Genomic DNA, 57,252 nt, shown 5'->3' with positions numbered 1-57,252 from the left:
CCGCGGTGTTCTCAGCAGCCTATTCGTTCCGCTTTGTCAGTCACGTCTTCCTTGGCCCAGAGCGCAACGATTATCCGCACCACCCGCATGATCCCCCCGTTGGGCTATGGCTGGCCCCGGCTTTCCTTGTGGTGCTGGTCGTGCTGATCGGCCTGTATTCGGCAGCAATTGTCGGACCTCTGGTCGCAGTCGTTTCCAGCGCGGTGATTGGCGGAGAGAAGCTGCCCTACTACTCGCTGAAACTGTGGCATGGTTTCACGCCTGCGCTGTATATGTCGATCGTGGCTACGCTGGGCGGCCTGTTTCTACTGGCACTGCATCGCCGCGGTGAACACGTATGGAACGCCCTGCCGCGCCCCGAGGCGAAGACTATCTTCGAGGCCATAATCGGCGCGCTGACCACACTCAGCCGGTGGGTCACTGATACACTGCATAACGGCGTGATCAGCCGCTATGCTATCATTCTGGTCGCCTTCACAATTGGGCTTGGCTACTACGCGTACACGACCGGATCGATGGGCCCGGTAACCCGCGAACCTTTGCCGATACAGATCATCCCATTTATCGGCTGGATCTGTCTGGTTGGCGCAACGCTGGCGATCATGTGGTTCCACCGCAATCGCCTGCTGTCGCTGGTGCTGATCGGCGTGGTCGGATTGATCGTGTCGATGGCGTTTAACTACCTCTCGGCCCCGGATCTGGCGCTTACACAGATCTCGGTCGAGGTGGTGACAATGATCCTGCTGTTGCTGTCGTTAAATTTCCTGCCCACCGATACGCCGTGGGACAGTAGCGCGGCGCGACGTTGGCGTGATGCGGCAATCTCGGTCGTGGCGGGCCTTGGCAGCGGCGGTTTGATCTACGCGCTGATGCTGCGGGATTTTGCGTTCCCAACGATATCGGAATTCCACCTTGCGAACTCGTATAAAGGCGGCGGCGGCACCAATGTGGTCAATGTGATCCTGGTCGATTTCCGGGGCTTTGATACCTTTGGCGAGATCATCGTTCTGGGCATCGCCGCATTGATCATCTTTGCCCTGACCGAGTCCGTTCTGAACTCGAACGTCCGTGCCTATCTGCTGAACCGCAAGCCGCACTGGCCGCAATCGGGGGACTCTCATCCGTTGATGATGGTGGTCGCGACCCGCGTGATGATGCCTATCGCCCTGATGGTCGGTGCCTACATCTTTTTCCGGGGTCACAACCAGCCGGGCGGCGGCTTCATCGCTGGTCTGATTGTGGCGATTGCGTTCCTGATGCAATACATGGCCAGCGGCTACACCTGGGCCATCGAGCGGCAGCGGTTCTACTATCACGGCACAATCGGCTGGGGCGTTCTGATCGCGGCCGCCACAGGGCTGGGCGCATGGTTTAACGAACGCCCGTTCCTGACCAGTGATTTCGGCTATTTGCACTGGCCGCCACTGGAAGAGTTCGAATGGGCCACCGCCATTCTGTTCGACACCGGAGTGTTCCTTGCAGTTTTGGGCGCGGTCATGCTGGCGCTTGACAGCTTGTCGCGGTTCGCGTGGCAACCCGGCATGGCACAGGAGTTCCCGATGGATATCAATCCACTGCGGGACGGGTCGAAAGAAGAAGAAAAGAAGGAGCAGGCCTGATGGAAGCGCTCGTCGCCTCAGCCGTAGGCATCATGACCGCCGCCGGGATTTTCCTGATCCTGCGCCGCCGCACTTTCCCGGTCATTCTGGGTCTGTCGTTGATCACCTATGCGGTGAACGTATTTCTGTTTGCTACTGGTCGACTGGCGCTTGATGCGCCCGCCGTCCTGAACAAATACGAAGAGGTCCCCTATACCGATCCCCTACCGCAGGCGCTGGTGCTGACGGCCATCGTGATCTCGTTCGGGATGACCGCAGTAATCGTGATGATCTCACTCTCGGCCTATCTGTCCTCGAAAGATGACCATATCGATATGAAAGCCCATGACAGCGTGGACGCGCAGGGAGAAGACGCATGAACCACTGGATCGTTGCGCCGATCGTTCTGCCCGCGATCCTGGCCCCGTTTATCATCATGGTTCTTCGGTATCATCTGGACCTGCAGCGCATCTTCTCGGTTGCTGGTGTGGTGGGTTTGTTGGGCATTGCCCTGACCATCACGGCGCAGGCGGCGGGTGGCGACATTCAGGTCTATGAGCTGGGCGACTGGCCCGCACCGTTCGGCATCGTGATGGTGTTGGACCGCCTGTCTGCCATGATGGTCCTTCTTACGGCCATATTGGCCTTGCCCATTGTACTTTATGCAATTGCGTCCGGTTGGGACGACCGAGGTAAGCATTTCCATGCGCTGTTTCACTTTCAGCTCATGGGGGTATGTGGCGCCTTCCTGACCGGCGACGCCTTCAACCTGTTTGTGTTCTTCGAAGTTCTACTGATCGCGTCTTACGGCCTGATGACGCATGGCGGCGGCTCTGTGCGCTTGAAAGCTGGGGTTCAATATGTCGCCTATAACTTGATTGGCTCGACACTTTTCCTGTTTGCACTGGGTACACTCTATGCAGTGACTGGTACGCTGAACATGGCAGACATGGCAGTGCGCGTGGCGGAACTGCCTGCCGATGATACGGCCTTGCTGCGTGTCGGTGCGGTTCTGTTGCTTTTGGTATTCTGCATCAAGGCCGCCGTTCTGCCGCTGCATTTCTGGCTGCCGGCTAGTTACGCGAACGCCCCCCTGCCCGTGGCCGCTTTGTTTGCGATCATGACCAAGGTCGGAGCCTATTCGATCCTACGGATGTATACGCTTGGCTTTGGCCCCGAGGTGGAGGCCACGCAGGGCCTTGTCGGTGCCTGGTTGCAACCTGCCGCGCTGGTTACGCTGGCGGTTGGCGCAATCGGCATCCTTGGTTCACAACATATTGCTCGTATGGTCGCGTTCTGCGCCATCGCGTCCATGGGCACTCTACTGATTGCGATTTCGTTGTTCACTGAAACCGCCACCGCAGCAGCGCTCTACTACATCTATCACTCGACACTTGCGACCGCGCTGCTCTTCCTGGTGGCCGATCTGGTGATGGAGCGTCGGGGCGGCAAAATTGCCCCCACCCCGCCGATGCCGCAAAGCGGGCTGGTCTCAGCCCTGTTCTTTGTCGGAGCAATCGCCTTGGCCGGTATGCCGCCACTATCAGGCTTTATTGGCAAGCTGTTGGTATTGGATGCGGCGCGCGATGCACCGGATGTCTTTGTGGTCTGGGCTGTGATTTTGATAGGGTCTTTTGTTACAATCGTCGGTCTGGCGCGCGCCGGCACTTTGATCTTTTGGAAAAGCCACGCAGCTGAGTACAACCCAGCACCAGAAGATGAAGACGAAGAAACCCCTACCTTGGCCGCGCCCGAGCCAAATCCCGGCCTCGCATTCACGGCAATCTTTGGCGCCGTGCTGGGCCTTGTCATGCTGACCCTGTTCGCAGGCCCTGCGCTCAACTACGCTGGTAAAACGGCCGAACAGCTGTTCACACCTGAAGACTACATCTCGGCCGTTCTGGGAGGAGAAGAATGATGAGACTTCTGCACCGGATTTTTCCGCACCCCCACCTGACCTTCCTTTTGACGGTAGTGTGGATATTGCTGGCGAACAAACCCTCGCTGAACTCTTTGGTCTTTGGTCTGATCCTTGGGATCATAATCCCTTTCATCACCCAGCCCTACTGGCCAGACCGCCCAAAGCTGCGCAATTGGCCCATGGTGGTTGAGTATATGCTGGTGGTCCTGCTGGATATCGTGATCGCAAACATCACGGTTGCCCGGATCATCCTGTTCAAACGCGATGCCGACCGGCAACCCAATTGGGTTTCTATCCCGTTGGAACTGCGCACACCCGAGGCGATTACGGTGCTGGCTGGCACCATCACCATGACCCCCGGCACGGTCAGCTGCGATCTGTCCGCGCAGGGGCATTGCCTTTTGGTTCACTGCCTGGATGCACCCAACGTGGATGAGGTGCGCGACCAGATCAAACAGCGTTATGAACGCCGCCTGAAGGAGATTTTCGAATGATCGAAGTAGCGATCTGGTTTGCCTTCGCCTGTTTTGGGGCGGCCATCATGCTGTGCCTCTATCGGATCATATCGGCAGAAGGGGTCGGAACCCGAGTTCTGGCGCTGGATACGATGGTGATCAACACCATCGCGCTGATGATCCTTTATGGTCTGGCACTGGGAACCGAGATATTCTTCGAGGCCGCCATGATCATCGCCATGCTCGGATTTGTTTCAACCGTGGCCTATGCGCGCTTTATGCTGCGCGGCAACATCATCGAGTGAGGGCGACATGACATTCCTCATAGAACTAGTGATCTCCTTCTTTCTGATCGTCTCGGGCATCTTCGGCTTTGTCGGCTCTTTCGGGATGATCAAGCTGAAAGATCCCATGTCCCGCCTGCACGCACCTACCAAGGCGACCACGCTAGGTGTGGGTGGCGTGTTGCTGGCGTCGATCTGCCACTCGGTCCTGTTAGAGGGCATGCTGTCGCTGCACGAATTGCTGATCACCCTGTTCCTGTTCCTGACGGCTCCGATCACGGCACTGTTCATTGCCAAATGGCATATTCACCGCCATGAGAAGCCCAGCGATCTGCCAGACGCGGGCGAGGATGAGCTTTGGGCCACCCACGCGGTCGAACAGGTCGAAGACGTACCTGCCCACACCAAGACCTGAGTTCCATGCACCACTCTCCGCTGCCCCTGACCCGCGATCTGGTTCTGATTGGTGGCGGTCATACCCATGCACTGGTACTACGGAAATGGGGCATGAACCCCCTGCCCGGCGCGCGGGTCACGGTGATTAACCCCGGCGCCACTGCACCTTACTCGGGCATGCTGCCCGGCTTTGTCGCCGGGCATTACAATCGGTCAGAACTGGACATTGATCTGGTGCGGCTGGCGCGGTTCGCCGGAGCGCGTGTTATCCTCGGCCCAGTGGAAGGCATCGACACGGGCACGCGCCGTGTTCAGGTACCGGGCCGTCCCCCGGTGTCGTTCGACGTGGCTTCGGTCAACGTCGGGATCACGTCCGACATGCCCGCTCTGCCGGGCTTTGCCGAACACGCGGTTCCGGCCAAACCACTGGGACCGTTTGCATCGCGATGGGCAGAGTATCTGGCGGGTACCAACCCTGCCTATGTCGCCGTGATCGGCGGCGGTGTTGCGGGGGTTGAACTGGTTATGGCGATGGCTCATGCCCTGCGCGCCAAGGGCCGCAGCGCGCAGGTGACGTTGGTCGACAATGCCTCGGCCCTGACCGCGACCGGAGAAAAAGCCGCTTCCACCATCCGCCGGGCGATGGCCGATCTTGGTATTGAGCTAATTGAACACGCCACTATTTCGCGCGTTGAAAGAGATCATATAGTTCTGGACGACGGACGCGAAATCCCGGCTACCTTCGTGACCGGAGCTGCCGGTGCCCGCCCCTATGCGTGGATCGGAAATACCGGGCTTGATCTGCAGGATGGCTACATCCGCGTGAACGGTTTCCTGCAATCCAGCAAACCGGCGATTTTTGCCGCCGGGGACTGTGCACATTTGACCGAGAATCCCAGGCCCAAGGCCGGGGTCTATGCTGTGCGTGAAGCGCCGGTTCTGTTCGACAACCTGCGGGCCGCGTTAGGCGCGGGGCGAATGCGGCGATATCAGCCGCAGAAAGACTATCTGAAGCTTATTTCCCTAGGTGGAAAATCCGCACTGGCCGAACGGCTAGGCACCTCATTTAGCGGGCCATTGATGTGGAAATGGAAAAACCACATCGACCAGAGCTTTATGAACAAATTCCGCGACCTGCCTGAAATGGCGCGCGCCTCTTTGCCACGCAATCACGCAGCCGGGATGCTGGCGGCATTGGGTAAGAAACCCATGTGCGGAGGCTGTGGGGCCAAGATCGGGCGCGGCGCACTACAAGCTGCGCTGGCCGATTTACCTGCGCCGGAGCGAGCCGACATCACCCCTCTGCCCGGTGACGATGCCGCCCTGCTGACCACTGGCGGCTTGCGTCAGGTGATGACATCGGACCACTTGCGCGGCTTCACCAATGACCCCGCGCTGATGACCCGGATCGCGGCTGTGCACGCATTGGGAGATATCTGGGCCATGGGGGCGACCCCGCAGGCAGCGACCGCGTCGATCATCCTGCCCCGCATGTCGCCCGAATTACAGCACCGCACGATGGCCGAAATCATGGCCATCGCGACCGAGGTCATCCGCGCGGCAGGTGCCGAGATTGTCGGCGGCCACAGCTCGATGGGTGATGAGATGACCATCGGTTTCACCCTGACCGGCCTTTGCGACCAAGACCCGATCACGTTGTCGGGCGGGCGTCCAGGGGATGCGCTGATCCTGACAAAACCGCTGGGCAGCGGTGTGCTGATGGCAGCAGAAATGGCAGGTCGGGCTAAAGGGCAATGGATCGCCGAAGCGTTCCGTCAGATGGTTCAACCTCAGAACGAAGCGTCTCGTATTCTTGCCAAAGCTCATGCGATGACAGACGTGACAGGCTTTGGTCTGGCCGGGCATCTGCTTGGAATGTGTGAGGCTTCGGACTGCGGCGCGGTGCTGGATCTTGACGCAATTCCGTTGATGATCGGCGCGCAAGAGCTGAGCGCTCAGGGCATACGTTCAACGATATTCGACGACAATCGCTCCGTCGTTCCAGAGATACCAGTTGGCAGCAAAGCTGATCTTCTGTTCGATCCGCAAACCGCCGGAGGGTTGCTGGCGGCAGTAGCTCCCGTTCATGCGCAATATCTGTGCGACGAGCTAAGACACGCGGGCTACCCTGCCGTCATCATCGGTCACCTGACCGACACTCCCCGCCTGCGCCTTCAAAGTTGATCCAGAATTTTTTGCACCCGCGCGGCCATCTCGTTCAGCCCGGCGGTATCCAGTGCCGATGCCTCGACACGTGCCACAACGTCGGCCGAACACGCGCGACGGGACTTGGCGTAGGACGGGTCGTAATGTTGTTCCATCAACACCCGCGTCAGCGTCTGTTTGTCCCCAGCCTCGATCAGAGAGAACCAACCATCAACCACCTCATGCCCCCTGTGCGCTCGTAACGGAGACAGGCGGTCGCGCAACCGCTCTGCGTCTGAAAGGATATCGTCATAGGCACCAACCAGATAGTCAGTGCGGGCTTCGATCGAGGCTGAAATCTGAATCCGTGGTGCAGCGCGCAATGCGGCCCAAAGGCTCGGTGGCAAGATAAGCGTACCGATCTTGGACGACTCTGCCTCGACCACCACCGGACGGGCAGGATCCAATCTGCACAATGCGTCGGCCAAAGCGGATTCGAATGCTTTCTGGCTGGGCTGCCCGCCCGGCATCTCGCCCAACAGCGATCCTCGATGATTGGCCAGCCCCTCGAGGTCCAACACCTGAACGCCGCGCGAATTCAGATGAGTCAGCAGGTCGGTCTTGGCCGTGCCTGTATAGCCGTCCAAGGCAACCAGCCTATGTGGCAAGGGATCGTTATAGAGGAACCGGTTCACCAGACGGCGGTAGGTGCGATATCCGCCATCCACCACCTCGGCACGCCAACCAATCTGCTGCAACATCCAGGTAAACGACCCCGACCGCTGCCCACCTCTCCAGCAATAGACCAGCGGTTTCCATCCGCCCTCATGATGCGACAGGCTGTGTTCGATGTGATTGGCCGCATTGCGAAACACAAGCGCCGCGCCCAGCTTTCGGGCAAGAAAGGGGCTTTTCTGGACGTAGATAGTGCCAATCTCAGCACGCTCGTCATTGTCCAAAACCGGCAGGTTTATGGCTCCGGGCAGATGATCCTCGGCATATTCCGCCGGGCTGCGCACATCGATCACAGTGTCGAAGTCATGTGCATAAAGGCTGGGCAGATCAGTTAAACTTAAGGCCATGCCAATGGTCTATCCTGCGGTTTAATCGTTGAAAAGACGCCTTTAGGCCGGAATAGGCACGATCAGGTCCGATCCGCTGGCCCGGTTCGAATTCACTGCAGGATCAACCCGGTGATAGTCTAACAGCCCTTCGGCACCGGGCTGCATCAAACGCGCCGCACCCTTGCCCGCTTCACCCAACCAAAGTGGCCAGTCATCTGGCTCCAATATCAGAGGCATCCGGTGGTGAATGGCGCTGAGGCGCCGGTTGGCGGACGTTGTCACGATAGCACAAGTGCCTTGTCGAGTTTCTTCTGCGCCCCAATCCTGCCAAACCCCGGCAAAGGTAATTGGGGCACCATCCTTGCGGTGGATGTACCAGGGCAAGCGAGTGCCCTGTTCACTCTTGGTCCACTCATAGAAACCGGTCGCCACGATCAGGCACCGACGCTCGCGGCAAGCTGCGCGAAAAGCGGGTTTTTCGGCCAAAGTTTCAGCCCGCGCATTGATCAGTAATGGACCTGCGGTTTCAGTCTTGTACCAATGCGGTAAAAACCCCCAGCGCAGCGGGTCCAGGGTGCGCCCGGCCTCTCTAGCCCGCACAACATGCACCTTATTGGTCGGACATACGTTGAAATTCGGAACGGACGGCAGTGTGTTCGCGGGCCGCGCAGAAAACAGCTGTGCCATCGCATCGTTGGGAAGAGTTATTGCAAACCGTCCGCACATAGGTAATGAACCATCAGTAATCGTTTCATACAGGCACAGGGTGTCACGGGGTCACATGCAAAATCAAACAGCGAAAACCCTTAAAGGCAAGGCGGTGGCGGCTTTAGAAGCTGGCAAACTGCAGCAGGCGCTGAAAAAGGCGCAGCTTGGCGTCAAGAAATTCCCTAAGGAGTCAGATTTCCACGCGATCTCGGGCTTTGTACTGACAGAGCTGAAGCAGTACAAAAAATCCATCCCCCATTTCGTTGAAGCATCCCGGATGAAGCCAGAGGATCCGCAATTTGTGGAAAACCTCGCCAATGCTTTGATGCAGACCGGACAGATTCCCAAGGCACTGGAATACACCGAACAAAAACTGGAACAGTTCCCTAACAACAAAGAACTGACCCGCGTTCTGGATGAAATCCACCTTAAGGGCTTTAACTGGCGCATGATTATTGAACATGCGAGCAAAAGGTTGGAAAGCGATCCAGACGACGTCAATCTTCTTTCCAAGCGAGCACGAGCCTATAGCAAGATCGGGTTTGTTGATGATCACTCTCGCGATATCGGCCGCGCATATGAACTAGCACCAGATAACCTGCAGATCGCTTTCCGAAAATCCGTGAACCTGCACCAGAGCGGCGACAAACAGGGATCAAAAGAGATCCTCCAACGCATTCTATCTGAAGCCCCCGAACATCCAGCAGCCCTGTTTCAAATGTCTTCGATGGTCTCTGGTGAGGACGCTCAAAATTTGCTGGGGGCGGTTAAGACAGCTATCTCCAATAATGACAATGACCAAGAGAATCTGGAATTTGCCAAGGCAGAGCTGATCAAAAAAATCGATGGTTTAGGCGCGGCCATGCCGCAATTCTCACATGCCAACGCGATTCAACATGACAGCAACCCTTATGACGCAGCCGAGGAAGAGGGAAAACTGAACCGGATCACCGGTCTTTTCCCTGTCGGAGCCGAGGTGCCAGAGGCCGAACTAACCGAATCGCCAACTCCGATCTTCGTTTTGGGTCAACCTCGTTCTGGCACTACCCTAATGGAGATGATGCTGAGCTCGGCCCCGGATATCGCTGGCTGTGGTGAATTAATGCTAGGGGCCGACCTGTCGCGACAGTTTGAAAAGGGCGACAAACGCTTCGAAGCTGCAGATGCGAGGGAATTCGCAGAACAATTTCGTAAGCTGATGCCACCGATCCCCGAAGGGTCGGTCGCCTTTGTCGATAAGATGCCGCACAACTATCAGCGTGTCGGCTTCCTGTTGGCGGCCTTCCCCAACGCGAAGGTGGTCAACATGCTGCGCGACCCGCGCGATGTCGGGCTGTCAAAGTGGATCAGACGGTTCCCTGCAGGCGGGATGCGTTATGCTTCGAACCTCAAATCCATTGCTCATTCAGCGAATATGTACCGCCGCTACATGGCCCATTGGGATGCAGTGGCCGGAGACCGAATTCTGACAGTACCGTACGAAAAACTGGTGGCTGACCCGAAAACCTACAGCCAAAAAGTTGCTACGTTCTGCGATATCCAGTGGAACGAAACCATGATGCACCCAGAAAAAAATACCAAGCAGGTCAGAACGGCCAGTATCGACCAGGTCCGCAACAAGATTTCAACCAAATCCATTGGTGGATGGCAGAGTGTCTCGGAACACCTGCAGCCCATGCTGGACGGTTTTGACCCAACACTCTGGCCCGAATACGATTTGGGTTAACCCTGAAAAAACAAAGGCCACATCACATGATGCGGCCTTTTTACTTTCTGGCCTAGCAAAATCACTTCTGCTTAATACGGCCATCCAGATATGGTTGATACGGTGCATTTTCAGACAGGTATTCCGCCGTCACATCAGCCAAATCTGGTCCGAAATCATAGGCATTTTTGTCGTCACCTTCGAACATGCTGTACCCGTCGCCGCCATTGCGGACGAAGTTGTTCGTGACAACTAGATAGGTGGCAGAGGGGTCAATCGGAACGAAACCATCGCCGTCCGCAACCATGACCTCGGACACACGCCCTTCGTTCGGTGTGACCGCCGGATTCCATGCAAAAGTCAGACCTGCAACTTGCGGAAAGCGCCCTTTAACGTCTTCAACCTGGCTGACACCGTTTTCCAGCGCGTCGATAACACCCTGACCGCTAATCTCGAAGGTTGAAAGCGTGTTCTGGAAGGGCAGCACCTTGAGCACCTCCCCCATGGTCACGTCGCCCGGATCGATCGAAGCCCGCAGCCCACCCGAGTTCGCGATGGCGATTTGAACTCCCTGATCCGCAACCCGCGCCAGCATGGCGTCGGCGACCAGATTGCCCATCTCGCATTCTTGTACACGGCAAACCGACCGGTTCCCCTCGATTGCGTCAGCCGCACTCGCCACCACCTTGTTACGGATTTCCTCTAACGGTACGGCCAGTTCCGCAATACGATCCAAGGCAGTCTGATCCTCGGTCACGGTATTGTCCATGATCAGCGGCTCGCCTACCGCTTCGACGACATTTCCCTCATCGTCAAAGGTAACGTTCAACTCCCCTAAAAACTTGCCATAAGCATAGGCTTGCACGATCTGAACACCATTGACCACGGTCGGGTATGGACCTGCAGCCTTGTCGGAAACATTCGACAGGTAAGTGTTCGAATGGCCGCCAACGATCACGTCTACACCATTGGTTTCCTGCGCCACGCGCTGGTCGACACCATAGCCTGAATGGCTAAGCACGATGATTTTGTTCACGCCCTCAGCTGCCAACCTGTCAACCTCGGCCTGCACTGCCGGAACCGGGTCAGAGAAGGTGATATTGGGACCCGGCGAGGCAAGATCATGCGTGTCCTCGGGCGTCAGGCCGATCAGGCCGATCTGTTCCCCACCAATCTCTATGACGGTCGATTTCTTGATCTTGTCGGTCAGCAGTTCTTCGTCACGGATATCAGCGTTCGACATCAGCACCGGAAAATCGACCGAGTCGATAAAGCCGCGCAGCACTTCGGGGCCGTCGTCGAATTCGTGGTTACCCACAGTCATCGCGTCATAACCCAGCTTGTTCATGAACTCGGCTGCGACCTTGCCCTTGTAGTAAGTGTAGAACAGCGAGCCTTGAAACTGATCCCCGCCATCCACAAGAATCGAATTTTCCGCCCGCTCCCTTGCCTCGTTCACTGCCGTAACCAGACGGGCCGAACCGCCGAAACATTTGCCTTCGGCCTGATCTTCCTCATCACACGCGCTGTCGTATTTGTTAATCGGCTCAAAACGCGCGTGGAAATCATTTGTGTGCAAAATGGTCAGCTTATAATCGGCGCTAGCCATACCAGCGGTTAGGCCCAGAACCGCCGCTGACACCAGAAAACGGGTCAACATCTTCATACTCCCTTTTATTTGATTGGTGTGATGGTGCGCTCGCCAACAGGAAGAGTCAAAGGGGGAAATCCGTCTTGATTCTACCCGTCACGCGGGGCATCAGAGCCTTATGCTGATTTACAAGATTTTCCGAGCCAACGAATGGGCCGCGCTACAGGATCAGGGTGCTTCTGACGGTGCCCCGATTGACGTTTCCGACGGCTATGTTCATTTCTCGACCGCCGAACAGGCAGCCGAGACTGCAGCCAAACACTTTGCCGGGGTCGAAGGGCTGACCCTGCTGGCCTGCAACCCCGAAGCTATGGGAGATGACCTGAAATGGGAGGTTTCGCGCGGAGGAGCCCTGTTCCCCCATCTCTATCGTCAGATCTGCATGACCGATGTTGTATGGTCCCGCCCCCTGCCCTTTGACGGTGTGGCGCACAAGTTTCCCGAGGAAATGGAATGACCGCATTCGTCGATCCCGAACGCGCCCAGTTTGAAGCGTTCAAGGCGTTGGACCGTGATCATCCAATCGAAATGTTGAATCTGGTGAAATTCCGCGCCAAGGCAATATACCCCGCCGATCATGAATTGGCCGGGGCGGGCCTGACCGGTGCGCAAGCTTATCGCAACTACGGCGCAGAAACGGCGCCGATCATCGCACGGCTGGGCGCATCGATTCTGTGGCGCGGCGCGTACCAGACCACACTGATTGGCCCGCAGAATGAGGACTGGGATGAGGTTTTCGTCGCCCGTTATCCAACTGCACATGCATTCTTGGAAATGGTGACGGACCCGGCCTATCAAGCTGCGGTTATTCACCGGCAGGCGGCGGTTGAAACCTCGCGCCTGATCCGCTGCACACCAACCAAAAGCGGAGAGGCTTTCGGATGAAACTGACTGAAAAACTTGGGCTTGCCATCCTGCACAAGATGGATCCTGAAACGGCCCACGGCATATCGATCAAGGCGTTGAAGGCCGGTCTGGCCCCAATGCCGGGGCCGGTGACGTCGCCTCGACTAAAGACACAGGTGGCCGGAATTGACCTGCCCAACCCGGTGGGCCTTGCCGCTGGATTCGACAAGAACGGAGAGGTCCTGACGCCGCTGTCGCGCACCGGCTTTGGCTTTGTCGAAGTTGGCGCCGTCACCCCGCGCCCGCAGCCCGGCAACCCAAAGCCTCGCTTGTTCCGCCTGACCGAGGACAAGGCCGCGATCAACCGTTTTGGCTTCAACAACGAAGGCATGGAGGCCATGGCCCGCCGTCTGGCCGACCGGCCCAAGAACGCCGTGATCGGCCTGAACCTCGGAGCAAACAAGGACAGTGATGATCGCTCTGGAGATTTCGCCAAGGTACTGACGCACTGCGCAGCGCATCTGGATTTCGCCACGGTCAATGTTTCCTCGCCCAACACCGAAAAGCTGCGGGATTTACAGGGCAAGGCCGCGCTGAGCGCTCTGCTTGGTGGTGTGATCGAAGCACGCAATGAATTGACGCGTCCGATCCCGATTTTCCTGAAAATAGCGCCCGACCTGACCGAAGCCGAGCTGCAGGACATCGCCGATGTGGCGCAAGAGACTGGCGTTGATGCAGTGATCGCCACCAACACAACCCTATCCCGCGACGGGTTACGCAGCAGTCACAAGAACGAAATGGGTGGCTTGTCAGGAGCGCCGCTGTTCGAGAAATCAACCCGTGTTGTGGCGCGTCTGAGCCAACTGACCGAAGGAAATATCCCTCTGATCGGAGTCGGCGGTATCAGCAGCGCTGAGCAGGCCTATGCCAAAATCTGTGCAGGGGCATCCGCCGTTCAGCTTTATACGGCGCTCGTCTATGGCGGCATTTCTCTGGTGGCGGAAATTGCCAATGGTCTGGATGAATTGCTGGCGCGGGATGGGTTCAACTCGGTCGCGCAAGCCGTTGGAAGTAAACGAGAGGATTGGCTGTGATCAAGTATTGGCACAACCCGCGCTGTTCGAAATCCCGCGCCGGGCTCGCACTGTTGGAAGAAAAAGGCGGCCAGATCGAGGTTCGCAAATACCTGGAAGACGCACCATCAACCGAAGAAATCCGTACCGTTCTCGGCATGCTGGGCATCGAACCCATCGCCATGATGCGTACTGGCGAGAAGCAGTTCAAGGAACTGGGTCTGACCAAAACGACCCCCGGCGATGACCTGATCGCCGCTATGGCCAAGAACCCGATCCTGATCGAACGCCCCCTAGCCATTGCGGGTGACAAAGCGGCTATCGGGCGCCCGCCCGAGAATCTGTTGGCGCTGCTTTAGGCCACCTGCGCCTCAAGCTTGGGATATCGCCAGCCCATGGTGACGCCGCGCGAGATGTTCAAAACCATCAGCGCAGCCCAAAGGCCGTGATTGCCCAACGACGGCACTAGAATGAACAGCACCACCACGTAGATCGCAACGGACTGGACCATCGCGTTACGCATGGCGCTGGTCCAAGTGGCCCCGATGTAGATACCGTCGAACATCCAGCTGGCCACACCAATCGCCGGGGCCAGTGCGGCCCAGATCAAATACTCTCGTGCTGCGATCCGCACTTCGGGCGAGGTAGACATCAGATCTATCAATGCGGGTCCGGCAAAGTAGAACACGGCGCCCAAAAGCAACGCGCCCCCTACGCCCCATTGAGATGCCATGATCGACGCGCGCCGCACCTGATATCGATCCCGCGCACCTACAGCGCTGCCCACCAGCGCCTCGGCAGAAAAGGCAAAACCGTCCAAGGCAAAGGCGGTAATCTCAAGGAATTGCAGCAGCACCTGATTGGCGGCCAGGTTCACGTCCCCCAGATCGGAGCCCACGAACAGAAATGTGGTGAACGAGCCTGTCAGCAGAACCGAACGGATCATGATATCCCCATTCACCTGCATCATCCGGCGCAATCGCGCCGGGTCGAATATCCGTGACCAGTCGCGCCACTGCCTCCCACCGAATGCATTGCGGCAAAGCCATAGGCCCAGCGCAAGCCCAGTCCATTCAGCAATAAGTGTGGCAATGGCGACGCCTTCTACCCCCCAACCAAGGCCAAGAACAAACCATAGGTCCAAAACGATGTTCAGCCCATTCATCCAGACCTGCAGAACAAACACACCACGGGTTCGCTCGATCGCGATCAGCCAGCCCGTCACGGCATAAAGCGCAATCGTCGCAGGTGCCCCCCAAATACGGATTTGCAAGTAGTCCCGCGTCAGTGCTTCGACCTCGGGGCTGGCAGGCGACAAAGCAAAAGCACCCCAAAACACCCAAACCTGAGTCAGAATAAAGAACAGCCCGGCCGCACCGCCCAGCAGTAGACCACGCATCAGCAGCGCGCCGGTCTCAGCCGTGTCCCCGGCCCCGCGCGCCTGCGCGGCCAGACCAGTGGTGCCCATGCGCAGGAAACCGAAGATCCAATAGATACTCGCAAGAATGACAGCGCCCATGCCCACGGCCCCAATAGGAGCCGCCTGCCCCATTTGCCCCACCACGCCGGTATCAACCGCCCCAAGGATGGGTACGGTGGCGTTGGACAGCACGATCGGAAGCGCAATTTTCAACACCCGTTTATGCGTGAGGGGTGTCGAGGCGTTTTCCATTCTGACTTACCCGGCCTCTGACTTGTTTTGCGGCATCAGAAAATGCCCCGTCGCCTGCGCAATCGGACGGGCATGATTGTCCTGCCACGCCTCGACCCGGACCGAGGCATACCGCCGGCCGGACCGGCTGACAAAGGCGCGGGCATAGGCATCACGCGGCAACCCCGAACGCAGATAATCAACCGTGAAATCGACAGTTTTGGGAAATCTTACCGCGTCGGCCTTTATCAGCTCTTCCGCATCTATTTCGCCGCTTTCAATGCGGAGAAAGAAATACTCCCAACTCAGTGTGATGACCGCAGTGACTTCAAGAAAGGCCGCCGTCACCCCACCGTGCAGCGCGGGAAGCAGAGGATTTCCGATCAGCTTGTCATCAAAGTTCAGCACACCGGTCAACTCATCTCCGCGCCGGTCGAAGGTGATGTTAAGGAACCGGATGTATGGAACACCTTCGACAATCGCGTTCAGGGCCGCATCGCGACGCTGTTTGACGACCTGCATGGGTTCGGGACGAGGACGCGCCATTACAGACCCTCCACAGTGAATGCGCCCGAGGCGGTTGCCACCGGAAGGTCCTGATCTTCATCCATCGCGGTTGCCCGCACGAAGGCAACGTTGCGGGTGATGTGATAGCAGGTCGCGCGTGCGGTGATGCTCTGCCCAGGTGTTGCCGCGCGCATATAGTCGATCCGCAGGTCGATGGTCGCTGTACCGCCGGGGGCAGACGGGTGGCTCATGACCGCCGCACCACAGCAGGTATCCAGAGCGGTGAAAACTGCCCCTCCGTGAATAACACCGGTTCGGGGGTCGCCAACCAGTTCAGTGTTGTAAGGCATTGTTATTGCAGCCTCACCATCGCCGATTGTCGTAAGCTCCAGCTCAAGTGCCTTGGCGTGGGGGATCGCTTCGATGAAGCGGCGTGCTATCGCAACTTTGTCGACCATGTCTTTCTGTCCCTTCGGTTTCACCCTTTATGAGCCCGCGTTTCGCAAAAGAGCAAGCCCACCTGTTGCGCTTGCCGCAACGACGCCCTAATTTGCCATCGAGGAGACCGCAAATGACCGACAACCGTTTGTCATTAAACGAGATGTGCGAAGAGTTCGGCGTAACCAAGCGCACCCTGCGTTATTACGAGTATATCGAACTGCTGCAGCCCGAGCGTGAAGGCCGCACCCGCCACTATGGGCCGCGTGAATGCGCACGGATGAAATTGATCATGCGCGGACGACTGTTTGGATTCTCGCTGGAAGAGATTCGCCAGTGGCTGTTGATCTACGAAGATCAGGGCGATCAGGCCCAGATGGCTGAATTCATCAAGCTGGCCGACCGGCAGTTGCCGGAACTGCAAAAGCAACGGCAACAGTTGGATGAGGCGATGGAGGAACTCCAGCGCCTGCGCGACCAGACGGCCAAATCTCTGGGCTGATCCCCATCAGCGTTAATCCATTTTGTCTGCTTTCGGATTTGGCCGGGTCTCTGAGCTCTACCCTCGGTATCTATTCTGCTACACCCCACTCTTGCATCGAAATTCCGTTACGTAACGCCCGAATTTTCGGGCAATCCGCACCTTGACGCAAGAGGGCGCTACGTCAACTTTCAAAGTGACGTAGCGTTTGCATTACGTGAACGTCATCTACGTGTTGAAACGTGCGCATCGACTGCGCAACTGACTTTGATAGACGCCAGTGACGAGAGTGCTGAAACCATGACCGAAGATCTGATGACCATACGCGAAATGTGCGAGACCTATGAGGTCACGCCACGCACATTGCGGTTTTACGAGGCCAAGGAACTTTTGTTTCCGATCCGCGAGGGCCAGAAACGCCTTTTCACCAAACGTGACCGGGCGCGACTGAAATTGATCCTACGCGGTAAACGTTTCGGCTTTAGCTTGGAAGAAATCCGGCAGCTGCTGGATCTGTACCACGTGGGCGACCAGCAAATGACTCAGATGACTCGCACGATTGAAATCGCACGCGAACGTCTGGGGGATATGGAAGCCCGCCGCGAAGAGCTGACGCAGGCCATTGACGATCTGAAAGAACAGTTGCGCTGGGGCGAAAAAGTCATCGCCTCGATGAAAAACGAGAAAAAGGCCGCCGAATAATCCCGCCGGCCCAATCCCCGGACATCTGAATTTAAGGGAGCTTCAAATGCCCGTTTACAACGCGCCTACCAAAGACACTCAGTTCATTCTGCATGATGTACTGAAAGTTTCGGAATCCGATATTCCGGGGTACAGCGAACTGGAGGCCGAGTTTACCGGCGCCGTTCTGGAAGAAGCTGGCAAGGTTGCCACCAACCTTCTGCATCCGCTGAACGTGGTCGGAGACACCGAAGGGTGCCGTCTGGAAAACGGTATTGTTTACACCCCCACAGGATTCAAAGACGCTTTCGAGCAGATGAAAGAAGGGGGCTGGACCGGCCTCGACATGCCAGAAGAGTATGGCGGCCAGAACATGCCCTACGTCATCGGCACGGCTGTAGGCGAGATGTTCTCGGGCGCAAACCAGGCCTTCACCATGTATCAGGGCCTGACACATGGTGCGGCCTCGGCAATTCTGGCGCATGGGTCGGACGAGCAAAAGAACAAGTACCTGCCGAACATGGTCAGCTGTGAATGGACCGGCACCATGAACCTGACCGAACCGCATTGCGGCACCGATCTGGGCCTGATGCGCACCAAGGCAGAACCGCAGGGCGACGGCAGCTATAAGATTTCGGGTCAAAAGATTTTCATCTCGGCCGGTGATCACGATATGGCCGACAACATCATTCATCTGGTGTTGGCTAAAATCCCCGGCGGCCCCGAAGGCATCAAGGGCGTGTCGCTGTTCATCGTGCCTAAGTTCATTGTGAACGAAGACGGCACCCCGGGCGAGCGCAACGGTGTCTCAGTCGGTAAGATCGAAGAGAAAATGGGCATTCACGGCAACTCGACCTGCGTCATGAACTATGACGAGGCGACCGGCTGGCTGCTGGGAGAAGAGCACAAAGGCATGCGCGCCATGTTCACCATGATGAACGAAGCGCGTCTAGGTGTGGGCATGCAGGGGCTGTCTCAGGCCGAGGCGGCGTACCAGAACGCTCTGGAATATGCCAAAGACCGCCTGCAAGGGCGTGACGTGACCGGCGTGAAGAATCCCGACGGCCCCGCCGATCCGCTGATCGTTCACCCGGACATCCGCCGCAACCTGATGGATCAGAAAAGCTTCACCGAAGGCGCACGCGCGTTCATCCTGTGGGGCGCAACCATGATCGACAAAGCGCATCGCTCGGGCGACAAGGACGCGGACGGGCTGATCTCGCTGCTGACACCGGTCATCAAGGGCTTCTTGACCGATCAGGGTTACGACATGACCGTTCAGGCGCAGCAGGTCTATGGCGGCCACGGATACATCGAAGAATGGGGCATGTCGCAATACACCCGCGACGCCCGCATCGCGATGATCTACGAAGGTGCGAACGGCGTGCAGGCGTTGGACCTTGTCGGTCGCAAGCTGGCGCAGGATGGCGGCAAGCACGTCATGGCCTTCTTCGACATGGTCAAAACTTTCTGCAAGGAAAACAGCGGCAAGGACGAAGCCTATGACAAGGCCTTCATCGAACCGCTGAAAGCCGCGTCCAAGGATCTGCAGGCTGCTGGCATGTACTTCATGCAAGAAGGCATGAAGAACCCGAACAACGCCCTGTCCGGTTCCTATGACTTCATGCACATGTTCGGCCATGTTTGCCTGGGCCTGATGTGGGCGCAGATGGCCAAGGCCGCGCAAGACGCGCTGGACGGTGGTGCCTCGGACAAAGAGTTCTACGAGACCAAGATCAACACGGGCCGCTTCTACATGGCCCGCCGCCTACCCGCGACGAGCATGCATCTGGCGCGTATCCAGTCAGGTGCGGAAACGGTCATGGCGCTGGAGGCCGCCAATTTCTGATCTCAAACCGGTTCCGGGGCACTGCCGCGGAGCCGGACATTCAAGGGAGAGACAATGCCCAAACGATTTCGCCTGACCCGCCGCTTTCCAGTTGCCATGACAGAGGAAGGCTATCGCAAGCTCCGTAGCTTTGCGCATGATGCCGGACTGGACGAAGGTGAGGCGCTGTCCTTCCTGTTCGAAAATTTCAACAACGTCACAGATAAGGAGAAACTGGCCCGCCGGTTACGCACCTTTAATTCCGAGTTGGAGACGCGCAAGAGATGAACCGGTATTGCAATCCGCCGTTGCCTAAAGCCTCGAGGCCAGATGCCTCCGGCGGGAGTATTTTTGAAAAGATGAAGACGTGATGCGCCCCTGCCACCGGGCGCACTCGCCATCAGGACAGGGACGACTTCACCTTTTGCGGTCATCGGCTCTCCAGCCTGTACCGCAGAACAAACTAAACAAAACAAGGTTGATCAAAGGTAAACGTCACCTCTTCATCTTTTCAAAAATACTCAATTCCATCCTAACCACGTGCGCCACGGGAGGGGCGAATGCATGACCATTAAACTGCACTGTTTCGGGGAAAGCGGGAATTCCTACAAAGCTGCACTGGCGCTGGAGATGTCTGGTCTGAACTGGGAGCCGGTCTTTGTCGATTTCTTCAACGGTGAAACCCGCACCCCAGAATACCGGGCCGAGGTCAACGAAATGAGTGAAGCGCCAGTCATGATCGACGGAGATTTCCGCATTACACAATCCGGCGCGATTCAAGCCTATGTGACCGAGAAATCCGGTAAGTTTGGTGGCAAGGATCGCAACGAGAATTACGAGATATTGCGGTGGGTTCTTTGGGACAATCACAAGCTCAGCTCGATGGCTGGACTGACCCGGTTCCTGATAAATTTCCTGCCCGAACAGCACCGCAACCTGGACGTCATCGCCTTTAACCAAGGGCGACTGAAGGCAGCCTATCAAATTTTGAACGACCATATGAATGGTCGCGACTGGATTGTTGGGGACGACATGACCAACGCCGATATCAGCTGTTGCGGCTACCTCTACTACCCCGAACCATTCGGCTTTGAGCGCACCGATTGGCCCAATATCGACGCCTGGCTTACGCGCCTTAGCGAACAGCCCGGCTGGAAACACCCCTATGACCTGATGCCCGGCAAACCGTCGGATCGAGCTTAACTAGCGGAGAACTAGGATGAGCAGTGCGTACAACTGTGAACTAGCTTTGCGAACAATTCGACTACTGGCGATTCTCCCAATGGGTTTGAGAGGACGTTTACCCGTTGCTTGGGACGAAGGTATGAGGTTGATTAACGCCTATAATTTACCTGAAAGCTGCATGGTTGCACGAAACGCCCTGAGCACTCTGAGACTTGAACTCACAAGAGACAGTGACTCGTATTTTGCGAAAAACTTCGGCGCAGCATACGCGAGTGTACGCCGTCGCCACAACCACCCTACTTTGGCCCAATTTGCAGAGCTGATGCTCGACGTGCAGGCCGATTTGGATCGCCAATTCGAACTTGAGAACCAAGGGAAACTAACATGACCGAAGCTTATATTTATGACGCCCTGCGCACCCCGCGAGGCAAGGGCCGCAAGGATGGCAGCCTGCACGAGGTGACCTCGGTGCGCCTGTCGGCCCTGACCCTGAACGCGATAAAAGAGCGCAACAACCTGGAAGGCCACGCCGTTGAGGACGTGATCTGGGGCAACGTCACGCAGGTGATGGAGCAAGGCGGCTGTCTGGCGCGCTCGGCGGTTCTTGCATCCGACCTGGATGAATCGATCCCCGGTCTGGCGATTAACCGCTTCTGCGCCTCGGGCATGGAAGCCGTGAACCTGGCGGCGAACCAGGTCAAAGGCGGCGCGGGCGACGCTTACATCGCGGGCGGCGTCGAGATGATGGGCCGCGTGGCCATGGGCAGCGACGGTGCCGCGATTGCCGTAGATCCAACGCTGGCGATGGATACCTATTTCGTCCCGCAGGGTATCTCGGCCGATATCATCGCCACCGAGTATGGCTTCAGCCGTGACGATGCGGATGCTCTGGCGGTGGAATCGCAGAAACGTGCAGCAACCGCTTGGGAAGACAATCGATTCGAGAAATCGGTCATCACCATCAAGGATCAGAACGGCCTTACCATTCTGGACCGCGACGAGTACATGCGCCCTGGCACCGACATGCAGAGCCTTGGCGCGCTGAATCCCTCGTTCGCGATGATGGGTGAGCAGATGCCCGGCTTCGACAAGGTGGCGATGCTGAAATACCCGCATCTTGAGCGGATCAACCACATCCACCACGCGGGCAACAGCTCAGGCATCGTGGACGGCGCTGCGGCTGTGCTGATCGGGAACAAGGAATTCGGCGAGAAATATGGCCTGAAACCCCGCGCGCGCATCAAGGCGACCGCCAAGATCGGCACCGACCCGACCATCATGCTGACTGGCCCGGTTCCGGTGACCGAGAAGATCCTGGCCGACAACGGCATGAAGATCAGTGATCTGGACCTGTTTGAGGTGAACGAAGCCTTCGCCTCGGTCGTGCTGCGGTTCCAGCAGGCGTTCGATGTGGACCCGGCGCTGGTAAACGTGAACGGCGGTTCGATCGCAATGGGTCACCCGCTGGGTGCAACCGGTGCGATGATCATCGGCACGCTGCTGGATGAGTTGGAGCGTCAGGACAAGGAAACCGGTTTGGCCACGCTCTGCATCGCGTCCGGCATGGGGGCAGCAACCATTATCGAGCGAGTCTGATGATGATCGCCATTCGTATCCGAGAAAACGGAGAAGTCTATTTGCTTGAACGCGGGCAATCCGACGGTTTCGAATTTGGAAACCCCGCACTCGGAAAAGCAAAACACCACTCTGACAACGTGGTGATCAAAATGACGGTTGAGGAAGCCATTGCTGCTATTCGTGATGGCTATCACCCTAGAATGAAGGGGCAGATCAGTGGGCAATGGAACATGATCGCCCCTGCAAATGTCCAAATCTTTGAGGTTCCAAAATGACTGATTTCACTCTGAGCAAAGACGCGGACGGCGTCGCCTTTGTGACCTGGGATGCCCAGGGCAAATCCATGAACGTTCTGACCCGCGAGGCGTTTCAGGAGGTCAGCCAACTGATCGATCAGGCCCTGAATGATGACGAAATCAAAGGTATCGTCATCACCTCGGGCAAAGAAGGTTCATTCGCCGGCGGCATGGACCTGAACACGCTGGCCACCATCCGTCAGGAGGCGGGTGACGAACCGGCGCAGGCCCTGTTCGACTTTGTCATGGGTGGCCACCACATCCTGCGTAAGATGGAATTGGCGGGCATGGATCCCAAGACCAAGAAAGGCGGCAAGCCGATTGCCTGCGCCATCAACGGCACATGCGCCGGGATCGGGACCGAGATCGCGCTGGCTTGTCATCACCGCGTCATGACCTCGAACGCCAAGGCCAAGATCGGCCTGCCGGAAATCCTGCTGGGTATCTTCCCCGGTGGCGGCGGCACCATGCGTTTCAGCCGTATGGTGGGCACAATGGCGGCAGCCCCTGTCTTGCTAGAAGGCAAGATGATGGACCCGAAGAAAGCCAAGGGCGCGCAGCTGATTGACGCCGTGGCAGACGACCCAGTGGCTGCGGCAAAAGAGTGGGTTCTGAACGCCAAAGATGCCGATCTGATTAAACCCTGGGACGCCAAAGGCTATAAGATGCCCGGAGGCGCGCCCTATCACCCTGCTGGCTTCATGACCTTCGTCGGCGCCAACGCGATGGTGAACGGCAAGACCCAAGGCGCCTTCCCGGCGGCCAAGGCGCTGCTGAGCTCGGTCTACGAAGGCGCGTTGGTTGACTTCGACACCGCCCTGAAGATCGAGGCGCGTTGGTTCACCAATGTCCTAATGAACCCGTCCTCGTCGGCGATGATCCGGTCACTATTCCTGAACAAGGAAGCGCTGGAAAAAGGCGCGGTGCGTCCCAAGGATGTGCCCGATCAGCGCGTCAAGAAGGTTGGCGTTCTGGGCGCTGGCATGATGGGCGCCGGTATCGCGCTGGTTTCTGCGCAGGCCGGGATGGAAGTAGTTCTGATTGACCGTGATCAGGAAGCTGCGGACAAGGGCAAGGCCTATAGCGAAAGCTACATGGACAAGGGCATCAAGCGCGGCAAAGCCACGGCTGAGAAGAAAGAGGCCCTGCTGGCCCGCATCACAGCGACCCCGGATCTGGACCATCTGAAAGGCTGTGACCTGATCATCGAGGCTGTGTTCGAAGACCCGGGCGTCAAGGCCGAGATGACCAAAAAGGTCGAGGCAATCATCCCCGAGGATTGTATCTTTGCCTCGAACACCTCGACCCTGCCGATCACCGATCTGGCGAAAGCTTCGGTTCGACCCGAGCAGTTCATCGGTATTCACTTCTTCTCGCCGGTTGAAAAGATGTTCCTGGTCGAGATCATCAAGGGCAAGGAAACCGGCGACCGTGCGGTTGCCAAGGCGCTGGATTATGTGCGTCAGATCAAGAAAACGCCGATCGTGGTTAACGATGCGCGCTTCTTCTACGCCAACCGCTGCATCATCCCGTACATCAACGAAGGTGTCCGGATGATCGCCGAGGGCGTGAATCCGGTGCTGATCGACAATGCCGCGCGGCAACTGGGCTTCCCGGTGGGCCCGATCCAGTTGACCGATGAAACCTCAATTGATCTGGGCGCCAAAATTGCCCGTGCGACCAAGGCGGCGATGGGCGATGCCTACCCGGAAAGCCCCTCGGACGATCTGATCTTCTGGATGGAAGAACAGGGCCGTCTGGGTCGTAAATCCAACGCGGGCTTTTTCGACTATGACGAGAAGGGCAAGCGCGTCGAATACTGGAAAGGTCTGCAGGAGAAATACCCGCACGCCGAAGACCAGCCAGACCTGATCGAAGTTCAGGAACGTCTGATGTTCGCACAGGTTCTGGAAGCCGTCCGCGCGCTGGAAGAAGGTGTTCTGGAAGACATCCGTGAAGGCGACGTGGGCGCAATCCTTGGCTGGGGCTTTGCACCATGGTCAGGCGGCCCGCTCAGCTGGCTGGACATCATCGGCACGCCTTACGCGACCGAGCGTTGCGATCAACTGACCGAAGCCTATGGCGAACGCTTTGCCTGTCCGCCACTGCTGCGTGAGGTGGCCGAAAAAGGTCAGAGCTTTTATGGCCGTTTCAACCCCGCAGCCAAAGCGGCCTAAGAATGCAGCGCTGGCGCGTGAAAGCATGCGCCAGCGTTCTTTGCTGGTTCCGATTTGATCTGCCTGCCTGATCATTTTGACAGAGCATCTCGATCAACCGGGACCGCACTTTTCTTTAACTGGCCTCATCGGAATGATCGGGTGATCAAAAACCGGCACCGGAAGCACCCCCAAAGAGATAGCCAAGATGAAACATCACCACGTCTTGCTGTCAGATTTACCAATTCCGCAGCCGCTTCGGCCTCTACGACCTCAAAAGATGTGTATGTGCAGTGACGCCTGATCCAAAACGGCCTAATGGACAAAAGGTTCGGAATTCGGCTCCCAAAGATTGAATACTTACTACGAGCCTCCGCGAGTTGGGTGGACCGCTAGGGCTAGCGAACGCAGCAACTACTTCTCCTCAAATGTCATCTTCATCCGCGCCATATCATAGTCCAAAAGCCAAGAGTGTCGTGACTGGTATAAATCCGCGAGAACCTCTTTTCGTGTGGCGATTACATCCATTCCGCAATCATCGAATGGGTGCAGGACAATCTGTTTTTCGAAGTCAACGAGGTAAAGGCTGCCGTTGATCGCGGGCCGAATGGCCAGCTCGGAACCAAGCGCTAGCCAGAGCGCTTCCCTGATCAACTCAGGGTCCTCTAACAATACGGCAGCCCAATGCCTATACAGATCGCCACCGAACTCTTCGATATGATCAAGGTCGTTCTGGGCAACTGGTCCGAGTTCAATAAAGTCACTCTGAGAGAGTCCAATGGTCCTATAGGGTTCTAAGTGTTCCTTTGATGATATGACGTCACTATGGGCAGAACTCAGCAGCCAAACCGATGATTGGGCAAAGAGGTCCGCCGCCACAGCGTCAGCTCTTTCGAATGCTTGAATAAATCGCTTAATGGGGCGGCCAGCACCAACGGTTTCTCCACCGAGCTCAAATCTAAGAGCGGTATCAAATTCATAGAACAATCCATGGGGCAGTTCGGAATAACCAAACACGGCCTCAATCTCTTTAAGGGGGTCAATCATAGGATACTGATAGCAGTCAGAAAAGGTGAAACGCCAGACCCTCAAAGCCCGCCAGGATTTCGATTTGTGAGGTTTTCGCCCTGCCAGGTTTTACTCCCATCAGCGCTTTAGGTGATACTTTTGCCTTACGCAGAGCGTGGCTTTCCACATGGTTGAAACAGGCGTTTTACATATTGAGGACAAATTTACGTTCAAAACCAGATGTACCTTGGCAAAATCTTGGGGCACAAAATTGTACCCAATTGGTGAACTGCTTTTAATTATAAAAGTCAAAGGTGTAGCCGAATCTATGGATGTCCTCTGCGCAAACACCCCCGACCATTTGGGTCGCCTGATCAGAGTAGTAGCCGCGGAAATCACCAAGCCGATCAGATCTGTTGACAACCGGCAATGCCACGCGGAACCCGAGGTGATCGAACAAGGGCGCTGCGTCCTGATCGAAATGCTCTAAACGAATATAGATTTGGCATTGTTCCACCCCATCCGCGCGGGTCATATAGCGGCGCGCAGGGCTTTTCCGGAAGGACCGCGATGTGTGCGGGTGCAGAACAAAATCTTCGAAGGTCAGGGATTTGGCTAATGAAACTGCCGGATGATCAAATCCCTGCACCCGCAGCCAGTGATAATAGCTGACAATCCGGTCCCAAGGATTACGCACCAGAGTGAAAGTGGTCAGAGACTGCAATTCCTCAATCGAAAGAACGCCATCGATGTCCGCCAGCGTTGAATGTTTCCACAACCGCCCCCTGCCGGTCAGAGCTTTGGCCCGTTTGCGGCGTTTCAAGGCCTTGGGTGTGTCTCCAAATAGGATGTCATCCTTCATCGCGCGCTCTTCGAGGGCATGCGCCAACGACGTGCCGCCCGTTTTGGGAATATGGACAAAGACATAGCCTCGCCCGCGCGAGATGATCAAGCTGCCTCTCCGACTGCTGCAGCGCGTTTTGACCGCCAGCCCAACAATGCCCCTGCCGCCGCGATTAGCCCGATCCCGGCGATCTGCATGACACCGATCGTCTGGCCCAGCGCGCCCCACGCAAACAGCGGGCCGAAGATCATCACCGAGTATTCGAACACCGCCACATAAGAAGGTTCACCAATCTGATAGGATTTGATCAACATAAAGACCGCTATCGTTGAGCCAACCGCCTGTATGACGATCCAGAGCAGCGCAGGTTGCATTTGCCAGACCATACCCCGTGTGACGAAGCCGTCAGGAAAGGAATGCGGCACGAATGAAAACACGGCCAGCCCGATGGCCCCTGCCAAGCCAAGCGTAGCTATCATGGCCGCCAACAAAGCCACTGTGCTTTCCTGCGCGCAATGGCTGCGTGTGATGATGGCGCTGAGGGCATAGAAAAACCCGCCAGCCACGGGCAAAAGCGTCTTTGCGTCGAACTCATACGGGTTAAGCTGCAGCACACACAAGGTACCTGAAAACCCGATCACAACCGCCAGAATCCGCCACGGACCGATCCTTTGCCCCATCGCCAGCGCCGATATCAACAGCACAAAGATTGGCGACGTGAACAGGCCCGCCAGCGCCTGTGCAATCGGCATCAACGCCAATGAGGCAAAATAGAACAACATCGCCAGCGTGATCAACACGCTGCGCAAGATAACCGGCCCCAACCGTTGTGGGCGCAAACCACCCATACCTAAAAGAGACAGGCCAGCGATCAGCGGCAGCATCAGCAGGGCGCGGCTCAGATGGAACTGCCACAGGCCGATCGTTTCCGACAATAGGATCACCACGTTGTCGATTACCCCGATGATCGCCATTGCACTGACCATCAGGACCGCGGCCAAAATCGGTGAGGTCTGAGTATCTGCCTGCATTCTGTGCCTTGATCCTAAAAGGTGCGCCGGACCTATTTCCTACGCATCGTGATATCCAGCACATTTTTCAAACTCCGCGCAACAGGTTTGCGCCATTGGAATTTACCATGCTAAACTGAAGCAAAATAATAACGAGCATTTCTCATCTTGAAGACGGCATTTAAACAGTACCAACGGATCGAAGCCACCGGTCTGTGGCGCCCCTCGCCCGATGTGCAACGTCGCGAGGTCGTGGTATCGATCGGCGAAGCCACGCTGACAATTACGGATTTCAACGAACAGGCGCTTACCCATTGGTCTCTGGCGGCCTTAGAGCGCCAGAATCCGGGCAGCTTTCCGGCTATTTTCAACCCGGACGGCGATCCGGATGAGACGCTGGAACTGGAAGAATCCGAAACCACCATGATCGAGGCCATCGACCGCCTGCAGCGCGCCATTGACAGGGCGCGCCCCCACCCCGGTCGATTGCGCTGGTTCAGTGTTGCGGGCGTTGTGGTTGCTGTGGCCGCGATACTATTTCTGTGGCTGCCCCTCGCCCTGCAAAGCCATGTTGTGTCCGTCGTCCCCGATATCAAACGCAAGGATATCGGAAACACGATTTTGCAAAGAATCGAGCGGGTCTCGGGCCGAGCCTGCGCAGCCGAGGGCGCACAAGCCGCGCTGGATCAGCTGGCCGCACGCACCGGAGTCCAGAAGGTTGTCATTCTGCCCGCAGGCGTCCAAACCAGTCTGAGTCTTCCAGGTGGGATCGTTTTGCTGAATCGCGCATTGGTCGAGGATCACGAGGACCCCTCGGTTGCCGCTGGCTACATAATTGCCGAACGCGCGCGGGCCGAGGCGCAGGATCCGCTGAACGATCTGCTGGACCGCACCGGCGTCACCACCGCATTCCGGCTGCTGACAACCGGAGAACTGACATCCGAGAATATAGATACCTACACCGAGCAGGTTCTGTCCGAACCGCGCGCATCCTTGCCCGAGGATGAATTGCTGGAAGTGTTCGCGCAGGCTGCCTTGCCATCGACGCCTTATGCCTATGCGATGGATGCAACCGGCGAAACAGTGCTGGGCTTGATCGAGGCCGACCCAATGGCGGGCCGCCCCCTTCAGCAGGTTCTTTCGGATCGCGATTGGGTTCGGCTGCAAAATATCTGCAGTGAATAGCTTACTTGGTGCCGAACATCCGGTCACCCGCATCGCCAAGGCCGGGCATGATGTAGCCTTTGGAGTTTAGCTCTCGATCCAGCGCCGCTGTGACGATTTTGACATCCGGATGCGCTTCTTTCATGCGCTCTACCCCTTCGGGTGCTGCCAGCAGGCAGAGGAAGCGAATATCGGTCGCCCCTGCCTCTTTCAGCAAATCAATCGCCGCGGCAGAACTGTTGCCGGTGGCAAGCATTGGGTCGACAGCAATGACCAAACGATCTTTTAGCCCCTCTGGTGCCTTAAAGTAATACTGCACAGGCTTCAGGGTCTCTTCATCGCGGTAGAGCCCCACAAACCCGACGCGGGCCGAGGGGATCAACTCCAGCACCCCATCCAACATTCCATTCCCGGCTCGCAGGATCGAGACCAGCGCCAGTTTCTTACCGGCCAGAATGGGGGCGTCCATCTCTTCCATCGGAGTTTCGATATGGCGGGTTGTCAGTTTCAACTCCCGTGTGACCTCATAGGCCAGCAGCAATGTGATCTCGCGCAACAATTGCCGGAATTCAGCGGTCGAGTTGCCCTTGTCCCGCATGAGCGTCAGTTTGTGCTGCACCAGCGGGTGGTCAACGACGGTAAGGTGTTCGCTCATGTTCTCTCCAGTCTTTTCTTGACCCGCGCACGGGTGTCTTCATCGCAAAAGGCGGCGGCAAGGGCCGTATCGTTCAGGGCGGCAAAATCTTCAGCTTTCCAGCCGAAGGCTTTGCTCAGCATCTCATATTCGCGCCGCATGGTGGTATGAAAAAACGGCGGGTCATCCGTAGAAACGGTGACTTTGACGCCCGCATCGCGGAGTTTCGCGATCGGGTGGGTGTCGAAACCAGGGTACAGGCCCAGAACCACATTCGATCCGGGGCAGACCTCTAGCGTGACCTCACGGTCGACCAGTTCGTGTATCAGGTCCGGGTCTTCGATGGCCCGTACACCATGACCGATCCGTTCAACACCCAGGCTACGGATCGCATCACGCACGCTTTCAGGGCCGCCGAACTCACCTGCGTGTGTGGTTAGGCGCAAACCGGCCTCACGCGCGCAGTCGAAGGCCCACTCGTAGTCGCCCTGTTTACCAACGGATTCGTTGCCGCCCATACCAAAGCCTGTGATCCAATCGCCCGCTGTCTCAGCGGCACAATATGCGCTTCGCTTGGCCTGATCTGGTCCAAAATGGCGGACACAGGTCACGACACCGCGCAGGGTGATGTCGAATTTGCGCTCGGCCTCATCAGCAGCGTCCTGAATGGCGTTCAGGTAGTCACGCCAAGCATGCAAATCACCACCACCGCAAAAATCAGGGCTAAGGAAGGATTCCGAGTAAACTACCCCGTTCTCAGCACTTTCTTCGAGGATCGCCAAGGTCAATCGGCGAAAATCTTCGGGTGTTTTCAATACTTCGCAAGCGGCTTCATAGACACTGAGGAAATGCGCGAAATCGCGAAAGTCGTAGCTGCCGTCGGGCTTGAAGATACCACTTAGGTCCGTGCGCTTTTCATGAGCCAGCTGGCGAATGAATGCGGGCGGTGCCGCGCCCTCGTGGTGCAGGTGTAATTCGACTTTAGGCAGGTCAGCGACAGTCATAGGAAACTCTTTCCCGGCCCTTGCGCCGGAATGTTCAGGTGATGTGCGATACTGGCGGCGACGTCGGCGAAATTCACCGCGCCGATCTGGCCTGTTCCTTGCCCGGCTATCAAAACTGGCACTTGTTCGCGCGTGTGATCGGTGCCGATCCAGCTGGGATCATTGCCGTGATCAGCGGTCAGCAGCATCAGGTCTCCGGGGCGCAGTTTCTGAAGGATCACGCCAATCTCTCGGTCGAACCATTCCAGCGCGCGGGCATATCCGCTGATGTCACGGCGATGGCCATACAGGCTGTCAAATTCGACAAAATTGGCGAAAGTCAGGCTGCCCTCTTCGGCCTCATCGACCAGATCAGATAGGTGTCCCATCAGTTCGGCGTCCGATCCTTTGCGCAGCGTGTCGATCCCCTGCATCGAGAAAATATCGCCGATCTTGCCCACCGCATGCACACGCCGCCCTGCATCTTGCGCCCAGTTGGTCAGCACCGAAGCGGGTGGCAGAATAGCGTAGTCCTTGCGATTGGTGGTACGAGTGAAGCCCGTTTCAGGCGAGCCGACGAAGGGCCGCGCGATAACGCGCCCAACTTTCATCTCATGCAGACGCGGGGCTAATGATTTGCACATCTCCAGCAGGCGGTCGAGACCAAAGCTTTCCTCATGAGCGGCGATCTGGAAGACGCTGTCGGCAGAGGTGTAGCAGATCGGCCAACCTGTTCGCATATGCTCGGGCCCAAGCTCGGCAATAATGGCGGTGCCCGAGGCGTGACAATCACCAAGAATGCCTTCGGTTCCAGCAACCTCGGCAGCGGCTCGGCTCAGTTCAGGTGGAAAAGATGGTGAGGTGTCCGGGAAGTAATGCCAATCCCAGGGCACCGGCAGTCCAGCCAACTCCCAATGGCCCGAAGGCGTATCCTTGCCCAGCGAATGCTCGCGCGCGCAGCCCCAAGTGCCCACCGGTTCGGCCTGCAACTCCGGTGTGGCCGTACCCGAGGCCAAGCGTGTCGCCGCCCCTAGCCCCAGCGCATCCAGATTGGGCAGGTGCAACGGCCCCGAACGCCCGCCCTCGGCTTGACCCTCGGCGCAGGCCTGCGCAATGTGGGCCAGCGTGTTGGCCCCGGTATCAGGTGTCCCGCCATTAAAGAAACGATCCGCATCCGGTGCCCCACCGATTCCAACCGAGTCCATCACAACCAGAAACGCGCGGGTCACGAAGAAATCCTTTCGTGCACAAGTACAGGTGCCATGACTGCGTCAGGTCTGATCGTGATTGCCCGCAGAATCGTTTCGGCAGCATGCTGCGCGGCATCTTCGCGCGCCGCGTGAACAACCGCCACCGGCGCACCCTTGTTGACCTTATCACCAAGCCGGACAATGCCCGACAGACCAACGGCCGGGTCAATCACGTCATCTTCAACCTGCCGTCCACCGCCCAGCGCAACCACGGCAAGGCCTAGAGCCTCACCATCTATCGCCGTGATATAGCCGTCGGTTTCGGCTGAGACCTCAAGGATCACGCTGGCTTCGGGTAAGTAGCGCGACCAGTTCTCGACGAACTGCAACGGCCCGCCGACAGCAGCCATCATGCGACCGAAACGTTCCGCAGCGCGGCCATCACGGATGACATCTGTGATCTTGTCGCGCCCCTCGTCTGCCGTTGCGTACATCCCCGCATCAGCCAGCAGAACCCCACCCAGTTCCGCCGTGATTTCAGCGAGTGGCGTGTAATGCGTGTCGGTCAGAACCTTCATCACCTCGGCCACTTCTAGCGCGTTGCCCAGCGCAGGGGCCAGTGGTTGGTTCATATCCGTGATCACCGCAGATGTTCGGCAACCAGCGGCGTTTGCAGTCTCTGTCAAAGCGCGCGCCAAACTGCCCGCATCCTCGAGCGTTTTCATAAAGGCACCGCTGCCTACCTTGACGTCCAGCACCAATGCCTCGGGGCTGGCGGCCAGCTTCTTGGACAGGATCGACGCAGTGATAAGATCCAGGCTTTCAACGGTCGCCGTCACATCCCGGATCGCATAAAGCCGCTTGTCCGCAGGCGCAATCTGGCCCGTTGCGCCGACAATGGCTGCGCCGGTTTCGTGCAGGATCTGGGTCAGGCGTTCCTGCCCGATCTGCGTGCTGACGCCCGGTATCGATTCCAGTTTGTCCAGCGTGCCACCGGTATGGCCCAACCCGCGACCTGAGATCATGGGAACATACGCGCCGAGTTCGGCCAACACTGGTGCCAGCACCAGCGAAACGCAGTCGCCCACCCCTCCGGTCGAATGTTTGTCGATTACCGGGCCGTCAAGATCCCAGCTAAGCACATCACCGCTGTCGCGCATCGCCACGGTCAGATCGGCCCGCCCCTGCGCACCCAGCCCGCCCATGCAGACGGCCATTGCAAAAGCTCCGGCCTGCGCATCGCTGACGCCGCCATCAGCAAGCCCTTGCGCGAACCATGTCAGCTCTTCACTCGTCGGCACCTGTTCGCGGCGCAGTTTGGCAATAATCGAGCGGGCGTCCATCGGCTCAGACATCCTCCATATGCGAGGCGTCGAAGGCACCCGGCAGAAGATCCCCAATCGTGGTTTCGAACTCAGCACCGCCCACAGTGGCCAAGGTCACTTTGACGTCACGCTTTCCGAACTCGGCCAGCTTTTGGCGGCACCCGCCACACGGTGGCACAGGTTGCGGAGAAGACGCAACCACGTAAACTTCGGTCAGGGCTTGCTCGCCCGCCGCGACCATGGCGGCGATGGCACCGGCCTCGGCACAGGTGCCTTCGGGATAGGCGACGTTTTCTACGTTGCAACCCGAAAAAACCTGACCAGACGCCGCCCGGATTGCCGCACCAACCTTAAAGTTTGAATAGGGAGCATAGGCTTTTTCCCGGACTGACAGTGCCGCGTCTTTCAAAGTCATGGCGATTCCCCAATTTTTGATCACTTGGTCAGAAAGTCGTACCCTAAATGAAACTGCCCGGGAAGTTGAACCCCCAAGCGGAAGATTCCTTACCCCAGAACCGTATTGAACGTGCCGGGTAGCGTAACCTCCAGCAATTCCACATCTTCGGACGGATCAGCCAACCGGGTGCGCATACCGGGCGGGATCACGAAGGCATCGCCTTGCTCCAACCGATAGGGTTCCCGGCCTTCGCCCTCAAGTGTGACCTCGCCACTCATGACGAAGGTAAAGTGGATATCGGTATCATGGGTAGCCCAAACCGGATCGCCATGCCCTTTGCGTACAACCTGCACCCCGGCAACACCCTTGGTGTTTTCAGAAATGGTTGTATCGCGGCAGATGTAACCCGGCAGTCGGAACGCCCCCCATTCGGCGCCTTCGGCCTGATTGAATACGAACCGCTGGCCCTGCCATTCCCGGTCGGGGCGGTAATGTGGAGTCGGTAGGTCCATATCGTGATCAATTTCGGTGACATGTTCCGCCGGAACGCCAATCTCGATCACCTGAACGTTGTCTGAAGCCTCAAGCACCCGGTGACGGATTTCCGGTGGCTGGACAAAGCAATCGCCTGCGGTCAGGCGCATCTTTTCACCCTGATCTTCATAGACCACGTCTACCCAGCCATGGATACAGAAGATCAATTGAAATCCGACCTTGTGGAAATGCACCATATCCGGCACCGGCCCACCATCAGGAATGCGGATATGGCTGGCGATGATCGACCCACCCAACCGGTCCGGCACCAGATCGCGATAGTGCATACCAGCCCGACCAATAATCCACGGCGCCTGATCCTTAAGACGACGCACAACGAAGGAGTGCACCGTTTCCGGCATGACCATCGGTGGGTTCAGTTCATCAATCTCGACCCGTGTTCCATTGGGCGCCACCAGATCACGTTGACCGTTGGCAAATTCGTCCGGTTTGTCCGTCAGGATTCTCACGGTACCCGGCGTTTCTGGCGCATCCTTTTCGATCCGCAGACGCAAGCCGTGGCCCGAGAATACAGCGACACGAGGATCATCGGCGGGGTAAATCATGTCCATCCGCATACCCAGAACCTTGGTGTAAAACGGTATGTCGTTGCGCAGTTCCTGGGTCGGCAGGCGTATTTCAGCGCATATTTGGATTTGAGGTTTGCTCATTGACTGTCTCTTCGGCCTTGGTTTTCGGCCATCCGATCAGAACGGCGGCCAAAATGCCAATCGAAAAGAACATCTCGAGCGTTTCTTCCAGCACGAACAGACGGGTCGCCATGACTTCGGTCATCTCGGCCCCGATGGCACTACTGATTTCTTCCAACCCCTGAGCCACAACAGCGCACATGCCTGCTAGAAAGAACACCATAAGAAACGGAGCCCGGGTCTTGAGTACGCGCCACCCGGTCGGCCCCCCGTGCCAGATCAGACCGCCCAAAACGATCACCGCCAACACCACACGCACAATCGTCATGTCCAATAGGACATCCAGCCCGTGCAGAATAAAGTAAGGTACACTGTCAATTGCATAAATGTCGGCCTCAAGCTCTCGCTCTGCCAGCAACAGAAGGACCACGCCGATATATAATCGGCTTATCCCGCGATACCGGTACAGCGCCACCAGTGCCGCAATGAGCAAAGCCGCTGCCGAGCCAGTTTCGATCAGACCGCCCTCTTGATTGAATGCGGCTGCCTGAACTGGCCAAATCGAAATGCCGCACAGTATGACCACTGCCAATGCGATGGCAGCGCGAAATGCAAAACGGTCGGTTCCAAAACTGTTGCTTGTGATTAAAAGGCCAGAGTCTGACCCCAAGTTCTGCTTTGTGCTCATACGGCTGACCCCGGCTTCAAGGTCGACCGACAGTAAATGTTTTGCGATAGAAATCAACCACAGCGGCAAAACGGCCATATTTAACCTATCAACTGACGCGACGTAGCCAAGCCGGAAAAAATAGTTTAAGGCTAAATCAAATTTCAGAACGGAGCCAAAACGCCAATGTCCGATACACCCAGCCTGCGGCAGGCCGCGCTTGATTATCACGCCCATCCAAAGCCCGGCAAGCTGGAGATCAAGGCGACAAAACCGATGGCAAACGGTCGTGATCTTGCCCGCGCTTATTCCCCCGGAGTTGCTGAAGCAAGCCTTGAGATCAAGGCCGACCCACACAACGCTGCCCTATATACTGCGCGGGGCAATCTTGTGGCAGTTGTCTCGAACGGAACGGCAGTTCTGGGGCTTGGGAATATCGGCGCGCTGGCTTCAAAGCCGGTGATGGAAGGCAAGGCGGTTCTTTTCAAAAAGTTTGCGGGCATTGACTGTTTTGACATCGAAGTTGATCAGCCCGACCCGGAAAAGCTGGCCGACATCGTGTGCGCACTGGAGCCAACCTTCGGCGCCATCAATCTGGAAGACATCAAAGCCCCCGACTGTTTTATCGTCGAGAAAATCTGTCGCGAGCGGATGAACATTCCGGTTTTCCACGACGACCAACACGGCACCGCCATTGTTGTCGGCGCGGCCGCAAAAAACGCACTGCACGTGGCCAGAAAGAAGTTCGAAGAGATCAAGGTCGTCTCGACCGGAGGCGGCGCGGCGGGGATTGCCTGTCTGAGCATGCTGGTCAAACTTGGCGTCAAGCGCGAGAATATCTGGCTGTGTGACATTCATGGGCTGGTCTATGAAGGTCGCGCCAAGGATATGAACCCGCACAAGGACCAGTTCGCGCAGAAATCCGACCTGCGCACACTGGACGATGTGATTGGGGACGCTGACTTGTTTCTGGGTCTGAGCGGGCCCAACGTACTAAAGCCCGAGATGGTCAAGAAAATGGCCAAGCGCCCGATCATCTTTGCGCTGGCCAACCCGTCACCGGAGATTCTGCCACAAGCCGCGCGCGAGGTTGCCCCTGACGCGATCATCGCAACAGGCCGCAGCGATTTCCCCAATCAGGTGAACAACGTCCTGTGCTTCCCTTTCATTTTCCGGGGCGCTTTGGATGTAGGCGCAACCGAGATCAATGATGAAATGCAGATCGCATGCGTCGATGGTATCGCCGAAATGGCCCGTGCCACCACCAGCGCCGAAGCCGCCGCAGCCTATAAAGGTGAGCAACTGACTTTCGGCCCGGATTACCTGATCCCGAAACCATTTGATCCACGTCTGGTGGGCGTTGTGTCCTCGGCTGTTGCCAAGGCGGCTATGAAAAGCGGTGTGGCCAAGCGCCCGATCGACGATATCGAGGCCTATAAAGAGCGCCTGAATGAGACCGTGTTCAAATCCGCCCTTCTCATGCGCCCCGTTTTCGAGGCTGCAACTGCCGCCTCGCGACGGATCGTGTTTTCCGAGGGCGAGGACGAACGTGTTCTCCGTGCAGCTCAGGCCATTTTGGAAGAAACCACCGAGACACCTATTCTGATCGGCCGCCCGGACGTAATCGAAGCGCGATGTGAACGGTTGGGCCTTACTGTTCGCCCCGGCCATGACTTCCCGATCGTGAACCCGGAAGACGACCCACGGTATTACGAATACTGGAATTCCTATCACGAAATCATGCAGCGCCGTGGCGTCACCCCTGATCTTGCCAAGGCAATCATGCGCACAAACAACACCGCAATTGCCGCCATCATGGTTCATCGCGGTGATGCAGACAGCATGATCTGCGGCACTTTTGGCGAGTATCGCTGGCACCTGAACTATGTCGAACAGGTTCTGGCCAATGGTGAACAACATCCGCATGGTGCGTTGTCACTGATGATCCTTGAAGATGGCCCCCTGTTCATCGCCGATACGCATGTGAGACTATTGCCAACACCCGAGGAACTGGCTGAAATCACGATTGGGGCAGCCCGTCACGTGCGGCGATTTGGGATCGAACCCAATATCGCCTTCTGTTCACAATCGCAATTCGGCAACCAGGCCGAAGGGTCAGGAAAACGTCTGAGGGCCGCGCTGGAAATCCTCGATTCCGAACCGCGAGACTTTACCTATGAAGGTGAGATGAACCTTGATCTGGCGCTGGACCCGGAACTACGGTCGCGCATTTTTCCGAACTCGCGTCTGGAAGGCACGGCCAACGTGCTGATCTTTGCCCATGCGGATGCGGCCAGCGGTGTGCGCAACATCCTGAAGATGAAAGCTGATGGGCTTGAGGTTGGGCCGATCCTGATGGGCATGGGCAACAAGGCCCATATCGTGACCCCGTCTATAACGGCGCGTGGATTGCTGAACATGGCCGCAATTGCAGGCACGCCAGTCACGCAATACAGCTAGTCCACGACACTAAATCTCAGGTGCCCTCAGAGGCACCTGGGCACCAGTGATTCTTTGCATTCGATTGTTTGCAGATTTGCAAAACTGGCCCTCTGACACACACAAATTTGCCCCTGGTAGGAGGTTTGCAAAAATTTGCAGCCCACTTTGGCAAATCCTGCAAAGATTTTGCGATAAAGTGACGCTCCGTCATTCCCTTTGCTTGTGTGCCGCCCCCTCACGGCCTTACACAAATCGCGGAGTTGAAGGAGGAGGCCATTGTGGCATATCAGGACGTATACCAGAGTTGGAAGTCAGACCCCGAGGCATTCTGGATGGAAGCCGCCAAAGGGATAGACTGGATAAAACCGCCGACCAAGGCGCTTTTTGACGACAACGCTCCGCTCTATGAATGGTTCTGCGACGCCAAGGTCAACACCTGCTGGAACGCGGTAGACCGCCACGTCGAAAACGGCCGCGGCGAGCAGACGGCTATCATCTACGACAGCCCGATCACACACACCAAACGCGAAATTTCCTATGTCGAGCTGCGCAACCGTGTCGCCACTTTGGCCGGGGCGTTGCGGGCTAAGGGTGTCGAAAAGGGTGATCGGGTCATAATCTATATGCCGATGATCCCCGAAGCCCTGGAGGCCATGTTGGCCTGCGCGCGCCTCGGTGCGGTTCATTCGGTTGTGTTCGGTGGTTTTGCAAGCAACGAACTGGCCGTTCGGATCGATGATGCCAAGCCAAAGGCGATCATCGCCGCCTCATGCGGAATGGAACCGGGCCGCGTGGTTCACTACAAACCTCTGCTAGACGGCGCCATAGAGATGGCCAGCCACAAACCCGATTTCTGCGTGATCTTCCAGCGCGAGCAGGAAGTGGCGCAATTGGTCGAGGGGCGCGATTTTAACTGGCACGGGTTCCAGTACGGCGTTGAACCGGCAGAATGTGTGCCGGTAGATGGCAATGATCCGGCCTATATCCTTTACACCTCGGGTACGACCGGAGCCCCCAAGGGCGTTGTGCGCCCTACCGCGGGTCACCTGGTGGCTCTGAACTGGACAATGAAGAACATTTACGACGTCGACCCCGGCGATGTGTTCTGGGCCGCGTCTGACGTGGGCTGGGTGGTGGGGCACTCTTACATCTGCTACGCCCCGCTGATCCACGGCAATACAACCATTGTGTTCGAGGGCAAACCTGTCGGCACACCTGACGCGGGTACCTTCTGGCGGGTAATTTCCGAACATAAGGTCAAAAGCTTCTTCACTGCTCCTACCGCCATTCGCGCCGTGAAACGGGAAGACCCCAAAGGCGAGATGCTGGCGAAATACGACCTGTCTGGCCTGCGCGCGCTGTTTCTGGCAGGCGAACGCGCAGACCCGGATACCATCGAATGGGCGCAAGATGCACTGAAGGTTCCGGTGATCGACCATTGGTGGCAGACGGAAACAGGCTGGGCCATCGCGGGCAACCCGCTGGGGATCGAGGAGCTTCCGGTCAAGCTGGGCTCTCCGGCCAAGGCGATGCCAGGCTATGACGTACAGATTTTGGACGAAGGCGGCCACGCGGTGAAACCCGGCGAACTGGGTGCTATCGCAGTCAAATTACCCCTCCCCCCCGGCACACTGCCGACGCTGTGGAATGCAGAAGAGCGGTTCAAAAGCTCGTACTTGAATCAGTTCCCTGGGTACTACGAAACCGGCGACGCTGGCATGATTGATGAGGACGGTTATCTGTATATCATGGCGCGCACCGATGACGTAATCAACGTCGCGGGTCACCGCCTGTCTACCGGCGGAATGGAGGAGGTGCTAGCCGCACATCCAGATGTCGCCGAATGCGCAGTAATCGGCGTGTCGGATCAGCTCAAAGGTCAAATGCCGGTGGGTTTCCTCTGCCTGAACGCGGGCTGTGATCGCAACCACGCCGATGTTGTACAGGACGTTGTCAAACTGGTGCGCGAAAAGATCGGACCGGTTGCTGCCTTCAAACAGGCCGTTGTCGTGGATCGCTTACCCAAAACACGCTCGGGTAAAATCTTGCGTGGAACGATGGTTTCGATCGCGGACAGCAAAGAGTACAAGATGCCTGCAACCATCGACGATCCGGCAATTTTGGACGAAATCAAGGTTGCCCTGAAATCCATCGGATTTGCGCAGTAAATGGGATCTGGGCGGCCGTCGGTCGCCCCACCCTCACTGGCTTTCGCTTGCAACCGGGCCCAACGCCCCTACTGTCTGATCAAGACAGTGAGGCCGCATGACACAAACCGACATATGGCGCCTAAGCGCCACCGATCTGACCGCCCGAACCCGCAGCGGAGACCTCAGCGCCGAGGACGCGGTTCAAAGCGCAATTGACCGGATGCACGAGGTCAACCCAGAACTGAATGCCGTGGTCGAAGATCTGAGCGCCGAAGCGCTTGACCGAGCGCACGCTCTCGATCAGGCGCGGGCACAGGGAGTACCGACTGGCCCCCTGCACGGGGTGCCGGTGACGATCAAGATCAACGTCGATCAAAAGGGCCATGCCACTTCGAACGGTGTCGTCGCCCTGAAAGACGTAATCGCCCCCGATGACGCGCCGGTTGTCCGCAATCTGCAAAACGCCGGAGCCATCGTCATCGGGCGCACCAACACGCCCGAGTTCTCTTTTCGCGCTGATACCGACAACCCTTTGCACGGTCGCACACATAACCCTTGGGGGCGTCACGTCTCTCCCGGCGGGTCCTCAGGAGGCGCCGGAGCCGCAGTAATGGCCGGGATCGGGGCGCTGGCGCATGGCAATGATATTGGCGGCAGCCTGCGGTTTCCGGCCGCTGCCAACGGAGCGGTCACGGTTAAGCCTGGCCTTGGTCGCGTACCCGCGTGGAACCCCAGTCAACAAGCCGAACGCGGACTGTTGGCGCAATCCATGTCAGTGCAGGGGTTGATCACTCGCACCGCCGCCGACCTTCACCTGTCGATGCCTAGCCTGATTGCCGCTGATCCTCGTGATCCCTTCCACGTCCCGATGCCGTGGCGGGGCGAACAGGCAGACGGTCCGATCAAGGTCGCCTTCACCAAAGAAACCTTCGGCTACGATCTTCACCCTGAGGTTGACAAGGCATTGGACATGGCACGCGATGCTTTGGCCGACGCTGGCTATCAGGTGGAAGAGGTCAGCCCGCCCGACGTGTTCGACTGTGGGCGGATTGGCTACCGTACACTGATGGGGGAAGTTCTGACCCTGATGAAGGGCGATATAGAAGCCGCAGGTTCGCAAACGATACGTGACATTTTCGACGTCTACTTTCAAGAGTTTCCGCCCGTCACCGGCGCCGAATTGGTCCAGATGCTGGCCAAACGCAGTACCTATGCACGTGATTGGTCGCTATTTCTGGAGGATTACCCGCTCATTCTGTCCCCTTTCCTGCCGCAACCTTTCTTCAAACCTGATCGGGATACCGAAGGGGCCGAAGGCGTGCATGAGGTTCTTGGCTGCGCCGTTTATTCCTATGCAATGAACTTTTTGGGGTTACCTGCCGCCTGCGTTCCGGCGCATCTGGCCGACTTGCCCCAAGGCCCGCAACCGATCAATGTCCAGATTGCAGCCCGACGCTGGCGCGAGGATATGGCAGTGGATGCCGCCTTGGCGATAGAGGCACGCGTAGGTCAAATGTGCCTGCCACTTTGGGACAAAATGGCCTCAGCCGAATTAAGCACTTTGCAAAAATAGACCCCGGGGTTTTGTGCCCGGGGTCCGCTTACTTAAATAAGCCCGGAATTCTGACAACGAGCGTAGCACCACCTACCCTCGCCAGCGCGAAAACTGCGCAATCATTCGAATACGCCGTCTGGTGGCCACTCACTCCCACCTTGGCGTGTTCTCCGGGCAAGTTCATATTAACAAACGACAAACAATTTTCCTGTGAACTGGTTCACACAAGGCGAAAAAAGTTTGAACGCATACAACCTCAGGTAAACTGCTCCGAGATTAGGCGCTCTTCCAGCCCGTGTCCGGGGTCAAACAGAATACGGTGCTGAATGGACGGCTCGGATCGGATTTCGACCCAGTCGATATCCGGAAAAGAAACCGAATCCGCATCCGCCATAACGGGGCGTTTGTCGGCGTCCAACACATCAAACCGAACCTTGGCAATCTTGGGCAATAACGCCCCGCGCCACCGACGCGGGCGGAACGCGGCAATCGCCGTCAGTGCCAAAACGTCAGATCCGATCGGTAGAATTGGCCCATGCGCCGAGTAGTTATAGGCGGTCGACCCGGCGGGCGTGGACAACAGAGCCCCGTCGCAGACCAGTTCAGCCATTCGCACCCGTCCATCAACGCTGATCTTCAGCCGTGCCGCCTGCGGGCCAGCCCGCAGTAAAGACACCTCGTTGATCGCTAGTGCCTCATGCATCTTGCCGGATTGATCCATTGCCTGCATGGCCAATGGGTTGATAAGCTCTTCTTCGGCTGCAGCCAGACGCTCCATCAGGTCGTCTTCGTGGAACTCGTTCATCAGAAAGCCGATTGTGCCACGGTTCATTCCGTACACCGGCGTGTCGAGATGCTGCATATTATGCAATGTGTGCAACATGAAGCCGTCACCGCCCAAAGCGACCACCACATCGGCATCCCGTGGGGCCGCATTGCCATAGCGTTTCACAAGGCTGTCTCGCGCGGTTTGGGCCACTTTGGCGTCGCTGGCAAGAAAAGCGATTCTCTTTTTCATCTATTCCGGTTTCCGGTGCTGCACATTTGGTTCCGAAACAAACATACCTTTCCGCAATAGGCCAGTCTTGACGCCACAGCGGGCCAAATCGTCGCTTTACGCCTTTTGCAAATGAATCGTTTCCGATAGGAAATCCGCAAGATTCTTACCCAGCCCAGTGGAGCCTCCATGAACGCCAATCTTCGTGATACCGGTTTTTTCACCCAATCCCTCGCCGAGCGTGACGCTGAGCTGTTTGGCTCGATCACATCCGAGCTGGGTCGCCAGCGCGACGAGATCGAACTGATCGCGTCCGAGAACATCGTCTCCGCTGCCGTTATGGAAGCACAGGGCTCGGTGATGACGAACAAATACGCCGAAGGCTATCCCGGTCGTCGCTACTATGGCGGCTGCCAGTTCGTTGATATCGCAGAGAATCTGGCCATCGATCGCGCCAAGCGACTGTTTGGCTGTGAATTCGCCAACGTTCAGCCCAACTCGGGTTCGCAGGCGAACCAAGGTGTGTTCCAAGCGCTGATCAAGCCCGGTGACACCATTTTGGGCATGAGCCTGGATGCCGGCGGCCACCTGACACACGGCGCTGCCCCGAACCAGTCGGGCAAATGGTTCAACGCCGTACATTACGGCGTGCGCCAGCAGGACAACCTGATCGACTATGACCAGATCGAAGCACTGGCGAAGGAACACCAGCCCAAGCTGATCATCGCGGGCGGTTCGGCCATCCCGCGCGTCATCGACTTTGCCCGCATGCGCGAGATCGCCGACATGGTTGGCGCATACCTGCACGTGGACATGGCTCATATCGCTGGTCTGGTTGCCGCGGGTGAGCATCCCTCACCCTTCCCGCATGCTCATGTGGCAACAACCACCACCCACAAGACCCTGCGCGGCCCGCGCGGCGGCATGATCCTGACCAATGACGAGGCGATCGCCAAGAAAGTGAATTCGGCGATCTTCCCCGGCATTCAGGGCGGCCCGCTAATGCATGTGATCGCAGCCAAGGCCGTGGCCTTTGGTGAGGCGCTGCGCCCCGAATTCAAAGACTATATCAAGCAGGTCGTGGTCAACGCACAGGCGCTGTCGGATCAGTTGATCAAAGGCGGCTTGGACACCGTGACCCACGGCACCGACACCCACGTGGTGCTGGTCGACCTACGCCCCAAAGGCGTAAAGGGCAACGCGACTGAAAAGGCTCTGGGCCGCGCACATATCACCTGCAACAAGAACGGTGTGCCGTTTGACCCGGAAAAACCGACCATCACCAGCGGCATCCGTCTGGGCTCACCCGCTGGCACCACTCGCGGATTCGGTGAGACCGAGTTCCGTCAGATCGCCGACTGGATCATCGAAGTTGTCGACGGTCTGGCCGCCAATGGCGAGGACGGTAACGGTGAAGTCGAAGCCAAGGTCAAAGCCGGGGTCGCAGACCTCTGCGCGAAATTCCCGATCTATCCGAACCTGTAAATGGGAAACCCATAAATGATAGGAACGGCGTCCATTGGGCGCCGTTTTCTTTGACCAGTTGTACTCAAATAAAGCCGCGCCAGCGCAGAACGATCAACGCCAGCACCGACAGGGCAAGGAAACCCAAGGCCAGCGATCCAAGAAAGCTTAGAAACCAACCCCAACGCCGATCAGCCAAGTTGATTCCGTTCAGATGGGCCTGAACCTCTTCTGACGCTTTCACAAGTTTCGGTGTATCCAGCACCAGACGCAATTTGGGATGGGCCGCCATCTGCTCGGCATTCGCCAATAGCAGGGCCTGTTTGTAAATCCGGCGGGGCAGCTGCCGCTTGGCCTTTTTCACCGATGCTGTCAGCGTTTTGTCCCGAACTCCCAATTTATTACGCAGCAACTGAACCGTGTGCGCAATCTGGCTTTGAACATCTGAAATTTCCGACATTTCGAGGCCTCCAAGGCCGTTAACTTACCCCCCTAGGGCAAGGGCGACAATGGGGCTGGCTGTTTCCGCTCACGGCGGGTATCACACCAGCATGCTGAATACGATCATTCATGGCGAACCGACTGCGAAACCTCCTTTGCTGATTGCACATGGGCTGTATGGCTCGGCGCGAAATTGGGGGGTAATCGCCCGTCGGCTGGCGGATGAAAGGCAGGTGGTTGCCGTCGATATGCGCAACCACGCCTATAGCATGTGGACCGATCAGCACAGCTATCCCGAGCTCGCAAACGATCTGGCCGAGGTGATCGACCATTTTGGTGGCAAGGCCGATGTGGTGGGGCATTCGATGGGCGGTAAGGCGGCAATGACGCTGGCGCTACAACATGGGGATTTGGTGCGCAAGTTAGTCGTGGCCGACATTGCGCCAGTTATTTACAGCCACAGTCAAATCCAGTTCATTGAGGCCATGCGCTCGGTCGATCTGTCCAAGGTCGAGCGCCGCTCGGATGCATCGGAGCAACTGGCGAAGTTGGGCGTTGAGCCTGCGCTACAGAGCTTTTTTACCCAGTCTCTGGATGTCAAAGGGCAGCGCTGGCTGCTGAATCTTGACGTGCTGGCCGCCGAGATGCCGACGATCATGGGCTTTCCTGAACTAACCGCAAGCTGGGACGGCCCAACCCTGTTTCTGTCTGGCGCCGAGTCCGAGTATGTTCTACCCGAGCACCGCGACCTGATCCGGGGGCTTTTCCCGGCTGCCAAGTTTGCCAAGATACCCGGCGCGGGGCATTGGCTACACGCCGAAAAACCGCGAGAGTTTGAGGCAGCTGTCCGGGCGTTCCTGAACGCCTAGGGTTCAGTAACTTCCCCGCCGGCATTGATCCAATCGGACAATCCGCCAAGGTTATAAACCTGATGATATCCCATGTCTTTCAGCAACTTGCCCGCTAAGGCAGCACGACCTCCGGCCGAGCAATACAGAACGATCGGGCGATCTTTTTGAAGTTCTGGGTCATGGGATTGCAAGGTGTCATCGGCCCGAAACTCCAACATGCTACGCGGGATATGATGCGCGCCCTTGGCCCGACCGGTTTGCTGCAATTCAACGGCATCGCGCACATCCAGCAACAGACCACCCTGCCCTAAAGCTACTTGGGCAAAAGCGGTATCTACACGTTTAACGACCGCATTTGCGGCCTCCATCATGTCTTGAACGGTTAATGGCACAAGTCGTCCTCCGGTGGCTGCCACCACAGATTAACATGCGGAAAATGGAACGTGTAGACCGGCCATCAGACCAGTCTTGTTATTGCTCGCGGAAAGCGCGCGTCATGCTGTCTGTCACAGGCTTAGCGATATAGGCTGCAAAGGTCCGCTCTTCGGTCTGGATCATGATTTCAGCAGGCATACCGGGGGTAGGGATAAAGCCGCGCACGCGCTCGATCTCTTCGGGTTCAAGCGAGATGCGGGCGAGATAGACCTCTTGCGGAGCACCCGCAGTGTCTTCGACCAGAGCATCGGCTGACAGATAGAACACCTGACCGTTCAGCACCGGGGTCGTGCGTTGATTCAGTGCCACCAAACGCACCGTCGCATCCTGACCGGTAACGACGCTGTCGATCTCGGTGCGCGGGATTTGCGCTTCGATAATCAGTGGCGCGTCTGCGGGCAGGATTTCAGCGATGGGCTCACCAGTTTCGATCACGCCACCCGGAGTATGATAGAGCAGACGCACAACCGTGCCTGAAACCGGGGCCCGTACGACCGCGCGGTCCAAAACGCTGCGTGCTTGGCGCGCTTTTTCGCGCACGCTTTCCAGATCGGCTTCGATCACGCCTAACTCGTCCAACGCAGCCTCACGATAAGCCGCGCGCGTGCGCGATATCTGCTCTTCGTATTTCAGCAACATCTGGTTGATCTCGGCAGCTTCGGCTTGCAGGCGCCCCTGCTGCCCCTCAGCTTCGGCCTGAACCCGGCGGATTGTGTTCAGTTCGCCCTTACGGACCAGCCCCTTTTCAAAAAGGGCATGCTTGGTCTCGTATTCCTCTTGCAGGATCGCTGAGCGCCGAACCATGCTGTCCAACTGCGCCTCAAACCCGCTGGAACGAATTCTCAGGGCTTCCATATTGCGTTCCAACAAAGCGATATCGTTCAACAAGGTCTTGCGAGATAGATCAAAGCTGATCTTTTGCCCATCAAGGATTGTCATCACCTCTGTGTCCTCTGCCTGGGCCATCAAGGCAGGGGAAAATTCCAACCGTTGCAACTCTGCATATTCTGCATTCAGACGCTCGGACATAGCCTGCAGGCGTGCTTTGCGGATGAACAACTCGCGCTCATTGGCTTCGGCCGATGTCTGGTCCAACGTCATCAGGACTTGACCGGCTTTGACGGACTGGCCTTCGATTACCTTGATGTCCTGAATGATGCCGCCTTCCAAATGTTGCACAATCTTGTTGCGGCCAGTGGCAACAAAACTGCCCTGCGCAATCACAGCAGCGGCCAAAGGCGCCCGGAAAGACCAGACGCCAAAGCCGCCGAAACACACGACCAGCAGGATCATCCCTATGACGACCAGACGGTTGATTGAACGTGGAACCTCGGCATACCAGACGTCCGGGTTTTTGGGATCGTTATTCACGGGGACAAGATCGTTCATGTCGCACCCCCTTACTGGTTTTGAATGCCGGGCGTATTGCTGCGCGGCCCATTGAGTTGTTGCAGAACCTGTTCGCGCTGGCCAAACAGCGCCACACGTCCATCTGTAAGCAGCATGATCTTATCGACCACGTTCAGCAGCGTTGGCTTCTGAGTGATCACGACCACGGTAATCTTGCTTTCTTTGGCCTGCTCAATGGCGCGGGCTAAGGCTTTGTCACCAGCCACATCAAGGTTCGAATTCGGCTCATCCAGAACCACCATGCGCGGGTTGCCGAAGAACGCCCTCGCCAATGCGATGCGCTGTTTCTGCCCGCCAGACAGGGGCGAGCCATCGGCGGAGACCACCGTCTCATAACCTTGCGGCAGGGTTGCGATCATGTTGTGCACATCGGCCAAGACGGCGGCATCGTGGATCTGTTCATCCGTCGCGTCCGAGCGCATCCGTCCGATATTGTCCTTGATCGTGCCGGGGAACAGTTGAACGTCCTGCGGTAGATAGCCGATGCTTTCACCAAACTGGCGCGGATCCCAGTTGCGGATATCCATCAGGTCCAACCGGACACTGCCCGATGTGGGAAGGACCGATCCAACTAGTGTCTTGCCCAGCGTGGTCTTACCTGCACCCGAATTACCAATGATGGCCAATGTCTCACCCGGATTCAGCGAGAAACTGATACCGTTGAGCACGACGCGTTTGGTTCCACCCGGTACGTAAAGCAGGCGTTCGACATCCAGCCGCCCTTCGGGGCGTGGCAGGCGCAGTTTTTCGAACTGCAGGGCAGAGCTGGACAACAGTTGGTTGATCCGACCATAGGCGGCCCGCGTCAGCAGGAAGCCGTTCCATCCTTCGATCGAACCTTCAATCGGAGCGAAAGCGCGCCCTGCGATAATCGAAGCCGCAATCACCATACCGCCAGTGATTTCACCCTGTAACGCCAGATACGCGCCCCAGCCCAGAATGGCGATCTGAGTCAGCAGACGCACGGCACGTGAAATCGCAGCGAAGATCACGTTGCGATCCTGGGCACGGACTTGCCACGTCATAGATTGCGCGGTGTCACGACCCCAGATGCGCACCGCCTCTGGGATCATGGCCAAGGCATTTATGATCTGGCTGTTGCGCGACATCGAGTCCAGATGCTGGTTCGCCATGGATTGTGCCCTATTCGCCTCGGCAAACGGTTTCGCCGTCATGCGTTGATTGATGAACGCGATCGTCATCAGCAGCAGCGCTGTTACGATCACGATCATCCCAAGCTGAGGGTGCACCAGAAAGATCATCAAGATGAACAAAGGTGCGAAGGGCACATCAAGGAATGAGATTAGCGTTCCAGAAACAAGAAACCCCCTGACCTGCTGAAGATCGCCCAATGTCTGATATTCGCGCCCTGTACCGTGCAACGAGGCATGCGCCGCAGCGCTCAGGATCGGTGCGCCAAGACGGGCTGCGACCTCAACCGCGGTACGCATCAGCATGAACCGTCGCACCGCATCAAAAGCTGATTGGAAAATCACCGCCCCGGCCACGATGGCCGTCAGCATGATCAGCGTATCCAGCGAGCGGCTGGTCAGAACACGGTCGCTGATCTGAAACAGGTAAATCGGTATTGCCAGGATCAGAACGTTTGTCGCGCAGGTCAAAACCAGCACAAAAGCTAGATTGCGATAGATCGCCCGTAGCGAGGTACGAAGCGTCTTTCGAAAATCCTCGGGTGGTGTGCGTTTGTGAAATGTTTGGGGTGGCCCTTTCCCATCACCGCCATTTTGGGTGCTGCGCAGCAATGGTTCATTTGCCGTGGCCTCGATTGTGGTGCCCATTCTATCACCGTCACCCGAGCGCGACCTGGGGGTACTTCGGTCGCTGGTCTTACTGACCGTTTCGGGATCTGAGCCCTCGGCATCGGCCACCCCAGCACCGCTGTCCTGTTGGTCATGACCTTCGACAGGCTGCGGCTGCTTGCGCTGGGAGGAGGATCCCGCGCGCAGGCCTGGTTCGTCTTTCGTATTGTGACCCGTCAGGTTTGGTTTCACCGTCTGGCCCGCGCTCTCATCGCCTGTGACGACGGCGTCGCGAGTGCCACCTTCGGGGTCACGCACGCGGTAGTCGTCGCTTAGTCGCAATCCTGGGGTTTTCTTTGATTCCTCCCCAGAACCGCTTGCATCTGAGGTTGATGAGACGGCACCACCATGGCGGTCCAAGGGGCTGGCGTAACGTCTCGGACGCGACGGGAATTCAATCGACATATCAAAACTTTCAGTTCACTCGCAAAACACACAAAATTTCTACGCAAGCATAGTCTCCAGACCATCATCGAGGCCTGCTTTTTCCGATGGCGTTAGCTTGTTATGACCGGGGGCGTGTTCAGATTTGCCCGGCGCATCAAGTTCTTCCATCATCAGCGCGACAGCTTCGCTGATAATCTCGGTTTTTTCCGCCATCGCGTCTTCAAAGATGCTTGCCTGATGCAAAAGCAGGTCGGAATATTCCTCTTCCTTGGCCCTGATCACTGAATCCACACCCATCTTTTTCACATGGGCGGAATTCAGAATGCCATTGCCAGCACCCAGCGCGGCAACCTCTTTGCCGGGGGGTGCGTCGACATAAACATCGTCATCATCTTGCAACACGGTGACCTGATCGATGACATTGACCTGCAAAAGATCGCCCTCAATCTTGAGCACCCGGACCAGTTCTGTCCCGGCAAACATGGGATCATTCAAAAGCGCGTCTTCCAACGCGTCGGTGTCCACTTCTTGCAGAGGTATCACCTCGGCCAGTGTTTCGCTCAACTCCTCATGTGTGTCTTCGCCCGTCGTCGTCAGAGACACCTGATTCATCACCAGATTGTCCTCAGCCTCTGTCGGTTGAGCACCATGCACCACGTCATTGTCAGACAGCGCGATGGTCTGCGACACAGCATCGACCGATGTCATATCTCCACCAACAACGATCATATCGTAGAAGCTGCCCAACTGAAGAATGTCAGTCACGTTGGTCATGACATTCTCGCCCAAAGTGTAGGCCGTAGACGTCGCGGTAATTTCGGTGGCGATCTGGTCGATATCCGTAGCGTCGATAACCTGCTTGATGAAATTCGTGACCAACATATCGCCGGAAATCCAGTCGACATCGACAACCGGCTCTTGACCTGCTTCCGCGACATTGTCTTCCAGCCATGATGCTTCGTTGGCCTCAACAGCAATCTCAGAGGACTGCACCACATGAGTTTCGCTCTGCACGCCGGGCTCGCCTTCATCAACATCAGAGACAACAGCCACCTGGTTGAACACTGTCAGGTTTGTGGCTTTACCACCTACAAGGATGTTGGGTGCGTCAATCCAGCTGACGGTTACCGCAACTTCGTTCACAGCCAGATTTCCACCTGCAATCACCGAATGGCCATCTTCGAACACAGGATCTTCGGTCTGCTCCCACTCTGCAGGCCATGGGTTTGGGGTATCATCCCCTGCCCCCTCTTCTTCATCGGCCCTGAGATGCGCGGGCAGCAATTCGTTGAAATCCGGCACTTCATCGACATGTTCGCCATTCACAACAATGCCCAATGCGTCATCGCCGTGGAACTGATGAATTTCTGCCCCTTCCACCTCGGGGGTCAGGGGTGTTTGCATCTGGTCGATAAGTACTTCCAGCGCCGCACCAGACAGGTAATCCTGAATGTCCATTGACGGGGACGATGTGGCATGCAGCGACAACGCTTTAGCCAACAGCCCGTCACCCTGTGCCATCAAAGATTCGACATCTCTGAAATCGCCCTCTCCGACGGTGTCATTGTCGGTCAGTCGAATTTTCTGGACCGTATAGGTAACCGCCGAACCGATCAGCTCGGTAATAAACTCGGGTTTTAGGATCATGGTGAGTTGTATGGATGATCCCAACTCAAGCGCTTGGGGGAAATTGAATTCCAAACCAAACGATTGGCTGGGACCCGCTCCGAGACTTTCAAGCTGCTCAGCGGTGGCAGGTGATAAGGGCACTTCGGCCTGCGGCGCAGAAAACTTGTATGGCAGCAAATTATGCTCGCCCGTCTCTAATTTCAGATGTGCCGAGACCTCAATACGTGTGGGGTCTGCCAAATCTTCAAGTTCTGCTTGGCGTCTTAGCGCGGTAAATTCTTCATATTGATCGCGCAATCGCGCCTGTTCGGTCGTAAGCTCAAACGTTCCAATAAAATGTGCAATCTGTTCCGTAATACTGTCGAGAGACATATCGGTTCCTTTCCCCGCCCCGGCTGAAATTTCCGGCTTGGGTTAAGTTGGGCCGAGGCCACTTTTTTGCGGCCTCGGCGTTTTTCTCGAAGGGTATCAGAGCCCGCATGCGCGGGCACTGAACTCTGGTTACACGTCGGTATCGTCGCTGGCGTAGGACGAGCTCATGGAACCGCCAACCATCGTTGTATCGACCGAGTTGCCAAGGACGTTTGCCCCCATAACGATCGATTGGTTGAAGGCTGACGTATCAACCACCGCAGCGGCAGAAGCATGCGATTCACCGTTTACGATGCCGTCGCCGCCATTGTTCGAGCCCCAGGTACCAGCGCTACCAGCGTTGCCACCGGCCCCTGAATACGCACCCGAAACATCGCCGCCACTGACGTTGCCGCCAGTTACGTTGCCAGCTTCTGCGAAGCCGTTGGCGTCGCCGCTTTGACCACCAGTCGATTGCGCGGCACCGCCGCCGCCGCCGATGCCCGACTCGGACATCCCATTGGTCGTGCCATATGCGGTCGACGTTGCGTCATTGTCCGAACTGCCAGCGCCGCCATAGCCCGAGATTGCTTCGGCCAGGCTGTCAGCGGTGCCATCGGTGTCCGCCGTGGCAAATACCGAGGATTCTCCGCCATAACCGGCATCGTTATCCGCGTCTGCAGACCCCGTGCCGCTGCCACTCGACTGCGCGTCCTGTTGGATTGCGCCGCCGCCACCGCCGGTCCCGTTGGCCGTTGCCATACCGGTTCCTTCAGCGTCTGCGCGACCATCGGTGTCGTTGGTTCCGCCGGCGCCACCGTTCGAGTCGGCATCCTGATCGTTGCGCGCCGTGCCTGTGACATCTCCCGGGGATTGGGTGACAACCGGGCCTGTAGCATACTGATCTCCGACGCCCTGAGCATCCGAGTCAGAGTCTGCTTGACCGCCGGTACCGGCACCGCCAGTCCCGTCGCCGCCCGGACCGTTACCGCCGGTTCCGTCGCCACCAATACCGCGGCCGCCGTCCCCTTCACCGCCATAGCCTTTGCCAGCTTCGGCTTCACCGCCACCGCCGTTGTAGGCACCCGCGCCGCCCAGGTTCAGGCCGCTCAGACCCGTGCTCTGGTGCGAAGCCGCAAGAGCTGCGTCGATCTGACCGGCGTCTCCGCCAGTACCGGCACCACCAGTGCCATCGCCACCGTCGCCGCGCGCACCTTCGCCTTTGCCGCCGTCACCGTCACCGCCGACACCTTTGCCTCCGTCAGCATCAGCGTCGCTGTTGGCAAGGCTGCCAGCTTTACCAAGACCGATATTGCCACCGGAAGAAGCACCGTTGGCTTCGGTGTCACTGTCTGATTCATTTTTGGCCAGGCCGATGTTGCCTGCTGCACTGTCACCGCCGTCGGCGTTGCCGGATGATGCGTCATTGGCTGCAAGCGCACCGCCTTTGGCAGCTGCGATGCTGTCATTGGAACCACCGGTTGACTGACCGCTGTTACCGGCACCCGACAGTCCCAATCCCAGCCCCAGACCAATCGAGCCTGCGTTGCCACCGTCTCCGCCGTCGCTATCAGCGTCGGACGCGTCCGAGTAACCTTTGTTGTAGGCGCTGGAATCACTGTCCGCAGTGCCACCATTGCCACCGTCGCCGGATCCGCTGGCATTCGCATCCGACTTGCTGGCGTTCAGACCCAGAGTTTTTGCATCACCCGAGTCACCGCCATTTCCGGCGTCTGCATCGGCATTGGCGTTGCCAGTTTCGCCGCCGCCCGACTGTGCATTACTACCCTTGGTGAAGGCCATCGCACCGCCACCATGAGCCGTACCACCCGCGCCGGAATTGCCGCCAAGTGACTCGGCATCTATGCCATCGTCAGAGTTGGCGGTACCGCCAGTCGCGTCGCCATGTTGCTCGAACGTGCCACCGTCATTCGAAACCGAAGCTTGGCCCAGATGATCGTTGTCAGTCAGTTCTGCAAGCTGGTTGTTGATCGACAACATGTCGTTGCCTGAGCCGTCCAACGAAATGTCCAGATTTGTGTCGTCACCCGGATCATAATCAAAGTCGTTTCCTACGGTGATCACGTCGTCAACCGAACCGCCTTTGCTTACATCCACATCGACCAGATCATCGTCACGGGGAATCCACTCACCGCCGCCAAAATCAATATTGATCTTATTGTTGACGTCGTTCGTGTTGCTGTCATCGCCGCCATTTTTGTTCGACTGAGACTGCTTTTGTTGCTGATCCTGGTCTTGGTCCTGATCATTTTCATTGTCCACGTCTGTGCGCTGATCCTGGTCCGCGTCGACGTCAGTGGTTTGGCGCTGATTCTGATCAACATCCGTGTCTTGTTTCTGTTTGTTCAAATTTGCTTCGACATCTGCATGCTTGACGTTGATGTCGGCGTCGATCGGCACATAGGCCTCGTCAACGTTCACTTCGCCAATTGCTGTGATGTCATTATGGGGCTGATATTGACGGTTTTTACTCATAACAAATATCCATTTGTTGTCGCGCCCGACCGTCATTCATCTAACAAACGGTTACTGGCGCTGTTGAAACAAAATTTAAGCTCTCAGGCGCTAAAACGCGCTTGAAGCGGTTTCGTTTGGTGAAGTCGTTTCCCACCTCCCTTTCCCGGCCAAGCCGACTTGCTGCCCACGGTCATTGAGGCTCGCGTCAATTCACGATGCGCAGGCAGATCAGTAACTAAGCTTCCCAAATTGAAGCAGGGTAATGGTCGCAGCCGAACAGCGCCCTGAATAGCTGATCTTAAGCATTAGACGGCACAGCGGCTTGATATTACGCAGTATTTTTAAATATTAACTCAATATTAACGAGCAAAATCACCAATTTTCCGAAGGATCTCGGATAAAGATCTAAAACCGTATTAACCCTCAACATTTTCGAAAGTAGCAGCGATGAACCTAAACCAAAGTTCTAGCCCGAATGGGTGGGAAAAGGCCCAATATTGATGAAAACTGGACTTTCAGCTATAGTTACTTAAACCAAAAGTTAATCTATCGTTAATTCGCGTTAAGTGTGTTGTTTACTAGTGCGCTACAGATTTCGTGGCGTGAGTTTTTAGGGGGAAGTAATGAGCAATCCGTTGCGGGATAGTGCCGCCCAAAAAAATTTTTGTACCGAAGATTTCTCGATCAACTTTATTGGCAAGGAGCTTTTCTTTTCAAACCAAACTCTGCGTAGCGTTCAAACCGAATTCGGTGTTTCTGCGCATAGGTATGATGACATCGCTGAACTAAAATCACTCGACACATCCAGATTGCCGGCCGGGAAAGTGGTTGTCGTCGACCAAATAATGCTTAACGACCTTCTAACCCAACCAGGCCTCTATATCGAAACAGTTGGGTCGGGATGTCTTGCCTTTGCATATCGTAAGGAAGACACAGCCCGTTCCCTATTTAAAAACTGGGACAGGAGGCAGTTCGGAGATATTGGCTATCTTCCAATGAACGTCGCGCCAGATGTATGGCGGTCCATTTTACGGCTTTTGATGCATGAAGAGCTTTACCTGCCAAGCTTTCTGGCAGATTGTGTGTCACCCCCGCAAAGTCCGACTACCCCCTGCCTGCAGGGCGATGCCCCAGCAGAGCCGCAGCAAAAACCGAAAGAACCAAACCCGGTGTTTGCCCGCTTGACGCGGCGCGAAAAGCAGGTTCTGCGCCTCGTCTCGAAAGGTCAAAGCAACAAGATCATCGCATCAAACCTCGGCATTACTGAGCACACGGTAAAGCTGCACATGCATAACGTTGCGGGCAAGATCGGTGTCAGCAACAGGACAGCTGCTGCTCAGTTCTATTTTGAGGTGGTAGCAGAACAAGCCCAGGGTCAAACAGTTGACTGAAGCCATCGAATCTCGCTTTGACCGCCTAATCCTGCTGGTCGGCAAGCTCAATTACATGTGGACCAACACCGAAAGCCTGTTGATCCACCTTATTGCTGGACTTGGTGATACAAAAAAAGACGTCGCCGTTATTATCTTTCTGACCCTCAACACAACGCGCGCTCGCGTAGACCTTGTGGAGCGGCTGGCAAAGATGGACGGCCGTCCGCCCGAAATTCGGGATCCAGTCCTGGAACTCACCCAACGACTAAGTAGGCTCTCGTCTATTCGAAACAAATACAATCACTGCATTTACTCGTTCGATGCCGACAGCGGAAATCCAAAGACCATTCTGATGCGCATCTCGGATAGAAAGACCGATATAAAAATGGGGCGCGAAGACACTGTTGACGAAGAGGCCATTCAGCAAATCGAAGATACCCTCACGCAATTGTCGGCTGCCAACCGGGATATCTGGCGCCTGATAGGCTACTTGGGTTTCCCGGTTTGATTGTGACCACCCGAACAGGGTGGGCTAAGTTGTGAGCCGGTCAACGTCTTTTTACGAAACCTTTTCGTGCAGATGGGATTTGAACGAGCCACTCGCCCCTACAGGAAAGCGGGATCAAAAGCGCAGCTTATTGAAAATGTGAGCGAGCAAAGACAGCGCGCATGCTCAGAGAATAAGACTTGCACAAAGTTGGTTTTGGTACCCGCGGCCGGACTCGAACCGGCACGGCGTTTCCGCCTGGAGATTTTAAGTCCACTACAGGGTGGTGCGGGTGACGGGACTCGAACCCGTAAGCCATTGAAAGCGAGGGATTTTAAGTCCCTTGTGTATACCAATTCCACCACACCCGCTTGTCACCATGTCACCAATGTCACCAACGATGTCACCAGTGTCACCAAGGTATATTGAAGGTGACTTTCGGAACACTTACAGTCAACGTACCTAATTGGAAAGACAGTAAATGTTAGAACTCTTTGTGACGTCACTGATTATGATATTCATCATGGGTTTCTTTATTGGGTTCTCTCCGGTTATCTGGGATGTCCTTAAGCTGCTATGGGGAAGAACAGTTCGGGCTCTACGTTCGGCCCTAGGTCTCCCCACTGGTCAGCCATAGCCGCAGCTATGCCGGGAAAGAAGCGGCTCCGCTCTGCCCCCCTGTTGGGACCGGGAGACGCATTATGAACCGAGGATCGGGCGTTTGATCCGTCGAGTGTACCGGTCCGAATAAGAGGCGGGAGGTTACGCAGCCAAAGACACGTCCGCTTCTTTTCGTTGTCTGGTCCGTTTTCGTCCGTACCGAATTGCCACGGCTGGACTGATTGAGCGAACTGTTCATAGTTCACGATCCTTTCTTTTGCATACTTGTGCATCACAGGGTTCTCTATACAGACACGAGGTATGTCCGCGTTCCAGCAGTCGGAGAAGAGTTGAGCCCCGGCATCAAGTTCCGCCCACATCTCCGCCTTAGTTCGACCAGGAGGGGGCGTGTGAAGCCATCTGACGCCTGAATTACATAGGCGTGTACAAGGTGGATGTGCGACCATGAGAAGGTCCCACTGATCCATTTTGAGAACCACACGGACATCCTCTTGGATGTGTCGGTTACTCGGGGTTTCTGAGGGTTTGAGATCACAAGACCAAGCGTCATGGCCGCGTGATAGGAAAGCGTCCCGAACTGTGCCGGAACACTCGCAAGCTATGAGGACTTTCACCTCAGATTTTATTGATTGTCAGCGCCGCTATCTTATCAATTACGACCGCACACTCTCGACCGTCTAGGTTTTCACCAATTAAGAGCATTGAACCTGATCCGTTCTCTTGGACCCCAGTTACCGCCATTCCATAGATGGCCCCACCTCCGTCAAGTTCCACTTCCACCGTGAAAGCTGTATCACCATCCAACTGGTGAGCTAGGAAGATAGCTATTGAGGGAGGGGCTACGGTATCAAACATATGTTTCCTTCCACGCCAAAACAGACGGTCAACACTCAGATGACCGCCCGTAGACGTTTAGTTGATTTGAGTTGTGGTTAAGGGTTAAGCGACCAGTGCAGCCGCAGCGACCTCAAGATCATCAGGGGCCAAGTGGGCGTACCTGAGTGTCGTTGAGATCGACTTATGTCCCATCCAAGTTTGGACGCGACGAAGATCGACCCCCGCCTGTGTCAACCTTGAGGCACACGTATGGCGGAGAGTATGTATTACGAAGTGAGGGTCCTCGGTGTACCCAAGTTGCTCTCGGACTAAATCCCAGTGATCTTGGAAGCTGTCGTAGGACACCCGGATATACTTAGGGTGATTATGTGTCCGTCGTCAGGGATTTTGGGACAGATGGCCGCCTGAGCTAAGAGAGGATCTGGCTCATCTGGTTTTTGTGATTATGCGGCGGATTTGCGGTGAAGCAAG

The 57,252-nt window shown here is 56.9% G+C and carries 55 protein-coding genes and 1 tRNA gene (1 of these 56 only partly in view); 29 read left to right on the top strand and 27 right to left on the bottom strand.

Annotation, left to right across the window (positions count from 1 at the left end; genetic code table 11):
- The 7 genes in view from ACR0D7_RS15925 to selD are tightly spaced (at most 7 nt apart) and all read left to right on the top strand, a layout consistent with a single transcriptional unit that may run on beyond the window.
- Positions 1-1,619: the 3' portion of a monovalent cation/H+ antiporter subunit A gene (locus ACR0D7_RS15925; protein ID WP_480679898.1), read on the top strand. 1,249 nt of this gene lie to the left of the window's left edge; the window shows 1,619 of its 2,868 coding nt (coding positions 1,250-2,868); its start codon lies beyond the left edge, outside the window; its stop codon occupies positions 1,617-1,619.
- Entirely contained in the window at positions 1,619-1,978 is a 360-nt protein-coding gene (locus ACR0D7_RS15920; RefSeq protein ID WP_170387385.1) for a Na+/H+ antiporter subunit C, read from the top strand. The genes ACR0D7_RS15925 and ACR0D7_RS15920 overlap by 1 nt, the downstream gene beginning before the upstream one ends.
- The gene (locus tag ACR0D7_RS15915; RefSeq protein ID WP_480679897.1) at positions 1,975-3,516 is read left to right on the top strand and encodes a monovalent cation/H+ antiporter subunit D; all 1,542 of its coding nucleotides are present in this window, start codon (positions 1,975-1,977) and stop codon (positions 3,514-3,516) included. Before ACR0D7_RS15920 ends, ACR0D7_RS15915 begins: the two co-directional genes overlap by 4 nt.
- On the top strand, positions 3,516-4,013 hold the full coding sequence (locus tag ACR0D7_RS15910) for a Na+/H+ antiporter subunit E (protein WP_170573115.1): 498 nt from the start codon (positions 3,516-3,518) through the stop codon (positions 4,011-4,013). Before ACR0D7_RS15915 ends, ACR0D7_RS15910 begins: the two co-directional genes overlap by 1 nt.
- Positions 4,010-4,279 carry a K+/H+ antiporter subunit F gene (locus ACR0D7_RS15905; protein ID WP_170387382.1) on the top strand — a complete coding sequence of 90 codons (270 nt, stop codon included), beginning with the start codon at positions 4,010-4,012 and terminating at the stop codon, positions 4,277-4,279. The genes ACR0D7_RS15910 and ACR0D7_RS15905 overlap by 4 nt, the downstream gene beginning before the upstream one ends.
- Positions 4,280-4,286: 7 nt before the next feature.
- Entirely contained in the window at positions 4,287-4,673 is a 387-nt protein-coding gene (locus tag ACR0D7_RS15900) for a Na+/H+ antiporter subunit G (RefSeq protein ID WP_170387380.1), read from the top strand.
- A 5-nt stretch (positions 4,674-4,678) separates the two neighbouring features.
- Positions 4,679-6,838, top strand: a complete 2,160-nt coding sequence (gene selD, locus ACR0D7_RS15895) for a selenide, water dikinase SelD (protein WP_480679896.1) — start codon at positions 4,679-4,681, stop codon at positions 6,836-6,838.
- Here selD and mnmH read toward each other — a convergent pair.
- The gene (gene mnmH / locus ACR0D7_RS15890) at positions 6,829-7,881 is read right to left on the bottom strand and encodes a tRNA 2-selenouridine(34) synthase MnmH (protein ID WP_480679895.1); all 1,053 of its coding nucleotides are present in this window, start codon (positions 7,879-7,881) and stop codon (positions 6,829-6,831) included. The genes selD and mnmH overlap by 10 nt on opposite strands.
- A 42-nt stretch (positions 7,882-7,923) precedes the next feature.
- A complete protein-coding gene (locus tag ACR0D7_RS15885; protein WP_480679894.1) occupies positions 7,924-8,589 on the bottom strand; it encodes an SOS response-associated peptidase in 666 nt (221 codons plus the stop codon).
- A gap of 55 nt (positions 8,590-8,644) precedes the next feature.
- Here ACR0D7_RS15885 and ACR0D7_RS15880 point away from each other — a divergent pair, with 55 nt between their 5' ends.
- Positions 8,645-10,297: a tetratricopeptide repeat-containing sulfotransferase family protein gene (locus ACR0D7_RS15880; RefSeq protein WP_480679893.1), complete on the top strand. Its 1,653-nt coding sequence runs from the start codon at positions 8,645-8,647 to the stop codon at positions 10,295-10,297.
- Between the two features lie 61 nt (positions 10,298-10,358).
- Here the strand turns inward: ACR0D7_RS15880 and ACR0D7_RS15875 are convergent, their stop codons facing one another.
- Entirely contained in the window at positions 10,359-11,936 is a 1,578-nt protein-coding gene (locus ACR0D7_RS15875; protein WP_480679892.1) for a bifunctional metallophosphatase/5'-nucleotidase, read from the bottom strand.
- A gap of 109 nt (positions 11,937-12,045) precedes the next feature.
- On the opposite strand from ACR0D7_RS15875, the gene ACR0D7_RS15870 reads away from it, so the two are divergent.
- Genes ACR0D7_RS15870 through arsC form a run of 4 tightly spaced genes read left to right on the top strand, consistent with a single transcriptional unit; the run spans position 12,046 to position 14,205 of the window.
- A complete protein-coding gene (locus ACR0D7_RS15870) occupies positions 12,046-12,384 on the top strand; it encodes a DUF952 domain-containing protein (protein ID WP_480679891.1) in 339 nt (112 codons plus the stop codon).
- Positions 12,381-12,812 (top strand): DUF1330 domain-containing protein, encoded by a 432-nt coding sequence (locus ACR0D7_RS15865; protein ID WP_480679890.1) that lies wholly within the window; start codon positions 12,381-12,383, stop codon positions 12,810-12,812. The genes ACR0D7_RS15870 and ACR0D7_RS15865 overlap by 4 nt, the downstream gene beginning before the upstream one ends.
- On the top strand, positions 12,809-13,867 hold the full coding sequence (locus ACR0D7_RS15860; RefSeq protein ID WP_480679889.1) for a quinone-dependent dihydroorotate dehydrogenase: 1,059 nt from the start codon (positions 12,809-12,811) through the stop codon (positions 13,865-13,867). The genes ACR0D7_RS15865 and ACR0D7_RS15860 overlap by 4 nt, the downstream gene beginning before the upstream one ends.
- Positions 13,864-14,205 (top strand): arsenate reductase (glutaredoxin), encoded by a 342-nt coding sequence (gene arsC / locus ACR0D7_RS15855; protein ID WP_480679888.1) that lies wholly within the window; start codon positions 13,864-13,866, stop codon positions 14,203-14,205. The genes ACR0D7_RS15860 and arsC overlap by 4 nt, the downstream gene beginning before the upstream one ends.
- Here arsC and ACR0D7_RS15850 read toward each other — a convergent pair.
- From ACR0D7_RS15850 to ACR0D7_RS15840, 3 genes are read right to left on the bottom strand one after another with little or no spacing between them, the layout of a single operon-like run.
- Complete coding sequence (locus ACR0D7_RS15850; protein WP_480679887.1) at positions 14,202-15,518, bottom strand: MATE family efflux transporter; 1,317 nt, start codon at positions 15,516-15,518, stop codon at positions 14,202-14,204. The genes arsC and ACR0D7_RS15850 overlap by 4 nt on opposite strands.
- 6 nt (positions 15,519-15,524) lie before the next feature.
- The gene (locus ACR0D7_RS15845; protein ID WP_480679886.1) at positions 15,525-16,043 is read right to left on the bottom strand and encodes a PaaI family thioesterase; all 519 of its coding nucleotides are present in this window, start codon (positions 16,041-16,043) and stop codon (positions 15,525-15,527) included.
- On the bottom strand, positions 16,043-16,462 hold the full coding sequence (locus ACR0D7_RS15840) for a PaaI family thioesterase (protein WP_480679885.1): 420 nt from the start codon (positions 16,460-16,462) through the stop codon (positions 16,043-16,045). Before ACR0D7_RS15840 ends, ACR0D7_RS15845 begins: the two co-directional genes overlap by 1 nt.
- A 113-nt stretch (positions 16,463-16,575) precedes the next feature.
- Here ACR0D7_RS15840 and ACR0D7_RS15835 point away from each other — a divergent pair, with 113 nt between their 5' ends.
- The 9 genes from ACR0D7_RS15835 (at position 16,576) to ACR0D7_RS15795 (ending at position 24,668) form a co-directional block, all read left to right on the top strand.
- Entirely contained in the window at positions 16,576-16,944 is a 369-nt protein-coding gene (locus ACR0D7_RS15835) for a MerR family transcriptional regulator (RefSeq protein WP_170572668.1), read from the top strand.
- Positions 16,945-17,223: 279 nt separating this feature from the next.
- On the top strand, positions 17,224-17,625 hold the full coding sequence (locus ACR0D7_RS15830; protein WP_170387351.1) for a MerR family transcriptional regulator: 402 nt from the start codon (positions 17,224-17,226) through the stop codon (positions 17,623-17,625).
- Positions 17,626-17,671: 46 nt separating this feature from the next.
- Positions 17,672-19,453, top strand: a complete 1,782-nt coding sequence (locus ACR0D7_RS15825) for an acyl-CoA dehydrogenase C-terminal domain-containing protein (protein WP_480679884.1) — start codon at positions 17,672-17,674, stop codon at positions 19,451-19,453.
- Positions 19,454-19,507: 54 nt separating this feature from the next.
- Positions 19,508-19,720 carry a hypothetical protein gene (locus tag ACR0D7_RS15820; protein WP_480679883.1) on the top strand — a complete coding sequence of 71 codons (213 nt, stop codon included), beginning with the start codon at positions 19,508-19,510 and terminating at the stop codon, positions 19,718-19,720.
- Between the two features lie 276 nt (positions 19,721-19,996).
- Entirely contained in the window at positions 19,997-20,635 is a 639-nt protein-coding gene (locus tag ACR0D7_RS15815; protein WP_480679882.1) for a glutathione S-transferase family protein, read from the top strand.
- Between the two features lie 16 nt (positions 20,636-20,651).
- Positions 20,652-21,005: a hypothetical protein gene (locus tag ACR0D7_RS15810; RefSeq protein ID WP_480679881.1), complete on the top strand. Its 354-nt coding sequence runs from the start codon at positions 20,652-20,654 to the stop codon at positions 21,003-21,005.
- On the top strand, positions 21,002-22,213 hold the full coding sequence (locus ACR0D7_RS15805) for an acetyl-CoA C-acetyltransferase (protein ID WP_480679880.1): 1,212 nt from the start codon (positions 21,002-21,004) through the stop codon (positions 22,211-22,213). Before ACR0D7_RS15810 ends, ACR0D7_RS15805 begins: the two co-directional genes overlap by 4 nt.
- Positions 22,213-22,470 (top strand): hypothetical protein, encoded by a 258-nt coding sequence (locus ACR0D7_RS15800; RefSeq protein ID WP_480679879.1) that lies wholly within the window; start codon positions 22,213-22,215, stop codon positions 22,468-22,470. Before ACR0D7_RS15805 ends, ACR0D7_RS15800 begins: the two co-directional genes overlap by 1 nt.
- Entirely contained in the window at positions 22,467-24,668 is a 2,202-nt protein-coding gene (locus ACR0D7_RS15795) for a 3-hydroxyacyl-CoA dehydrogenase NAD-binding domain-containing protein (protein WP_480679878.1), read from the top strand. Before ACR0D7_RS15800 ends, ACR0D7_RS15795 begins: the two co-directional genes overlap by 4 nt.
- Positions 24,669-25,061: 393 nt before the next feature.
- Here the strand turns inward: ACR0D7_RS15795 and ACR0D7_RS15790 are convergent, their stop codons facing one another.
- The 3 genes from ACR0D7_RS15790 to ACR0D7_RS15780 form a co-directional block, all read right to left on the bottom strand.
- Positions 25,062-25,694, bottom strand: a complete 633-nt coding sequence (locus ACR0D7_RS15790; protein ID WP_480679877.1) for a DUF3885 domain-containing protein — start codon at positions 25,692-25,694, stop codon at positions 25,062-25,064.
- Positions 25,695-25,950: 256 nt separating this feature from the next.
- A complete protein-coding gene (locus ACR0D7_RS15785; protein ID WP_480679876.1) occupies positions 25,951-26,607 on the bottom strand; it encodes a sulfotransferase family 2 domain-containing protein in 657 nt (218 codons plus the stop codon).
- Positions 26,604-27,530 (bottom strand): DMT family transporter, encoded by a 927-nt coding sequence (locus ACR0D7_RS15780; RefSeq protein WP_480679875.1) that lies wholly within the window; start codon positions 27,528-27,530, stop codon positions 26,604-26,606. Before ACR0D7_RS15780 ends, ACR0D7_RS15785 begins: the two co-directional genes overlap by 4 nt.
- A 147-nt stretch (positions 27,531-27,677) precedes the next feature.
- Here ACR0D7_RS15780 and ACR0D7_RS15775 point away from each other — a divergent pair, with 147 nt between their 5' ends.
- Entirely contained in the window at positions 27,678-28,694 is a 1,017-nt protein-coding gene (locus tag ACR0D7_RS15775; RefSeq protein WP_480679874.1) for a hypothetical protein, read from the top strand.
- 1 nt (position 28,695) lies between these two features.
- Here the strand turns inward: ACR0D7_RS15775 and upp are convergent, their stop codons facing one another.
- From upp to ACR0D7_RS15740, 7 genes are all read right to left on the bottom strand, one after another.
- The gene (gene upp / locus ACR0D7_RS15770) at positions 28,696-29,328 is read right to left on the bottom strand and encodes a uracil phosphoribosyltransferase (RefSeq protein ID WP_480679873.1); all 633 of its coding nucleotides are present in this window, start codon (positions 29,326-29,328) and stop codon (positions 28,696-28,698) included.
- Positions 29,325-30,311, bottom strand: coding sequence for an adenosine deaminase (locus ACR0D7_RS15765; RefSeq protein WP_480679872.1), 987 nt, complete (start codon positions 30,309-30,311; stop codon positions 29,325-29,327). Before ACR0D7_RS15765 ends, upp begins: the two co-directional genes overlap by 4 nt.
- Positions 30,308-31,519: a phosphopentomutase gene (locus ACR0D7_RS15760; protein ID WP_480679870.1), complete on the bottom strand. Its 1,212-nt coding sequence runs from the start codon at positions 31,517-31,519 to the stop codon at positions 30,308-30,310. The genes ACR0D7_RS15765 and ACR0D7_RS15760 overlap by 4 nt, the downstream gene beginning before the upstream one ends.
- Positions 31,516-32,823, bottom strand: a complete 1,308-nt coding sequence (locus ACR0D7_RS15755) for a thymidine phosphorylase (RefSeq protein WP_480679929.1) — start codon at positions 32,821-32,823, stop codon at positions 31,516-31,518. Before ACR0D7_RS15755 ends, ACR0D7_RS15760 begins: the two co-directional genes overlap by 4 nt.
- A gap of 4 nt (positions 32,824-32,827) precedes the next feature.
- The gene (locus ACR0D7_RS15750; RefSeq protein WP_480679869.1) at positions 32,828-33,220 is read right to left on the bottom strand and encodes a cytidine deaminase; all 393 of its coding nucleotides are present in this window, start codon (positions 33,218-33,220) and stop codon (positions 32,828-32,830) included.
- Between the two features lie 89 nt (positions 33,221-33,309).
- Complete coding sequence (locus ACR0D7_RS15745; RefSeq protein WP_480679868.1) at positions 33,310-34,407, bottom strand: cupin domain-containing protein; 1,098 nt, start codon at positions 34,405-34,407, stop codon at positions 33,310-33,312.
- Positions 34,376-35,074 carry a hypothetical protein gene (locus tag ACR0D7_RS15740; protein WP_480679867.1) on the bottom strand — a complete coding sequence of 233 codons (699 nt, stop codon included), beginning with the start codon at positions 35,072-35,074 and terminating at the stop codon, positions 34,376-34,378. Before ACR0D7_RS15740 ends, ACR0D7_RS15745 begins: the two co-directional genes overlap by 32 nt.
- A 165-nt stretch (positions 35,075-35,239) precedes the next feature.
- On the opposite strand from ACR0D7_RS15740, the gene ACR0D7_RS15735 reads away from it, so the two are divergent.
- The 3 genes from ACR0D7_RS15735 (at position 35,240) to ACR0D7_RS15725 (ending at position 41,218) form a co-directional block, all read left to right on the top strand.
- Positions 35,240-37,513 (top strand): NADP-dependent malic enzyme, encoded by a 2,274-nt coding sequence (locus ACR0D7_RS15735; protein ID WP_480679865.1) that lies wholly within the window; start codon positions 35,240-35,242, stop codon positions 37,511-37,513.
- 260 nt (positions 37,514-37,773) lie between these two features.
- Complete coding sequence (gene prpE, locus ACR0D7_RS15730; RefSeq protein ID WP_480679863.1) at positions 37,774-39,663, top strand: propionate-CoA ligase PrpE; 1,890 nt, start codon at positions 37,774-37,776, stop codon at positions 39,661-39,663.
- Between the two features lie 97 nt (positions 39,664-39,760).
- Positions 39,761-41,218, top strand: coding sequence for an amidase family protein (locus ACR0D7_RS15725; protein ID WP_480679862.1), 1,458 nt, complete (start codon positions 39,761-39,763; stop codon positions 41,216-41,218).
- Between the two features lie 238 nt (positions 41,219-41,456).
- On the opposite strand, the gene ACR0D7_RS15720 is transcribed toward ACR0D7_RS15725, so the two are convergent.
- Complete coding sequence (locus ACR0D7_RS15720; RefSeq protein ID WP_170387311.1) at positions 41,457-42,218, bottom strand: NAD kinase; 762 nt, start codon at positions 42,216-42,218, stop codon at positions 41,457-41,459.
- Between the two features lie 168 nt (positions 42,219-42,386).
- Here ACR0D7_RS15720 and glyA point away from each other — a divergent pair, with 168 nt between their 5' ends.
- Positions 42,387-43,682, top strand: a complete 1,296-nt coding sequence (glyA, locus tag ACR0D7_RS15715; RefSeq protein ID WP_480679861.1) for a serine hydroxymethyltransferase — start codon at positions 42,387-42,389, stop codon at positions 43,680-43,682.
- Positions 43,683-43,746: 64 nt separating this feature from the next.
- On the opposite strand, the gene ACR0D7_RS15710 is transcribed toward glyA, so the two are convergent.
- Positions 43,747-44,121 (bottom strand): hypothetical protein, encoded by a 375-nt coding sequence (locus tag ACR0D7_RS15710; RefSeq protein ID WP_480679860.1) that lies wholly within the window; start codon positions 44,119-44,121, stop codon positions 43,747-43,749.
- Between the two features lie 49 nt (positions 44,122-44,170).
- On the opposite strand from ACR0D7_RS15710, the gene ACR0D7_RS15705 reads away from it, so the two are divergent.
- Positions 44,171-44,971 carry an alpha/beta fold hydrolase gene (locus ACR0D7_RS15705; RefSeq protein WP_480679859.1) on the top strand — a complete coding sequence of 267 codons (801 nt, stop codon included), beginning with the start codon at positions 44,171-44,173 and terminating at the stop codon, positions 44,969-44,971.
- Here the strand turns inward: ACR0D7_RS15705 and ACR0D7_RS15700 are convergent.
- From ACR0D7_RS15700 to ACR0D7_RS15680, 5 genes are all read right to left on the bottom strand, one after another.
- Positions 44,968-45,345: a rhodanese-like domain-containing protein gene (locus tag ACR0D7_RS15700; protein ID WP_480679858.1), complete on the bottom strand. Its 378-nt coding sequence runs from the start codon at positions 45,343-45,345 to the stop codon at positions 44,968-44,970. The two genes, ACR0D7_RS15705 and ACR0D7_RS15700, sit on opposite strands and share 4 nt — an antisense overlap.
- Before the next feature lie 79 nt (positions 45,346-45,424).
- Positions 45,425-46,777, bottom strand: coding sequence for an HlyD family type I secretion periplasmic adaptor subunit (locus ACR0D7_RS15695; RefSeq protein WP_480679856.1), 1,353 nt, complete (start codon positions 46,775-46,777; stop codon positions 45,425-45,427).
- Between the two features lie 11 nt (positions 46,778-46,788).
- Positions 46,789-48,900: a type I secretion system permease/ATPase gene (locus ACR0D7_RS15690; protein WP_480679855.1), complete on the bottom strand. Its 2,112-nt coding sequence runs from the start codon at positions 48,898-48,900 to the stop codon at positions 46,789-46,791.
- A gap of 162 nt (positions 48,901-49,062) precedes the next feature.
- Entirely contained in the window at positions 49,063-51,006 is a 1,944-nt protein-coding gene (locus ACR0D7_RS15685; protein WP_480679854.1) for a type I secretion protein, read from the bottom strand.
- Between the two features lie 129 nt (positions 51,007-51,135).
- Entirely contained in the window at positions 51,136-53,481 is a 2,346-nt protein-coding gene (locus ACR0D7_RS15680; protein ID WP_480679853.1) for a beta strand repeat-containing protein, read from the bottom strand.
- Positions 53,482-54,086: 605 nt separating this feature from the next.
- Between ACR0D7_RS15680 and ACR0D7_RS15675 the strand changes: the two genes are divergently transcribed.
- Both ACR0D7_RS15675 and ACR0D7_RS15670 read left to right on the top strand, forming a co-directional pair.
- On the top strand, positions 54,087-54,854 hold the full coding sequence (locus ACR0D7_RS15675; RefSeq protein WP_480679852.1) for a helix-turn-helix transcriptional regulator: 768 nt from the start codon (positions 54,087-54,089) through the stop codon (positions 54,852-54,854).
- Entirely contained in the window at positions 54,847-55,344 is a 498-nt protein-coding gene (locus ACR0D7_RS15670) for a hypothetical protein (RefSeq protein ID WP_480679850.1), read from the top strand. Before ACR0D7_RS15675 ends, ACR0D7_RS15670 begins: the two co-directional genes overlap by 8 nt.
- A gap of 263 nt (positions 55,345-55,607) precedes the next feature.
- Here the strand turns inward: ACR0D7_RS15670 and ACR0D7_RS15665 are convergent.
- From ACR0D7_RS15665 to ACR0D7_RS15650, 4 genes are all read right to left on the bottom strand, one after another.
- Positions 55,608-55,694 (bottom strand) — tRNA-Leu (locus ACR0D7_RS15665).
- A 195-nt stretch (positions 55,695-55,889) separates the two neighbouring features.
- On the bottom strand, positions 55,890-56,570 hold the full coding sequence (locus tag ACR0D7_RS15660; protein WP_480679928.1) for a hypothetical protein: 681 nt from the start codon (positions 56,568-56,570) through the stop codon (positions 55,890-55,892).
- On the bottom strand, positions 56,560-56,799 hold the full coding sequence (locus ACR0D7_RS15655; protein ID WP_480679849.1) for a hypothetical protein: 240 nt from the start codon (positions 56,797-56,799) through the stop codon (positions 56,560-56,562). Before ACR0D7_RS15655 ends, ACR0D7_RS15660 begins: the two co-directional genes overlap by 11 nt.
- An 84-nt stretch (positions 56,800-56,883) precedes the next feature.
- On the bottom strand, positions 56,884-57,126 hold the full coding sequence (locus ACR0D7_RS15650; protein WP_480679847.1) for a tyrosine-type recombinase/integrase: 243 nt from the start codon (positions 57,124-57,126) through the stop codon (positions 56,884-56,886).
- Between the last annotated feature and the right edge of the window lie 126 nt (positions 57,127-57,252).

The organism is Ruegeria sp. BB7 (genome assembly GCF_056539365.1).
This window is presented reverse-complemented; position numbering and strand designations above follow the sequence as displayed.

What these genes read in the sequence shown, in the direction of transcription:
- ACR0D7_RS15920 (WP_170387385.1), top strand. Translation starts at nt 1,619, where the DNA reads ATGGAAGCGCTCGTCGCCTCAGCCGTAGGCATCATGACCGCCGCCGGG.
- ACR0D7_RS15915 (WP_480679897.1), top strand. Translation starts at nt 1,975, where the DNA reads ATGAACCACTGGATCGTTGCGCCGATCGTTCTGCCCGCGATCCTGGCC.
- ACR0D7_RS15910 (WP_170573115.1), top strand. Translation starts at nt 3,516, where the DNA reads ATGAGACTTCTGCACCGGATTTTTCCGCACCCCCACCTGACCTTCCTT.
- ACR0D7_RS15905 (WP_170387382.1), top strand. Translation starts at nt 4,010, where the DNA reads ATGATCGAAGTAGCGATCTGGTTTGCCTTCGCCTGTTTTGGGGCGGCC.
- ACR0D7_RS15900 (WP_170387380.1), top strand. Translation starts at nt 4,287, where the DNA reads ATGACATTCCTCATAGAACTAGTGATCTCCTTCTTTCTGATCGTCTCG.
- selD (WP_480679896.1), top strand. Translation starts at nt 4,679, where the DNA reads ATGCACCACTCTCCGCTGCCCCTGACCCGCGATCTGGTTCTGATTGGT.
- mnmH (WP_480679895.1), bottom strand. Translation starts at nt 7,881, where the DNA reads ATGGCCTTAAGTTTAACTGATCTGCCCAGCCTTTATGCACATGACTTC.
- ACR0D7_RS15885 (WP_480679894.1), bottom strand. Translation starts at nt 8,589, where the DNA reads ATGTGCGGACGGTTTGCAATAACTCTTCCCAACGATGCGATGGCACAG.
- ACR0D7_RS15880 (WP_480679893.1), top strand. Translation starts at nt 8,645, where the DNA reads ATGCAAAATCAAACAGCGAAAACCCTTAAAGGCAAGGCGGTGGCGGCT.
- ACR0D7_RS15875 (WP_480679892.1), bottom strand. Translation starts at nt 11,936, where the DNA reads ATGTTGACCCGTTTTCTGGTGTCAGCGGCGGTTCTGGGCCTAACCGCT.
- ACR0D7_RS15870 (WP_480679891.1), top strand. Translation starts at nt 12,046, where the DNA reads ATGCTGATTTACAAGATTTTCCGAGCCAACGAATGGGCCGCGCTACAG.
- ACR0D7_RS15865 (WP_480679890.1), top strand. Translation starts at nt 12,381, where the DNA reads ATGACCGCATTCGTCGATCCCGAACGCGCCCAGTTTGAAGCGTTCAAG.
- ACR0D7_RS15860 (WP_480679889.1), top strand. Translation starts at nt 12,809, where the DNA reads ATGAAACTGACTGAAAAACTTGGGCTTGCCATCCTGCACAAGATGGAT.
- ACR0D7_RS15850 (WP_480679887.1), bottom strand. Translation starts at nt 15,518, where the DNA reads ATGGAAAACGCCTCGACACCCCTCACGCATAAACGGGTGTTGAAAATT.
- ACR0D7_RS15845 (WP_480679886.1), bottom strand. Translation starts at nt 16,043, where the DNA reads ATGGCGCGTCCTCGTCCCGAACCCATGCAGGTCGTCAAACAGCGTCGC.
- ACR0D7_RS15840 (WP_480679885.1), bottom strand. Translation starts at nt 16,462, where the DNA reads ATGGTCGACAAAGTTGCGATAGCACGCCGCTTCATCGAAGCGATCCCC.
- ACR0D7_RS15835 (WP_170572668.1), top strand. Translation starts at nt 16,576, where the DNA reads ATGACCGACAACCGTTTGTCATTAAACGAGATGTGCGAAGAGTTCGGC.
- ACR0D7_RS15830 (WP_170387351.1), top strand. Translation starts at nt 17,224, where the DNA reads ATGACCGAAGATCTGATGACCATACGCGAAATGTGCGAGACCTATGAG.
- ACR0D7_RS15825 (WP_480679884.1), top strand. Translation starts at nt 17,672, where the DNA reads ATGCCCGTTTACAACGCGCCTACCAAAGACACTCAGTTCATTCTGCAT.
- ACR0D7_RS15820 (WP_480679883.1), top strand. Translation starts at nt 19,508, where the DNA reads ATGCCCAAACGATTTCGCCTGACCCGCCGCTTTCCAGTTGCCATGACA.
- ACR0D7_RS15815 (WP_480679882.1), top strand. Translation starts at nt 19,997, where the DNA reads ATGACCATTAAACTGCACTGTTTCGGGGAAAGCGGGAATTCCTACAAA.
- ACR0D7_RS15810 (WP_480679881.1), top strand. Translation starts at nt 20,652, where the DNA reads ATGAGCAGTGCGTACAACTGTGAACTAGCTTTGCGAACAATTCGACTA.
- ACR0D7_RS15805 (WP_480679880.1), top strand. Translation starts at nt 21,002, where the DNA reads ATGACCGAAGCTTATATTTATGACGCCCTGCGCACCCCGCGAGGCAAG.
- ACR0D7_RS15800 (WP_480679879.1), top strand. Translation starts at nt 22,213, where the DNA reads ATGATGATCGCCATTCGTATCCGAGAAAACGGAGAAGTCTATTTGCTT.
- ACR0D7_RS15795 (WP_480679878.1), top strand. Translation starts at nt 22,467, where the DNA reads ATGACTGATTTCACTCTGAGCAAAGACGCGGACGGCGTCGCCTTTGTG.
- ACR0D7_RS15790 (WP_480679877.1), bottom strand. Translation starts at nt 25,694, where the DNA reads ATGATTGACCCCCTTAAAGAGATTGAGGCCGTGTTTGGTTATTCCGAA.
- ACR0D7_RS15780 (WP_480679875.1), bottom strand. Translation starts at nt 27,530, where the DNA reads ATGCAGGCAGATACTCAGACCTCACCGATTTTGGCCGCGGTCCTGATG.
- upp (WP_480679873.1), bottom strand. Translation starts at nt 29,328, where the DNA reads ATGAGCGAACACCTTACCGTCGTTGACCACCCGCTGGTGCAGCACAAA.
- ACR0D7_RS15765 (WP_480679872.1), bottom strand. Translation starts at nt 30,311, where the DNA reads ATGACTGTCGCTGACCTGCCTAAAGTCGAATTACACCTGCACCACGAG.
- ACR0D7_RS15755 (WP_480679929.1), bottom strand. Translation starts at nt 32,823, where the DNA reads ATGGACGCCCGCTCGATTATTGCCAAACTGCGCCGCGAACAGGTGCCG.
- ACR0D7_RS15750 (WP_480679869.1), bottom strand. Translation starts at nt 33,220, where the DNA reads ATGACTTTGAAAGACGCGGCACTGTCAGTCCGGGAAAAAGCCTATGCT.
- ACR0D7_RS15745 (WP_480679868.1), bottom strand. Translation starts at nt 34,407, where the DNA reads ATGAGCAAACCTCAAATCCAAATATGCGCTGAAATACGCCTGCCGACC.
- ACR0D7_RS15740 (WP_480679867.1), bottom strand. Translation starts at nt 35,074, where the DNA reads ATGAGCACAAAGCAGAACTTGGGGTCAGACTCTGGCCTTTTAATCACA.
- ACR0D7_RS15735 (WP_480679865.1), top strand. Translation starts at nt 35,240, where the DNA reads ATGTCCGATACACCCAGCCTGCGGCAGGCCGCGCTTGATTATCACGCC.
- ACR0D7_RS15725 (WP_480679862.1), top strand. Translation starts at nt 39,761, where the DNA reads ATGACACAAACCGACATATGGCGCCTAAGCGCCACCGATCTGACCGCC.
- ACR0D7_RS15720 (WP_170387311.1), bottom strand. Translation starts at nt 42,218, where the DNA reads ATGAAAAAGAGAATCGCTTTTCTTGCCAGCGACGCCAAAGTGGCCCAA.
- glyA (WP_480679861.1), top strand. Translation starts at nt 42,387, where the DNA reads ATGAACGCCAATCTTCGTGATACCGGTTTTTTCACCCAATCCCTCGCC.
- ACR0D7_RS15710 (WP_480679860.1), bottom strand. Translation starts at nt 44,121, where the DNA reads ATGTCGGAAATTTCAGATGTTCAAAGCCAGATTGCGCACACGGTTCAG.
- ACR0D7_RS15705 (WP_480679859.1), top strand. Translation starts at nt 44,171, where the DNA reads ATGGGGCTGGCTGTTTCCGCTCACGGCGGGTATCACACCAGCATGCTG.
- ACR0D7_RS15695 (WP_480679856.1), bottom strand. Translation starts at nt 46,777, where the DNA reads ATGAACGATCTTGTCCCCGTGAATAACGATCCCAAAAACCCGGACGTC.
- ACR0D7_RS15685 (WP_480679854.1), bottom strand. Translation starts at nt 51,006, where the DNA reads ATGTCTCTCGACAGTATTACGGAACAGATTGCACATTTTATTGGAACG.
- ACR0D7_RS15680 (WP_480679853.1), bottom strand. Translation starts at nt 53,481, where the DNA reads ATGAGTAAAAACCGTCAATATCAGCCCCATAATGACATCACAGCAATT.
- ACR0D7_RS15675 (WP_480679852.1), top strand. Translation starts at nt 54,087, where the DNA reads ATGAGCAATCCGTTGCGGGATAGTGCCGCCCAAAAAAATTTTTGTACC.
- ACR0D7_RS15655 (WP_480679849.1), bottom strand. Translation starts at nt 56,799, where the DNA reads ATGTTTGATACCGTAGCCCCTCCCTCAATAGCTATCTTCCTAGCTCAC.